The organism is Ruegeria sp. D7 (assembly GCF_056534355.1).
Genome location: NZ_JBQFPG010000018.1, coordinates 1 through 57,047, shown reverse-complemented (window position 1 = coordinate 57,047; position 57,047 = coordinate 1). Strand labels below are relative to the sequence as shown.

Here is a 57,047-nt window from a genome sequence, read left to right as displayed (position 1 = left end):
CGCTGCTGTAGCTCAGAGGTAGAGCACTCCCTTGGTAAGGGAGAGGTCGAGAGTTCAATTCTCTCCAGCAGCACCATCTTCACGTCCGACATAATGCTTCGAGTGGTGCACGATCACGTGGCGTCTCAGCCACTGGCATTTTCATTGAATTGAGTTGAAGTTGACGCGCGCAAGCGCCTGATGACAGCGGGCGGTTGCATCACAACCGCCCGTGCCTAGGTTTATTCCGCAGGTGCTGTGGTCTGCTTTTGCCTCAGACCATCGCGATAAAGCGCCTTGGCGAGCGCTATGCACATCAGGCCCATGACCATCGTAAAGGGTAGCGCACCGATGATCATCGCATTTCGCAAGGCGTCCATCGGATTGTTTTCACCCGCAGCGAGGATCAGAGCGCCAATCACCGCTGTCAGGATAAGGCCCCAGACGATCTTGTGCTTGTTACCGATGTTCTGATCTCCGCCAGACATGATGGTGTTCATCACCAGAATGCCCGAGTCCGCCGAGGTGACCAGGAAGGTCATGATCAGGACGACGCACATCACGGTGATGCCAGACAACAGCCCACCGGTGATCATCTCTTGCAATGTGACAAACAGCTTGGCGGTGTTCGACGCCCCGACGATGGCGCCTTCGGCGGTGCCATTCAGTTCTAGATCGATCGCGGTGCCACCCAGAATGGTCATCCACGCAAAGCAGACCAGCGCAGGGGCAAAGACACAACCGATGATGAACTCACGCACAGAGCGTCCTTTGGAAATGCGCGCCAGGAACAGGCCGACGAAAGGCGAAAACGCAATCCACCAGGCCCAGTAGAACGTGGTCCAGCCCGCTTGCCAGCCAAACTGCCGACCCGGATCACCTGCGGCGTAGACCGAAGCCAGTACAGATTCCGGCAGCGCGGCGGCGTCGCCTTCCAGGCCAGATTTGAACCCGTCAAACGATCCCCAAGGATTGGTCGCACCGGCATAAAGCGCATCGGCAAACGGCGCTGCTTCACTCGGCAGGGCAGCATCAAACGCCGCCGCCGATTGCGGATTGAAAGCACCAAAGCTGAGCGAAATGAAGTGCTGGATGTAATCGACAAATGCAGTTGCGTAAGTCGTCATCGCGAACAGGAACGACCCAAAGACAACAAAGACCAGCAACAGGATCAGCGACAACACCAGGTTCAGGTTAGACAGGTACTTGACGCCACGACCAACACCAGAGACAGCCGAGATGATCGAAAGGCCCATGATCACAATGAGGCCAGCCAGCAGACCAACAGTGCTGGGGGCTGGTGCGTCACCGGTCAGATCCATCATCCATTCCATACCCGAAATGGCGTATAGGCCGTCGATGAACTGCGAAACCCCGTACCCGATGGTAACTGAAACACCCAGAATGGTTGCTACCACGCCCAGCACATCCACGACGTGGCCCAGGAAGCCGTTCATCAGCTTGCCGAACAGAGGTGTCAGCGCGGTGCGAATAGTCAGGGGCATGTTGCGCGTGTAGGCGTAATAGGCCAGCGACAGGCCGGTCACCACATAGATCGCCCAGGCGTGAAACCCGTAATGCAAGAAAGTGTAGCGATATCCTGACTGCAATGCGTCTTCGCTATTGCCGACGACATCGCCCGCGATGACAACCGGGTTCGATCCCCACAGCCCTAAAGGCTCAGCGGTAGCGAACACCATGAGACCGACGCCCAAGCCCGCGCCAAACATCATCGAAAACCATGAGAAATCCGAGAATTCTGGTTTTTCGCCCTCTGGGCCCATAAGCCGCTTACCGGTTTGCGGCAGCGCCGCCACGACAAACAGGAAAAAGACAAAAAAGCCGACAATAATGATATAGAAGGCGTTGAAATCTTCCAGCAGACGCGAGTTCAGGCTTCCAAGAACTCCGTTTGCATTTGCGGGCCAGACAAGCGCCCAGATAACCAGCGCGACCATGATTGACTTGCTCAGCAAGGCAATCTCAACACTGTGCCCTTCATAAAACCCGCCCGAAGATCGCTTGATCTCCAGATCGGTAAAAGGTTCCTTCATAGACATGTGTTTCCTCCCTATTCGCACGTGTCCTGATTTCCAGAAAGATCTTCATGAGCGTCCCGGAGCTTCGCCATCGAGCCCTACGTCAGCAGAGCTTCTATTTTGTCGAGGGTCGCTACACTGACAGCCACACCATCGTTCTTGGCCACCAAACGCTTTGCCTGGCGGCCGTCACCGGGCAAATGTGCGCCGTTCTGAGATCGGATCGCTTCGACAAGATCGACAATTCTGGAAGAAAATGCGTCATCCGCAGTCGCAGAAGCGTCAATTGCAATAAAGAACTGGCCTGTTTTCGGAGGCCCACCGGCGGTTCCCGAAAAAGGTGAGGCGTGTATCCCAAGCGTGGCACCAGTCAGCGCTGCAGCCAAAACCTCGGTCATCAGGGCAACGCCAACCCCCTTGTACCCACCCGATGGGGCCATGGAACCCTTAAGCCCAACATTCGGGTCGGTCGTAGGGTTGCCATCTGCGTCCAACGCCCAGCCAACCGGGATTGGTTTGCCTTCGCGCGCGTGTTTCATGACCTCGCTTTTGGCGATGGTGCTGGCGCTTTGATCGATCAGTAATGCGGGTTGGCCGTCGTTTCCAGGGACCGCGATTGAAAATGGGTTGGTTCCGACCACCGGTTTGGCACCACCGGACGGCGCGATGGAGGCGGGCGCGTTGGTGAACCCAAGTCCCACAAAACCAGCCTGCGCCAGCCGGTAGGTGTGATACCCCAGAACGCCGCAGTTATAGCTGTTGCGGATCGCCAGCACCGCAACGCCCTGCGTGCGCGCCGCAGCGATCAATGCCTCGAACCCCGCGTCGATCGCCGTGTGGGCGAACCCGGTCGCGGCGTCGACCGTCACTACGCCGGGGCGCGGCTGGGACAGCTGAGGGTTGGCCTGACCATCTACCTTGCCGCACTGAACATGTTCGCAATAGATCGGGATATAGGCCAGACCATGGCTCGCTACCCCGTCCGCCTCGGTTGCGGCGGTTGCAATTGCCAATGGACGCGCGTTTTCTTCGCTGGTGCCCGCGGACACCAACGCACGGAAAGAAAGATCCTCGATTTCAGCAAGGCTAAGGGTACGGGTTTCGATCATGTCGGTCTCTCATTCAGTCATTGTCGGAAAGGCCCGCACCGGCACCCAACAGCCGGGATTCTTCGGTGGCGGGCGCATAGGTGCGGTGGGCAAATCGGTTAAGGGTGTCCCAACTGTCCGGGTCCGGTGTTGCGCGGGTCACTTGCGGTCGAGGGGTGGAGAGTTGGCCGCCCAGCGCGATCTGGACGTGATCAGAAAGCGCGGGCCATTCCTGCCCGGCTTCCAAATGACCGCCATCCGTTGCGGCCGAGAACAGGTCGGACGTAAGCGAGATCACGCTACCCTGAGCGCGCGCCGCAGAAGCTACGAAGGGCAGCAGATAGACAGGCACCGCAAGGTTTTGGATACGTATGGGACCTGCGTGCAGCAGGTCAGACCGATCAGAAAGCAACGCGCCCGTAATGATCGGACAAAGCACGCCTTGCCCCGCCCAAGCCGACTGCATCTCAACCGGGCGGTGATTCTTGAGAGAGGCCGCCAGACCTTGCTCCAACAATTGCGCCAGGGATTTCGTGCCATCAATCCCGTGCGCGCATAGCCAACGTGTGGCTTTGCCCGCCTCTTCCGCCAGACCCCATGGATATCCGGCTCCGCGCGCGGCGCGTTTGGCCGTGGCTTCGACCTCATTCAGCGATACGTTCACGATCCTAGCTCCGGATAGACCCACAGATCGGCAGTCTTGCTGCTTAACTCTTCGGGATAAGGCGCGCCAGCATACATGCAGATACGTACCCAGCGGTCTGAACGAGGATCGAAATGCGTGGCGCCAAAGAACGAGAGTTTGGCACGCAGCATGTCGATCGGCAGAACATCCGCGCTGATCGTGTTGTCGCGAATTTCGCCGTAAGGCGCGACGCGGCTCATTTGCGCGCGACGGATCGTGTGGCGGTGTTCAGGGTGTTCAAGTAGGAACTCGGCGATGGGTGCACCATCCGCCCATTCCGAAAGCGCGCTTTCGGCCAGAGCCGCGTCGCGCGCCGGGGCAAGCGGCTGTTCGTAGTCTGCAATCGGCTCGTCAAACCGCTCACCCAGCCGGGGCTCGAGCTTTTCCTCGGACACATACCAAGCGCGCGCGCAGTGTTCGGGCGCGTACCAGTCCAGATCCATTGCCCAGCCAAAGCTGGCGCGGATCAGGTCGCGCACTGCGCCAACGGTCATCGTGCCATCAATCACATGCGCCGCACCGTTGCTGTCCGCCATACAGCTGGTCAGCCCATCGACCAGTTCTCCGTAGGGTTCAAGGATCAGTGAGGCCAACAACTCCTGCCCTTCTTCGCTGAGCGCAGCCTGAGACCACTTTATCAAGCGGTCCCAAGGCTGATTGCCCGTCAGATCGGTCTTGTCGAGATAGTCCGATATTGCGCACAAGTCAGCATTCAGCGCCGCGAGCTTTTCGATCTGGATTGGATGCTCGGACTTCCACCACGAGATCGACAATCTGCTACGGGCGAAGATGTTGCGAAACTTGGCCGCTTCTGCCTCTGTTGCGGTCTCAATGGACCGAACCCGCGAGATCGCCTCTTCCCGGACCATGATCCAGTTGTTGAACAGGATCGGGTGATTGACGATGAAAGGCGCCATACCTAGCCCGGTCGAATTGCCTATACCCAGCCAACGCGCGATTTCCGGGTTCAACTCTGCGGTCTGGTCGCCACCCTTGGTGCGGGCCATATGTTGCACCAGATCGCGCACGAAGGTCCGCGTCAGGTAGACCGAAAGCATCTCGGCCTGAAATGGCGCGCTGACTTCGTCTCGGTCTGCAATCCTCTCACGATCCGCCGCGCCGAACTTGCCCGAGCCATAGACGGCGGTTGTCCGCATCAGGTAACCGATCTTGTAAATCTGTTCGAGGTCGGGCTGCTGACCGGTGGCAAGACGATCCACAACATGTGCCCACAGACGCACCGAGCGGTTGGCCCGTGACAAGGACAGCTCGCTTTCGCTTACACGCCCGGCCTCTTGCAGAGGTACGTTTTGCGAAAGCCGCTCAATGTCTTCCGGGTCAGGAATTCCGTCAAACAACGCAAAGGTCGCGTCCCATGCCTCGGCGATCACACGATCCGAGCGTTGCTCGGGTGGCAGATCATGGGCAAACGCCACCAACGAATAAGCGCGTTCGGGACCTTGTGCGGTGTAAACCGCGTGACCGACGCCCTTTTCATCAATCAGGAAGACCGGGCGGGTGAATGTCCAGTTTTCGGCAGCCATCCGACGGGTCAATTGCCGCATAAAACTAAGACGGCATTGATGCAACGATCCTAGACGGGACAGGCGCATCACAGTGGCCGGGTCGCGGCGTGCGATATGCGGGCTTTGGTTCATCATGTGCCTTGTGGACCAAAATTATCGGCAAAGAAGCGGTACCAGTTGCCGCCCATGATCCCCGCGACCTCGTCGGAGTTCATGCCAGTGGCGCGCAAGCCGGACTCGATGTTGCCGAAGTCGCGATTGTCCCGAAACCAGCCCGGCATGGGCGGGAAACCGGGGGCCGAGGCCGAACCCTCGCCATAGTCGATCTGTTTTGTCCAGCGCCCCACGCGCATCCATTCAACCACACTGTCGGGCTGATCTTGACACAGGTCGGTGCCAATCCCCAGATGCTGGGCACCGTATTTCTCAGCCGTTCGGGCGATCATCTCACAGAAACTCTCCAACGTGCAGTCGGACTTGTCCTTGAGGTGATGAGGATAGACCGAAAAGCCCAGCATCCCACCATTTTCCGTCACCGCCCGGATCACCGCATCGCGCTTGTTGCGTAAAGCGGGTGACCATTCGTGCGGATTGGCATGGGTGATGGCGATGGGGCGCTCGGACAATTCCGCCGCTTCGATGGTCGACCGATCCGCCGAATGGCTCATATCGACAACAAGGCCCACGCGGTTCATCTCTTTGATCACCTGCTTGCCCATGCGGGTGATGCCGGTGTCTTCGGCCTCGTAACAGCCGGTCGCCAGCAGCGACTGGTTGTTATAGGTCAGCTGCATGAAGCGAGCGCCCAGATCATGCAGAACCTCAACCAGACCGATATCGTCTTCGATCGGGGATGGGTTCTGAAACCCGAAGAACACAGCCGTCCGCCCCGTTTCGCGCGCGATGTCGATGTCGCTGGCCCAACGGCCTTTCATGATCAGGTCCGGGTATTGCTCGAACCAGCGATTCCACTTTTCAAAGTTCAGAACGGTTTCGCGGAAATTCTCATGATAAGCGATGGTGACGTGGATCGCATCCACGCCGCCTTCGCGCAGTTGGCGGAAAATCTTCTCCGACCAGTTGACATATTGCAGCGCGTCGATACGCATCAGACGGGGCCTGCGCTGATATAGGCGGTCTTGACGGTGGTATAGAACTCTGCCGCTGCTTTGCCTTGTTCGCGCGGCCCGTACGAGCTGTCGCCGCGACCGCCAAAGGGTACGTGATAATCGGTGCCTGCCGTAGGCAGATTCACCGTCACCACACCAGTTCGCGCATTGCGGCGGAAATGGGTGGCACGGGCCAGCGATTTAGTCACGATGCCCGAGGTCAGGCCGAAATTGGTGTCGTTCACCACACTCAGCGCCTCGTCATAGCTGCCAACCTTGATGACGCTGGTCAGCGGCGCGAACATTTCCTCGCGGTTTATGCGCATGTCGTTGGTGGTGTTCAGGAACACGCCCGGCGACATGTAGAAGCCCTCATGCGGCATCTTTAGGCGCTGTGCGCCGCAGGCCAGTTCGGCCCCTTCAGATTTACCCAGATCGACATAGGCGAGGTTCTCGCCTAGTTGCTGCTGGCTTACGACGGGGCCCATCTGAACACCTTCTTCCAGCGCGTGGCCAACTTTCATCGCCTGCGCGCCTGCGACGAGTTTCTCGACAAAAGCATCATGGATGTCTGCATGCACCACCAGCCGCGACGAGGCGGTGCATTTCTGACCGGTGCCGCCGAATGCGCCGCCCAATGCCAGCGAAACCGCAAGATCCAAATCCGCGTCGTCCATCACGGCCAGCGCGTTCTTGGACCCCATCTCCATCTGAACTTTGGTCAGGTTCTGGATCGCCGCCGCCGCGATGCCTTTGCCGACCGGAACCGAACCGGTGAAGGAAATCGCGTTGACCTTGGGGCTTTCGACCAGACGTTGGCCAATCGAACGGCCCGAGCCCATCACCAGGCTGAACAGACCCTTGGGAATGTCCTGACGTTCGATGATCTCGGTCAGGGCCACAGCCGAGGCAGGCGTGATGTTGGCCGGTTTCCACACCACAGCGTTGCCATAGCACAGCGCGGGCGCAATCTTCCAAGAAGCGGTCGCGGTGGGAAAGTTCCACGGGCTGATAATGGCGACAACACCCACCGCTTCGCGGCGCACGTCAATCTCGATGTCGGGGCGAACGGAGTCGGCGTTTTCCCCAATCTGCCGAAGACATTCAGCGGCGTAGTAGGTAAAGAACTGACCCGCTCGATAGACCTCGCCCTTACCTTCGGCCAGCGGTTTGCCCTCTTCCCGGCTGAGCAACGTGCCCAGTTCCTCGGCGCGGGTCATCAGCTCGTTACCGATGGCGTTCAGAACGGCCTGCTTACGTTCCAGCCCATAGGCAGCCCATTCAGCTTGCGCGATACGCGCCTGATCCAGCGTCGCTTCAAGTTGGTCGCTGCTGGCTTGCGCGAACATACCAACCAGGTCAGTCAAATCAGAAGGGTTGCGGTTTTCGATTTCGCTTTCGCCTGCCAGCCATTCGCCAGCGATCAGGTTCAGTTTGGTCACAATGCGCCCCAGAGTCTGAATTCGTTTGTCACAGGATGGATTTTCCGATGCACATCAGTCAAACTCAAATAACTTAAACAAACTTCAAGGAACCTGAAGTTGGCAATCAAGATTGAGATGCTGCGTTGCTTTTGCACGGTGGCCCAGACCGGGAACCTGTCCGAGGCCGCCGACCGCCTTGGTCGAACGCAATCAGCCGTCTCGATGACATTGAAGCAGCTCGAAGACCATCTGGGCAAAAAGCTGTTCGAAGGCGAGCGCAAGAACCAGCTTTCCCCGCTGGGTGAGCAGGTACTCGATCTGGGCTTGCGGCAAGTGCGCCAATTCGATCAGACTGTCCAGAATATCGAGGCCGCCGCGCTGGCTGAACAGGGATTGATCCGGATCGTATCCGTCCCGTCGGTTGGCGCGTTGATCTTTCCACCACTATTGCACCACATGAGCAGCGAATCCCCCGGGGTGAAGATCGAGCTGCGCGACACCGACACGCAGCAGGTGTTGGATGCCATCGCTCAGGATCAGGCAGATATCGGAATCGCATCCGGGTATCACGCCCTTAACGGCATCCAAACCATTCCGCTATTTCAGGACTCCTTTGGATTGGTCGCGGCCTCGGATCATCCTCTGATCACACGCGCTGAACCGCTGACTATCCCCGACATGGCCACCGCGCCCTTTGTCCGAAACATGTTATGCGATCTGATTCAAACGCCGGCTTTCCATACGGCAATCAAAAACGCCGAGATCACAATTCACAACACGCATTCACTTATCACACTAGTGCGATCGGGCGAGTGGATCACGGTGCTTCCTCAAACCGTTGCCGAATTCTTGCCGGAGGCGGTGTCTTACCGCCCGATCACGGACCTTCACGACAAAAGGCAAGTGTATCTCTATGTCCGCGAGCGTTCGCGCTTCCAAGATCTGACCGAGCAGTGTTGCGCGTTCATCCTATCCCGTGATTTCGCGTGAGGGAGGGGGTCGATTAGACCTTTCGCCTTCAACCGCCCCTGAGACGCTGCATCAGATAAACCTCGGCACCTTCCGGAATCGGCTCAGACAGTCCGGTCGCGATGATGCGCCCGTCCAACGCCACCGAGACCCCAGCATCGATCGGTGCCTGCAGCCGGGGATGTATACGCACCAGTTCCTGCAGCAATTCGCCCGTGGTGGCGGCCTCAACCTCGACCACCTCGCGACCCCCGGTCAAAGACCGGAGGCTAGACCAGAGGTGGACCTCAACCATTGTCCTTGAGCGCGGCAAGAATGCGCGGCGGGGACATTGGCAGTTGCTTCAGGCGTACACCGGCCGCGTTGGAGACCGCGTTGGCGATGGCGGCCAACGGCGGCACGATGCCGGTCTCTCCCACACCACGCACACCGAACGGGTGGCCGGGGTTGGGCACTTCGACAATCACCGTGTCGATCATCGGCAGATCGCTGGCGACCGGGATGCGGTAATCGAGGAAAATCGAGTTCTGCAAGCGGCCATCCTCACCATAGATATATTCCTCGTTCAGCGCCCAGCCGATGCCCTGCGCAGCTCCGCCCTGATACTGGCCTTCGACATAGGTCGGGTGGATCGCCTTGCCCGCGTCCTGAATGACCGTGTAGCGGGTGATGCTGGTCTTGCCGGTTTCCGGGTCGACCTCGGCATCCACGATATGGGTGCCAAAGGATACACCCGCGCCTTCCGGCGTAGCCTCGAAATGGCCCGAGATCGGGCCGCCGGTCGCGCCCATATGGGCGGTGATATCGGCCAGCGGGCGCGGATCGAAGTCACCGGCATTGGGGCCTGAGGGCACGGCACAACCGTTCTCCCATTTCACCGCATCAACCGGAATTCCCCAACTGGCCGCTGCGCGGGCACATAGCTGCTCGACCGCATGGCGCGCCGCCTTGATTGTCGCCAGACCCGAGGCATAGGTCACGCGACTGCCATGGCTTACGTCATTGTAACCCAGCGTTGCCGTATCGGCGACGGTCACGCGGATATTCTCGTAGGGGATACCCAGAACTTCAGCTGCCATCAGAGCCATCGACGCACGTGATCCGCCGATGTCCGGTGTACCGACCATGACTTGGGCCGAGCCGTCCTCGGACAGCGCCAGAGATACCGAGGTCTCACCACCATGGTTGAACCAGAACCCACAAGAAATGCCGCGCCCTTGCCCCGGCTTCAAAGGGGCCGAGTAATGCGGATGCGCCTTGGCGGCCTCAAGCGTTTCGACAAGACCTATACGCTCATAGGTCGGGCCATAGCTGGCTTTGGTGCCTTCATGCGCGGCGTTTTTTAGGCGCACATCCACCGGGTCGAGGCCGAGTTGATTGCACAGCTCATCCAGAACGGACTCGACCGCAAACGCACCCATCGGAGCGCCCGGCGCGCGATAAGCGGCCTGTTTCGGGCGGTTGGCCATCACGTCATAACCGACCTGGCGAACGTTGGTCAGGTTGTAGGGCGCAAAGGCACACATGGCGGTCATGTCGCCGGGTGCACCCGGGAAGGCACCACCCTGCAGGCGGAAGATGCCTTCGGCTGCTGTGATGGTGCCGTCCTTTTTCATGCCGATCTTGATGTCCATCGACGCCGATGAGGTCGGGCCGGTCGCACGGAACACCTCGGACCGGGTCATCACGATCTTTACGGGGCGGTTGGCCTTGCGGCTGAGCGCCAACGCAACCGGTTCGATGAACACAGTGGTCTTACCACCAAAGCCGCCGCCGATCTCAGACGCGGTCACACGCAGTTGTGAGGTTTCGATGCCCAGCAACGCCGCGCAGGTTTTCTGTGCGATCCAATGGCCCTGGGTGGTGCACCAAAGCTCACCTTTGCCGTCAGTACCCAGAGACCCCATGCAGGCATGAGGTTCAATGTAACCCTGATGGGTTGCCTCGGTAACGAAGCTGTCCTCAATTACCAGATCCGCCTCGGCAAATCCGGCTTCGACATCTCCGTGGCCGCTTTCGTGATAGCGCACCACGTTGGGGTGCATCCCCTCAGGCACCGAATAATCTGCCGCACCTTCGCGGATGACAGGCGCGTCCGGTGCCATCGCCTTGTCCACATCTGTGACGTGGGGCAAAACTTCATATTCAACCTCGATCAGCTTCAGCGCATCGCGCGCCGCCAAGGCTGATGTCGCTGCAACTGCTGCAATCGCGTGGCCGTCATACAGAGCCTTTTCGCCCGCCATGACATTTTCCAGCACGTTCCAGAATTCCCCTTCCAGCCCCGGCTTGAAGGGGACATCGGCGAAATCGGCGCGGGTAACAACGGCTTTGACGTCTTTGTGGGCCTCGGCCTTTGAAGCATCAATCTTGACGATCCGCGCATGGGCATGGGGTGAACGCAGGATAGCGCCATGCAACATGCCGGGGGCTGAGATATCCGCACCGAACTTGGCGCGGCCCGTCACCTTGTCCAGACCGTCAGGGCGGTCAGGGCGGGTGCCGACAAACGTGAAGTCAGATTTGCGATCGTCCAGTGCCATTACGAAGCCTCCCGCATCTCAGCCGCCGTATCCATCACGGCGCGAATGATTTTGTCATAGCCGGTGCAGCGGCAGAGGTTGCCCGCCAGCCAGTACCGGGTTTCCTCTTCGGTGGGATTGGGGTTCTTTTCCAGCAGCGACTTGGCCGCCACCAGAATGCCCGGGGTACAGATGCCGCATTGCAGGGCGGCATACTCAATCATCTTCTTTTGCAGCGGATGCAGGACGTCGCCGTCCGCGATCCCTTCAACTGTTTCGATCTGCTTGCCCTCAGCCTCGACGCCCAGCATCAGGCACGAACACACCAAACGGCCATCGACGCTGACCGAACAAGCACCGCAATCGCCGGTGCCGCAGCCCTCTTTCGCGCCGGTCAGGTTCAGCTTGTCGCGCAGACAGTCCAGCAGGGTTTCGCGCGGGTCGCAGAGGTATTCGACCGCGTCCCCATTCACGGTGGTGGATACGTGGAACTTACTCATACGTCTTCTCCCTTTGCGCGGGCATAGGCGATTTTTGCGGCGCGCTTGGCCAGAACGCCAGCAACTTCGGTGCGGAATGCAATAGTGCCGCGTTTGTCATCGATGGGATTGCAGGCAGCCGAGGCCGCTGCAGCGAGCGCGTCCAGCGCCGCGTCATCCAACGTGCTGCCGATAATCGCTTTCGCACAGTCTTCGACCAGCAGTACGGTCGGCGCGACAGCGCCCAGCGAGACACGCGCTTCGGTGATGGTATCACCATCCAGCCGCAAGCTTACGCCCACACCAACCACCGCGATGTCCATCTCGGTGCGCGGGATAAAGCGCAGATAGGCGTCACCGGCGTTGTCGCCACGCGCTGGAATGTTGACCGCCGAGATCAGTTCGCCTTTGGCCAGTGAGGTCTTGCCAGGTCCCGTCGGGATGTCTTCGACCGCCACCTCTCGTGTGCCGTCCGGGCCAGTCACGGTAACCGTAACGCCTGCCGCAACCATCGCTGGCACCGAATCCGCCGCCGGAGAGCCATTGCACAGATTCCCGGTCAGCGTCGCACGCCCCTGTACCTGAGTCGATCCAATCAGGTCCATCGCCTCGACCACACACGGCCAATCGCGGCCCAACGCGGCGTGCTCGCTCATCTCGGCGCCGGTCGCGGCGACGCCCAGCTTCCAGCTGCCATCGGCATTGCGGGTAATTTCGCTAACGCCATCGATCTTCTTGATGTCGATCAGCGTATCGGGCGTCACCAATTCCGAGCGCAACTGCACCAGCACATCGGTGCCGCCTGCCAGAAACCGAGTGATGCCCGTTGCATTTGCGGCCAGAGCCGACGCCTCGGCAAAGCTGGCGGGGCTGTGATAATCCATGAAAGTACCTCGCACCTGTTGATCAGGATAGACTGGGGTTCGCCGGGGACGTTAGTGCAGCAAGTCGGCGGCGTCCATGGCTGGAACGACCAATTTTTGGGATTCAAAATGTCGTTTTATCGAGAGCAATCACAGATCGATCTCGATCACCCCGTCTGCCCGGGCCGCCCGGCTTTGGCACAGTATGATCGCACCTTCGCGTTGTTTTTTGGACAAAACGAAATCGCGGTGTTCGATATCACCTGAAATCACGTCACATTTGCAGACCCCGCAGATCCCATCAGCGCATTTCACATCCACGTGAAAGCCCGCCTCATTAAGTACCTGCGCCGCATCTTTGTCAGCGGGTACAGTCAACTCCCGACCCGATTTCGCCAATTTCAGAGTGAACGGATGGTTCTCATATTCGGGCTGTTCCGGCACCGAGAAATATTCGAGATGCCGTGCACCTTCCGGAAACCCCTGCCGTTCGGCTGCGTGAATGACGCTGTCCATATAGCGGTCGGGGCCGCAGGTATAAACGTGCCATCCGTCCTGATATCCTTCCAGAACAGCCTCCAGATCGGCCCGCGTGCCCTCGTCCGAGAAATGATAGTGCACGTGATCGGCCCATGGCATAGCCGCCAGATCGTCCAGATATCCGGCACCTGCTCGTGTACTTGCGGAATAGTGTAACTCGAACGGTTTGCCCATCGCATGTAGTCGGTGGGCAAAAGCAATCATCGGCGTGATGCCAATACCACCGCCCATCAGGAAGGTTTTGGTTGCAGTCTCGTCCAGCTCAAAATGGTTTATCGGCTTTGAGATGAAGACCTTGCGCCCTTCGTTGAAGATGCGATGCAGCAAGGCCGAGCCGCCGCGCCCCTCATCCTCGCGCAGCACGCCGATCTGATAAGTGTTGCGGTCGGAGGGATCGCCCGACATCGAGTACTGCCGCAGGAATTCGGGCGAAACCAGCACGTCCAGATGCGCGCCCGCAGTCCATTTCGGTAAGGGCGCACCGTCGAGGGTTGAGAACTCGTACTTGGTGACATCCGAGGTCATCTTGTCGACCTTGGTTAGTTCCACCCGCATCACTGGCGCGTCCCCTGCGACCTGATAACGGTGGATCACAGACATATCGCCTGCCGCTTTGCGCGCTTTGTAGTCTTCAGCTGTGACCATCGCCTCATAGGCGGCAATTCCGGCTTCCCGGTCCATGTTGAAGGGATAGGGCCATGGGTGCGGAGCGAGCGGAGCGGGGTAGACAGCAAGCGTCTGATCCTCGTACTTCAAATCGAGGTCTTTTTGTAGGTCCCGCCGGTTCAATGGGTGCTGCGACGGGCGATAGGCCCCGTCAGGTTCCAGCTCGATATCCCACCACCATTTCTTGATGTTATTTAGACCACCATTGCCGACCGCATCATCCAGTTTGGCCAATGCAGGCGCGGCCTGCGGAATATTCATCGCGGCCCATCGGAACGGGCGTTCCTTGAATATACCTTCGAGATTCCACGGGCAGGTCTTCATGCATCGTCCGCACATCGCCCCCCCGGGCGTGGTGATACGGTAAGTGGCGCATTTCTGGCTGTCGGATTTCCAGATTTCATAGCCGTTGAACATCAGCTTTGGCCCGGCAGTGATCGCGCCCGAAGGGCATTCCCGAGCGCATTTGTTGCAGCTTTCGCAAAACGTCTGAAGGCCGAAATCGATGGGTTTGTCATGCGTCATCGGCATGTCGGTTGTCACGACACCGGATTTCAGGCGCGGGCCAAGATAGGGGTTCAGGATCACCTCACCGATCCGACTGACCTCGCCCAACCCCGACAACAGCAGCAGCGGTGGTTGCAGCACCTCGCCATCCATCACCGTATGCGCCTTGGCCTTGTAGCCGAGATTTCGGATTTGCTGCGCGATCACGCCCCCCAGCAGTGAAAACCGCAGATAGGCGCGCATGGATTGGGCCACGCTGATCCAGTCATCCCCGCTGGCGCCTTCCATCGTCTCATAGCCCTGGTCGATGATCATGCTGATCGCCTGATCATGGGGCGGAACGATTTCTTCTCCGGTGGCGTCATGGGAATACCAGCTCCACTCGGGGCACCGGCTGAGCCCGACCGCATCGACCCCAAGGAAATAGGTTGCAGCCTTGATATTCGCGGCATTTCTTTCGGTATCTGTGGGCTGTACAGCCTCGGCGCTGTCACCGTCCTGCAGCAAAACAAATGCGCCCAGCGCGCGGCGTTGGGCGAAGCTGGGGGCGGATTTGCGCACGTAATGCCCGCCCTTGGTCGCGTCCTGCAGCGACTTACCCATGTCGCCGAACTGAGCCCGCGCAAACATGTCTGCGCGTTTGGGCACCCGGGCTACGTTTTGCTCGTCGATATAGGTGGTCGGTGTTTCGACTCGTTTGAGGTTTTCAAAAGGATGTGCCCCGTCCACATAGCGCCGCTTGGCAAAGGCATCCCGGTTCAGAGCGTTCTTGGCGAAGCCTGCACCCAGCCACCATGCAGGTCCTTGCGTGCGGAACCACGGTTGTTCGGCCAGCGGTCGCAAGGGTCGGTCATGCGCGATCTCCATTTCGGTGGTCACAGCGGCCAATCCGAACCGCTTACCCAACCAAGGCACCACAACCGCACCATCCTCAACCGAGGCCAGACCCGAAGCAACTGCCAGCTTGCCCAGATCAACCTCAGAGGACATCGCCGTATGCGCCCGCGCATCGAAACCCAGGAGGCGGATGTAGTTGGCAATGACCACAGCATTCTCGGTGGCAAGCAAACAGGCGCGGTGATCCTGCGCATCCATGATCCAATCGGACCCGGGCTCCGAGGGGTCCGGATCGCGGTTGAACTCATACAGAAACACGAGCGTATGGCGATGGCGGTCCATCGGGTGTGGCGCGGCCTCCATGCTTTCTTTTAGATCCGCCATGATCACATCGATTCCCGAGGCCAGCGTTTTGGTTTGCCGCGTCCTAAGCGCATGTGCCAGCCGGTCGATATCCGGGTTGCGCCGAGGCTCAGACAACATCGCCTCCGCGGGTAGCGGCCCGCAGCCCATCATCGACGCATCGTTGAAATAGCCAAACGCTTTCAGATGGTTGGCACGATCTGCTGGGTTGGCAGGGATTTCTGAAGCGACGGGGTTCACAAATCCATCCCGGATTGCGTCCATCATCGCCTGAAACTCACCCATCGCATTCACGATGCTTTCGGGCTGCTCGGGCTTGCGAAAGCTAAGCGCACACATCGGTTCGACCTGCGCCAGATCAGGCATCCGATCCAGCCGCGCCAGCCGTTCCAGCGGGAACGGACCCATGTGAACAGGTCTGTTCTTGTCCGAGAAAAAGCGGATCCCCATCGCGCGCCTCCAGTTAGCTGCCCTTTCCCCTACCCCGGCATGGACACCAAATCCATTCATGAATAATCATAAATTGTATGAGCAGAATTGATTTCACAGATCTGGAAGGCAAGGTCCTACGGGTGTTCCTGACGATACTCGAAGAAAGCTCGGTGTCGAAAGCTGCCGACCGGTTAGGGGTGACGCAATCGGCCATCAGCCATACGCTGGGCAAGTTGCGGCAAGTGCTGGGCGATCCACTATTTGTCCGATGCGGACAGGGGCTGACCCCGACCGAACGCGCTTTGTCGTTGAAAGAGCCGGTGCAACAGGTGCTGGACAACATGCGCGCCCTGACCGAAGGTCGCCCGTTTGATCCGCTGTCCGAACAGATGGACATTCAGGTCGCCACCAACGACATGCCGCGTGAGTTGATCTTTCCCGAACTTCTGCGGGCGACACGCGCCGAAGGCGTCAGGTTGCGGCTGGAGTTCATCCCGTCGGGTGTTCCCGACCCGGACTTGCTGCGCAGCGACCGGTGTCAATTGATGCTCACCCCGCTGCCACCGGACGGGCCGGATATCTTTCAGAAGCGGCTGATCACCAGCCCCTTTTTGGTATTCTATGATGCCGCTCACCGTGATCCGCCTGAGGATTGGCGCTCCTATTGCAACAGCGATCATGTCGAGGTGCGATTTGCCGACGGGCGCAACGCCCGTGCCGTGATGCGTGGCGTGGATCAAAGCCAGATCAGACCGCCCGTCGTAACCCTGCCGCATTTCAACGCGATCCCACCTTTCGTGAAAGGCAGCGACCTGATCTCGACCGACACGGCGTTGATGAAGCACGGGCCGCTTGCCACGCTGGACAGCGCGCCTTTGCCGTTCAAATGCGAACCGGTGTCGATCTATATGGTCTGGCATCAACGCTCGGCCAACGACCCAGCACATCGTTGGTTACGGGAACGAATAGACGCGATTGCAGCCACGCTTCAGACCTGAGACAGCAGCCATTCACGCATCTGTTTCACCAACTCTGGCTGACGTGGTTTCTGCGGGGTGACGATGAAAAAGCTCAAATCGTCAACCAGCACCTCAGAGAGCGGCTGCACCAACCGACCCGAAGTCAGTTCCGCAGACACAAGTGGCGCATTGGCAAGTGCAAAGCCTTGCCCCGAGACAGCGGCGTCTATCGCCAGACTTGTCTGGCTGAAACTCATCATCCGTGGCTTCCCCTCGACCCCGGCGCGTTCAAGAAACAACGGCCACAGCCCATGGGAATCACTGAGCAAAACGTGTTGCATCAGGTCGTCTGGACCTGAAATTTGCGATGCGAGGTCCGGACTGCCCACGACAACGAATTCGGTGGAGAACAAAGGTGTTGCTTGCAGATCTCGAGCAACCTGTGAACGGCTCTGGCGTACTGCAATATCGATTCCATCAGACTGGAAATCCGCCAACCGCTCGCGCGCGTCAACCTGCACTGAGATATCGGGGTAGCGGGTCACAAAATCGTTCAGACGCGGAACCAGCCATTTTGAGGCAAAGCTGGGCGTGACCGAGATCGTGATCTGCTTTTGGTCGGTCAGATCATTTACAGCCTCTTCGATCAGCCGAAATGCCCGGCGCAGTGGCGCGTGGAACCGACGCCCCGCTTCGGTCAGGCGCAACCCACGCGGAAGGCGTTCGAACAGCGCCGTCCCTAGCCGCGCTTCCAAGCCGCGCACCTGTTGCGCAACGGCCCCTTGGGTTACGCCGATTTCTTCCGCAGCAAGACGAAAATTCAGATGGCGTGCCGAGGCCTCGAAGGCGCGCATCGCGTTGAGAGGTGGAAGAGCGGGCATAGCTAAACTGTAGATTTTCTACTGTCGCTGCGCAACAGAACTGATTGGTCAAATCGAGGTTGCTGCGCCATCTTCTCGCGAAACAATGCATAGGAGCGTGAAGATGGAAAAAGTAGCTTTGATCACCGCAGGCGGCAGCGGCATGGGCGCGGATTCCGCGCGCAGACTGGCGGCTGATGGCTTCAAAATCGGCATCCTGTCCTCGTCGGGCAAGGGCGAGGCGCTGGCACATGAATTGGGTGGTGTGGGCATCACCGGCTCGAACCAGTCAAATGATGACCTGCAAGAACTGGTTGATGCAGCAATGTCCCATTGGGGGCGGATCGATGTACTGGTGAACTCAGCCGGGCACGGACCCCGCGCAGCGGTGCTTGAGCTGACCGATGAGGACTGGCACACCGGCATGGATGTCTATTTCATGAATGCCGTAAGACCTACGCGGTTGGTGACCCCTATCATGCAAGCGCAGGGCGGTGGATCGATTATCAACATCTCAACCTTTGCTGCGTTTGAACCGGACCCGGTTTTTCCAACCTCGGGCGTATTCCGCGCCGGGTTGGCGGCCTTCACCAAGCTGTTCTCGGACAAATACGCCGCCAACAACATCCGCATGAACAACGTCCTGCCGGGCTTCATCGACAGCCTTCCGGAAAAGGAAGAGTTCCGCGCACGTATCCCGATGGGTCGCTACGGGCGCAGCTATGATGAGATCGCCTCGGTCGTGGCTATGCTCGCCTCCGAAGGCGGAGGCTACATAACCGGGCAGAACATCCGCGTCGATGGCGGCATCACCCGGTCTGTCTGAATTCAGAACCGCGCCTTAACAAAATGCGTCAGCGCCGCGCCGGTTTCGAAGAAGGCGCGGCGCAGGCCAGTCCAGTTTTCGCTATACTCAGCCACTGACGGAACCGGCAGCAAAGACGGATCGTCCTTCAGCAGGCTCTCTGCCATCAAGCGCCCGAACACGGTGCCCGGCCCGATCCCGCGACCAGAAAACCCATGCGCGGCTAACGCATTTGGCCCGATCTGAGTGATTTTGGGAATGTGATCCGAAGTCATGGCAATCCGCCCATGCCAGCCCTCAATCAACGGCTGATCCGCCAGTTGCGGATACAGCGCCGCCAGTTTGCGCCTGATCCAGGATTTGTGGGCAAATCCTCCGGCGCTGCTTAGATCCCCCATGCCGCCAATGACGAACCGCCCCGTCTGATCCAAACGGAAGGATGTCATGATGAGGCCGGTATCCCAGCATCCTTCTGCCTTCGGCAATATGCTGGCCCGCAGGTTATGGGACAGCGGCGCGGTGGCGTATTGGAAGTAGTAGACCGGCACATAGTCTGGTGCCGTATCGGCGATGCCCTGATGATAAGCGTTGGTCGCCTGAATGACCGATCTGGCGCGTACGGTTCCACCATCCCCCTGCAGCACCCAAACCCCGCCTTCCTGCCGCAAAGATCGAATCGGGCTTTGCGTATATATCTGCGCCCCCGCATTCTGTGCGGCGCGGGCCAGTCCCACCGCATAGCCCAGCGGCTGAATTGTACCCGCGCGGGGGTCAAACAATGCGCCGTGGACTGCCGGGCTGCCCGTCCGCTGGCGCGACGCGTCAGGATCGAGCAATTCGACGGGCGCACCAGAAGCGCTCAGCTGTGCGTGGCGTGTACGCAGATCACCAAAGCCCGAGGCCGAATGAGCACAATGCAACGTGCCTTGCCGCTCAGGCTCGCAGTCAATCCCGTGCGCTTCAATCAACTCGAACACGTCTGACGGCGCGTTAGCCAGCAGATCGATCAACCGATCCCCCGCCATTTGCCCCAGATGCGACCGAATTTGATCGGGTGGCAGCCAAAGCCCTGCGTTGACGAGACCGACATTCCGCCCCGATCCACCATGGCCGATCTGATACGCTTCGAGCAGGCACACCGAAGCCCCCGCTTTTGCTGCGGTCAAGGCCGCAGAACACCCGGTGTAACCACCGCCGATCACGGCAAGATCAACGCTTACGTCATCAGACAGCTTTTGCGTGTCGATACGCTCGCGACAGGTCTGCCGCCATAACGATTGATCATAGTCGCGCATGCCCGGGCCTCGCCAAAGTTTCGCCGATCATCAGGCTGGTCTCAGTTGGTTGCAAGGGCGCGCTGGTCAGCCCGCCCCATGGCGATGAGGAATGGATCCGCCTCCTGATGCGACTGGAATGACGCCTTGTCGGTCATGCCCCGCCAGCGCCCCAGTGTTAGTGACTGCGCCACCGCGCCGCTCAGCGTTGCACCGGGGCCGGTGACGATGAACAGATCGGGCGCGAACTCGCGTGCGGCCGTCTGGATCGCATGGGTGAAGTCATAGGTCTCGCTCACCTGATGGCCCAGCGTGTAGTCCCACAACTCACTCGTGTCAGTTGCGCCGGGCCACCAGATTTTGCCACGCCCGTCAATCATCGGGAACTTGGGCTGAGCAAAAAGATCAGAACTCAATTGCGCCCGACCTTCCGCCGCCACCGGGGCCTGCAGCGCCGTATGAAAGGCGGCGTGATTGGCCAGCCGCAATGGGAACCGATCCTGCACGGTGGGGTGTGCCGCCTCAAACGCCGTCAGACCCGCCTCATTGCCTGCCAATACCAGCATCCCGCCCAGATCGATGGAAAGCGCCAGAGTGTGATCGTGCAACGCATTGATCCTCGCCACCTCATCCAGCAATGCGGCTTTGCGGGCAGGATCATTCGCCCATGTCTCATCGACGAATGGGTAAACCAGTTGACCGCCGATCAGGTGCTTCTGCATCAGCGTGCCCATCGTATTGACCACGCGAAACCCGTTCCCAGGGGTCAATGCCCCTGCGGTGGCCAGCGCAATATACCAGCCCATCGAGTTACCAGTGACGGCGACGACTTCAATATCGTTGGCCAATGCCTGCGCATCGGCCAACGCGGCAGCATAGATCAGGGGTGAGGCCACATCGCCGCGCGAGTACTTCCCGACGCTAAAGCGATCAGCCCCATCCAAGGCAGTAATCGCATCCTGTCCGGTTCCGGCGCGAATGGCGTCGAAGCTGCGGAACAAGTCCATACGATCCGAATGATGTTGGTGCAGATAGCCCAGCTCAGGCTTGTTATAAGTGCCCCGGCCCGGGCAGATCACAACGGCGGTGCGGGTCATGAGGCTGCTCCTGTCAAAGCCAGCGCTGCGGCAACGATACCGTCTTTCGAAGGAAGAGGCGCGGCATAGGCCGGGCCGGTTGCGATAAAGCAATCCTCGGCCACAACGCGGGCGGTTGGGGTGGAGGGACTTTCTTCGGCGAAGAAAGTCATCAGCGCTTCGGACTGACTGCCGGTCTTGCGGCATTCGTCGACGATCAGAACATGCGCGCATGTTTTGGTGGCTTCACGCAAGGCCTCCTCTGGCAGAGGAGCTAGCCAACGCATATCGATAATCCGGGTTTTTAGACCCGCCGCCTCAATTTCGGGCAGGGCCTGTTGCGACAGGTAATGCCCGTTGCCATAGGTCACGATGGCGAGATCGGTGCCGTCCCCGTGTACTCCCACCTCGCCCAGCGCAATTTTCTGATCCCGCGCAGGATAGGTGGTCATCCACCCGCCATCCTGCGCCGCATGCAGATCGCGCATCGGGTAGAGTGCGATCGGTTCAAGAAACACCACGACCCGCTGCTCTTCGCGCGCCAACCGCACGCATTCGCGCAGCATCAGTGCTGCATCGGCCCCGGTCGACGGGCAGGCGATAATTACTCCGGGGATATCCCGCAAAACAGCTAGTGAATTGTCGTTATGGAAATGCCCGCCAAAGCCCTTCTGATATCCCAGCCCCGCAATTCGCAGCACCATAGGGTTGGTGAACTGCCCGTTCGAGAAGAACGGCAGGGTTGCCGCCTCCCCCCTGATCTGATCCTCGGCATTGTGCAGATAGGCTAGAAACTGGATCTCAGGGATCGGGATGAATCCGTTATGGCCCATACCGATCGCGAGACCCAGAATGGACTGTTCATCCAGCAGCGTATCAATCACGCGGTCCGGACCAAAGCGTTGCTGCAGCTTTTGTGTGACGCCATAGACGCCACCTTTGCGGCCCACATCTTCGCCCATGCAAACGATCTCGGCATGTTCCAACATCAGATCGGTCAGCGCCCAGTTGATCAGGCGGCTGAGCGGCTGCGGCTCATCCATCGCGCGCATATCTGCGCCAAAGGTCTTCGCACGCGCCTCAGCGCTCGGGCCGTTGGTCGCTTTACAAGGGCGCTTAGGCGGGATCAGGCTTGCCATCACTTCGGTCGCATTGGCAAGATGGGGACGGCTGGCAGCCTCTGTAGCTACACGATCCGTTCGGGTGCAGGTATCGCTGTAGATTTTTAACGCCTGATCCGGCGACAATGCACCCGCCTGATCCAGCAGTCGTACGGTGTGCAAAAGCGGATCATTGGCCTCATCCGCCTCAACCTCAGTTTTCGGCAGATAGGTCGTGGGCACATCCGCCCCGGCATGGCCATAAAGCCGCACGGTTCTGAGATGCAGGAAGGCCGGTTTCCTGCGCTTGCGGACATAATCTGCAGCCTCTTTCGCGACCGCATGGGTTTCATAAATGTCCAACCCATTGGCCTGAAAATACTTGATCCCCGGACGATGCTCCATCGACGCCTGAATCCAGCCCTTGGGCGTTTTGACCGAAATCCCGATCCCGTTGTCTTCACACACGAACAGCAGCGGCAGCGGCGTCGATTGCACACTGGTCCAGCCTGCCGTGTTGATCGCCCCCTGCGCGGTTGAGTGATTGGCCGAGGCATCCCCAAATGAACACATCGCAATCCCGTCTTCCGGCAACACGCGATGTTCGGGCGCATGTCGCCGGGCTGCCCCCAGCGCATAAGCCGCACCAACGGCTTTGGGCAAATGGCTGGCGATGGTCGAGGTCTGCGGCGGGATCATCAGCGCCCTTGATCCCAACACCTTGTGCCGCCCGCCCGAGGTTGGGTCCTCTTTCGAGCACGCAAAGCTGAGCAGCATATCCCACGCGATCTGCTGGCCCGGCACCTGTTCGGCACGCGCGATCTGAAACGCAGCATCCCGGTAATGCAGAAAGGCAATATCGCTTGGGCGCAATGCGTGCGCGACGGCGGCCATCCCTTCGTGGCCAGATGAGCCGATGGTGTAGAACCCCTGCCCCGCCTTCTGCATCACCCGGCTGGTCCGATCCAACGCGCGGCTGAGAACTTGCGACCGGAATAGCGAAACGGCTTCAGCATCGCCCAGACCGACGCGCGGTGGGGCTCCGTCGGGAAAATCACGATTTGCGACACGGGTTAGGAAATTCTCATGTACGATCTGGGCGCGGTCCATGTCTCTCGCTTTTGTCTTGTTGGTGTCATCGGCCTTGGGGAACCTCTGCGCGGGCCCGACCCGCTTGCTGATTTGTCCCGCGCTCCGACGTGAATTTCAAGATCGCGGATGGTACGGCACCCGCTCGACCACAAAAGTGATGTGGCGCACCACTCATCGCTCTGGCGGTAGGAAAAAACCAGTGCTATTGCGTTCAATAGGTATGAGGAATTGTCATATGATTGCACCCCGCCGTTTCTTGCCTTCAATCTCGTCCTTGCTTGCGCTTGAAGCCGTAGATCGGCTGGGCAGCGCATCTGCTGCTGCGGCTGAGCTGTCCTTGACACAAAGCGCGATCAGCCGGCAATTGAAGACGATGGAGGATCAGCTGGGCGTGCAATTGATTGAGCGCAGCCAGATGCGATTGCACTTGACGCCAGCAGCCAAAGACTATGTGCAAACCGCAAGGTCTGCTGTTCAGGATCTGGCGCAGGCCGCACTGAAACTCAAAGCCAACCCGGCGGGTGGGTCACTTGATCTATCGATCCTTCCCGCGTTCGGCATGCATTGGCTGGCACCCCGCCTTCAGGATTTTGCGCAACGGCACCCTGAGGTCACCGTCAATCTGGGTACCCGCCTCAAACCGTTTGATTTCATGTCTGAACCATTTGATGCCGCGATCCATTTCGGTCAGCAAGACTGGGCGGGCGTTCAGTATTTACCGATCATGCGGGAAGAAGTCCTGCCCGTCTGCGCCCCTGCCCTTACCGCTGTCAATTTCAATAGCTTGGGTGCTCTCCGCGCCGCGCCACTGCTGCATCTGGAGTCGCGTCCGGATGCCTGGGAGCGCTGGTTTGAGATACAGGGCCAGCCCGTCACCGGCCTACGGGGAATGATGTTCGATCAGTTTTCGACCATGATTCAGGCCACGATTCATGGGTTGGGCGTGGCTCTGTTACCGTCATATCTGCTGCAGGATGATTTGCGCACCGGGCGGCTTGTCCAGGCATGGGACGGGCCGCGCGTGAGCCTTGGCAGCTATTATCTGGTCTGGCCGAATGACCGCTCGATGCCCGAGCCTCTACGGTCTTTCCAAGCCTGGATCAGTGAACAGATTGGGGCAGACGCCCACGCCTAACGCGGCCTTAGAACTTGCCGTTGTCATTTTTCCATTCGCTGCGTGGTGCAATGGACTCAACCGTGTCCCAGTGTTCGACGATCTTGCTATCTGCAACGCGGTACAGATCATAAAATGCGCTGTGAGTGCCCTGATATTCACCTTCGCACACGGTCAGTACAAAATCCCCTTCCGCCAATACCCGATGCAGATGCTGATAGTTTAGGGCGTTCCTATCGGCCAATGCGGTCCTCAAGGCAGTCAAGTCATCCGAGAGCTGCGGGCTGTGTTCTACGTAAGCGGAAGTGTTGATACAGGCCTCTATCTGGTCGAGATCCCCGGCAATCAACGCGGTTTCGACGAAGGCGCGAACAAAGGCCCGGTTTTCCTCGGTTTGCTCGACATCCCGAACTTCGGTCGGACCATCCACCATACTGTGATCCGAGCCGTTTGGCCCCATCCGTTTCTGGATATTGTCCCAATGCTCTACCGCTTGCCCGTCTTCGAACCGGAACACTTCGAAGCCGATATTACGACGCGAGAAATCATATTCCGTATGCGCAAATACAAAATCGCCGTCTTCAAAGGCGCGTACGATATTCACGCGCGGTGAGGTCTGGGACAGCCGTTTGAATAGGGATGCAAGCCCTTCGCTGCCTTCATGGGTTTGAGGATTGTGCTGGATGTATCGTGCTTCATTTACCACCGAAACCGGACCCGGATCGCCCGTTTCGATGCTTTTGAGCAAGGCAGATATGCGATCTTTGTTGGACTTCTCCATACCGGGTTCCCTTCAGGTCTGACTACTCCGTGATCACAATGGCAGGCGACGTGTCAGGCATCAACGCCAGCAACAGCCAAACCCTGCGCGGCCTTCGGCCTTGCGTCCTGCGGACGGCAGGGGGCCAGGCAGGCGCGGGCTGCGTCCGCGCCTGCCTGGCCCAACGGGAGGAGACGTTCCGTAAGGAATGTGGACGACGGGCGGGAGTGTTTTGGTTCAGACGTCCAGCGAACGGGCGATGAGCTCTTTCATGACTTCATTCGTCCCGCCATAGATCATTTGGACCCGCGCATCCGCATAGAGCCGCGCGATTGGGTATTCCATCATGAACCCATAGCCGCCGAACAGTTGCAGGCATTCGTGCATCACTTCGTTCTGCACCTCAGAGCCCCAGTATTTCACCATCGAGGCCGTCGCAGCATCCAATTCACCGGCCTCCAGTTTTCCAATGCAGTCATTGACGAAACTGCGCAGCACCTCGGCCTTGGTCTTACACTCGGCCAACTTGAAACGTGTGTTCTGGAAATCCATCACCCGTTGTCCGAACGCCTTGCGCTCCTGCACGTAGTCCACCGTCTGCGATATGGCGAAATCGATCGCGCCCAGCGCCATGATCCCGATGGTCAGCCGCTCCCACGGCAACTGTTTCATCAGTTGATAAAACCCCTGCCCCTCTTCCGGACCCAGTAGGTTGGTCATTGGAACTTTGACATCCTCAAAGAACAACTCGGCTGTGTCGTTGCCCTTCATTCCCAGTTTCTTGAGGTTCCGCCCCCTCCGGAATCCATCAGCCCCGTCGGTTTCGACCACAATCAGAGAGACACCCTTCGCCCCTAACGACTTGTCAGTTTTGGCAGCCACGATAACCAGATCAGCCGATTGCCCGTTGGTGATAAATATCTTGGACCCGTTGAGCCGATAAGAATTGCCATCCTTCTCAGCGGTCGTCTTCACGGCTTGCACATCCGATCCCGTGCCCGGCTCGGTCATGGCCAGCGCGCCGATCATCTCACCCGAGGCCAGTTTCGGCAGCCACTTCTGTTTCTGATCCTCACTGCCATAAGCGGTGATGTAGTGGGTCACGATAGACTGGATGCCATATCCCCATCCTGCGTCCCCGCGCGCAGTCTGCTCATACAAAGTAACGGAATCGAAACCCATCCCGCCGCCGACGCCACCATATTCCTCAGCAATCGAACCGGCCATCAGACCCGTCTCTCCCGCCTGCAACCAAAAGGTACGATCAACCGCCCCGTTCTCGGCCCATTTCTCGGTATTGGGTACCAAGGCATCATCCATGAACCGGCCCGCCATTTCAGCAAACATTCGGTGTTCGTCAGTAACCCAGGCGGCGGTGCTGGTAAAAAGCGACATCAAATAGCTCTCCAGATCAGGTGTTTGCCCAAAACTAGCCGGGTGTGTGATTCCTTCCAATCCATGTGACGTGGCGTCCAGGACAGATGCTACGCAACGTCCTTGGCAACGTTGCCGAATTTGGGGCCAAACGTTCACATCTGTGTTCCCACGCCTGACAGAGCAGGCCATCATCGACCATATTGCGCAAACGCCCTGGAAGACCCAGGAGACAGCATAATGCCCCGCGCCTTTTCTGAACTGACCTTCACACCCGCCGTTCGCGCCCATCAAGAACGCATGGGATCCGCAGCGACCTACGCGAAATTCCTGAGCCGAGGACCAAAACAGGGCCACCAAATCGGACCGATCGAAGAGGCGTTCATTCGCGCCCGCGACGGGTTCTATCAGGCCACCGTCTCAGAAACCGGCTGGCCTTATGTGCAGTTTCGCGGTGGGCCGATAGGGTTTCTGAAAGTGCTGGACCCGCACACCATCGGCTATGCGGACCTGTCTGGTAACAAACAATATATCTCGCGCGGCAACCTGGATGGGAATGACCGCGTGGCACTGATATTAATGGACTACGCGAACCAGCGCCGCCTCAAGATACTTGGCCAGATGACATTCTCGGAAGGTGCCGCAGCAGCGGCTGATCTTTACACCAAAGGCTCCGAGACCGAGGCAGAACGTGCCGCGATCATCAAAGTTGAAGCGCTTGACTGGAATTGCCCCCGCCACATCACGCCGCGCTTTACCGAGGCCGAGCTTCGGCCACATCTGAATGATCTGGGTCAGCAACTGGCTGTTCTGCAATCAGAAAACCAGCGTTTACAGAGGGAATTGGCTGAGCTCAAAGCTGCGGCCGTTTTTCGAAGATGAAATCCGCGCCGGTTCAGATGTGAAACGAATGGCGCGCGATCGCTATGGATCTGAGCGGCAAATTGTGACGCAGGGTTGCCCTTTGGTCCAAGCTTTGCTTTGTCCTTTCTAAACATCACGACCTGCCGTCCGCTTGAGGCAGGAGCGGATAACAGAGAGGATCATCACATGGCAAAAGTTGCGTTCCTTGGCCTAGGCGTCATGGGCTACCCGATGGCCGGGCATCTTCAGGCTGCCGGCCACGAAGTCACCGTCTACAACCGCACCGCATCCAAGGCCGAGGCTTGGGTCGCCCAGCATGGCGGCGCGATGGCCCTGACACCGCGGCAAGCCGCAGAAGGGGCAGAGTTCGTGATGGCCTGCGTTGGCAATGACGACGATCTGCGTATGGTTTGCACAGGTGAAGATGGCGCCTTTCACGGAATGGCCAAGGGTGCGGTATTTGTTGATCACACCACCGTCTCGGCCAAGGTCACGCGTGAGTTGTACGAGGCTGGCATGACACAGGGGGTTGCTTTTGTGGACGCCCCGATCTCGGGCGGTCAGGCGGGAGCCGAAAATGGTGTGCTATCGATCATGTGCGGCGGTGACATGGACGCTTATCGTGCTGCTGAGCCGGTGATGCAGGTCTATTCCAAAATCTGCCGCCGCATTGGGGACAGCGGCGCGGGTCAAATGACCAAAATGTGCAACCAGATCGCGATTGCAGGGCTGGTGCAGGGCCTGAGCGAAGCATTACATTTTGCCGAAAAGGCTGGGCTGGATGGTCGGGCTGTGGTCGAGGTGATTAGCCAAGGCGCGGCAGGCAGCTGGCAGATGGCGAACCGGTATGAGACCATGCTGGATGACCATTTTGAGCATGGCTTTGCAGTCGACTGGATGCGCAAGGATCTGGGAATCTGTCTAGATACCGCCAATGAGACCGGGGCTTCACTACCAGTGACGGCGCTGGTCGACCAGTTCTACAAAGACGTGCAGAAACTTGGCGGGGGCCGGTGGGATACGTCCTCGTTGTTCAAACGGTTGCGAGCACTGGACTGAGCAAAGGGGGGGCTGTCTGCCCCATCGCGCCAGGGCGCGACTCCGCCCGAAGATATTTTTGGCCAGATGAAGAGGATCACCGTGGCAGTTGCAAGAGATAGCGCATGAGCGACTTGAACACTTTCTGGGCTGGTCGCCTGCGTGAACACTGGGGTCTGGACGCCCGTCTGACGCGTCTGGATGGGGAGTACGACCTCAACTTTCTGGTCGAAGCCACCAACGGGCAGGATTATGTGCTCAAGGTGATGCACGCGGGGTGCGATACGGCATTGGTCGATCTACAGATCAAGGCGCTGGGACATCTCAGCGCAGCAGCGCCCGGATTGCCCTTTCCTGCTGTTTATCCCGATTTGAACAGGATGATGTTGCCCGAGATTGCCGACGCACATGGGCAACCGCGACAGGTCTGGCTGCAGGAACGACTGCCGGGGGCATGCTATGCAAGCAGCGCGCCCAAGACCGAAGACCTGATACTAAAACTGGGCCGTGTTCTGGGCGCAACCGACCGGACGCTGGAGGGGTTCACCCATGAGGGTTTGCAGCGCGCCGATTTCAAATGGGATTTGACGCGGGCGAGTTGGATCGTCGACCAACTAGAGGCCATCTCTGATCCGGCAAGACGCGCGCGCGTTCAACAAATCGCTGCGGATTTTGAGGCGATCTCTGATCAACTGGGTGCATTGCCAAAGCAGGCGATTCACAATGATGCCAATGATTACAATATCCTTGTCGAAGGCAATCTGGGCGAACGACGCAGCATCTCGGGTCTGATCGATCTTGGCGACATGTGCGCGGCGCCGCGTGTTTGCGATCTGGCTATTGCCGGGGCCTATGTCGTTCTGGACCACCCTAAACCCGAGCGCGCATTGGCTGCGCTGGTACGCGGTTATCACGCCGCCAATCGGTTGCGCCCGGATGAGATCGACCTGATCTGGCCTTTGTTGCAAGCACGTTTGGCGGTGTCCGTGGTGAATTCGACCCTGATGGCGATTGAGAACCCGGATGATCCGTATGTCACGATCAGCCAGGCCCCGGCGTGGCGGTTGATCGAAAATGGGGCAATCAATGGCGCGCTCATGCCCGCACGATTGCGCGCAGCGTGTGGCTTGCCCGTTGTGGACGGGGCCGAGCGCATTCACGCCTACCTGTCCGGCCATCGCGGACAATTCGCGCAGATGTTCGGGCAGAATCTGAGCGACGCACCGATGGGCTCACTGTCGGTGGAAAACTCAACCTGGCCTCAAAACCCGTTCCAAATGCCGCTGGACGAGGCGGCGCGGGTTGGTGAGGAGTTTGGGGATGGTCCCTGGCTTGGGTATTACAGCGAGCCACGCCTGATCTATGCTGAGCCGGGGTTTCGCATGGGACCGTGGAAAGCGTCGGATCGGCGCACAGTGCATCTGGCCGTGGATGTGTTTGCACCCGCCGGAACAGTGCTGCATGCACCTCTCAGCGGTCGGGTCGAAGCGGTTGAAAACAGGGACGCGCATCTCGACTATGGCGGGGTTGTGATCCTGCACCACGAAACGCCCGAAGGGGATGCATTCTACACGCTTTATGGCCATCTGGACCCTGAGGTGAGCGAGCGTTTGAAACCGGGTGACCCGGTGGCTCAGGGTGCAGCTTTTGCCCGTCTGGGCGATGCCAGTCAGAATGGCGGATGGGCCCCGCATGTGCATTTCCAACTGGCGCTGACAACCGACGGTATGCAGGCCGACTGGCCGGGCGTAGCGGATCCTGATGAGCTCGAGCTTTGGCACGCGGTCTGCCCCAACCCCGCAGCACTGTTGAACTTGCCTGATGAAAAGGTTTTCTATCGACCAACCGACAAGCAGGCGATCCTGCAGGACAGGCGCGAACACTTCGGCGGAAATCTCAGCCTGACATACGACGACCCGGTCATGCTGGTGCGTGGTTGGAGGCATCACCTGTTCGATGAATGGGGGCGACCCTATCTGGATGCCTACAACAACGTTCCGCATGTAGGCCATGCGCATCCGCGTATTCAGGCGGTTGCAGCGGATCAGCTGAAGCGCATGAATTCGAACACACGCTATCTGCACCCGGCGCAAACCGCCTTTGCCGACAAGGTATTGTCGAAACTGCCGGATCACCTTGAGGTCTGTTTCTTCGTCAACTCAGGGACTGAGGCCAACGAATTGGCTCTGCGTCTGGCGCGCGCGCATACCGGGGCAAAAGGGATCGTGACGCCCGATCACGGCTATCACGGCAACACAAACGCTGCGGTGGCGATCTCGGCCTACAAATTCAACAAACCTGGCGGTATTGGGCAGGCAGATTGGGTGGAACTGGTTGAGGTCGCGGATGACTATCGCGGCTCGTTCCGGCGTGATGACCCCGAGCGTGCCCGGAAGTTTGCTGACCTGATTGATCCGGCGATTTCGGCATTGCAGGCAAAAGGGCAAGGCCTAGCCGGGTTCATCGCTGAAACATTCCCCTCGGTCGGGGGACAGATCATTCCACCAAAAGGCTATCTGTCTGCGGTCTATGAAAAAATCCGCGCCGCCGGAGGGGTCTGCATTGCCGATGAAGTCCAGACCGGCCTCGGGCGCCTGGGCGACTATTACTTCGGCTTTGAACATCAGGGCGCGCTGCCTGACATAGTGGTAATGGGGAAGCCCATCGGCAACGGCCACCCGCTGGGTGTGCTGGTCACTACCAAAGAGATCGCCGAAAGCTTCGACAACGGGATCGAGTTTTTCTCGACCTTCGGAGGATCGACCCTGTCTTGCCGGATCGGAAAAGAGGTGTTGGACATCGTCGACGATGAAGGCCTTCAAGAGAACGCCCGTGTGATGGGGGCTCGTCTGATGGACGGCCTCCGAAAGATCGAAGCGGACTTTGCCTGCGTTGGCGATGTACGCGGCATGGGTCTGTTTTTAGGGGTGGAACTGGTCAATCCTGACGGTTCGGAAAGCGGTGAGATTTGCAGCTACGTCAAGAATCGGATGCGCGATCATCGCATTCTGATCGGTAGCGAGGGACCCAAGGACAATATCCTGAAAATCCGGCCACCGCTAACCATCGAAGCAGAGGACGTCGACATGATTCTTTGGACGCTGCGGGAGGTTCTTGGCGAAGTGGGTGACTACAGCCCTGCCCCCATGTGCGATCACGATCATCATCATGCGGGCTGCGGCTGCTGCTAAGAAACACAAAACCCCAGCGAAATTGCTGGGGTTTTGTCGCCGTCGATCAGTGGAGCACTGAATGTGGGGGGTGGTGCCCGGTCGTCGGCAAAGGGATCGAAACGGTCATCCGGCGTAACGCCAAGCCCAGTTCCTCGGACAACGAGGCCAGTGCCGGGGCGAAATCGGGCCGTACGATCAGCGAGGCCATCATCATTGCATCTTCACGCGCCCCTTCAGAGGCGGCACCGATCATCTGGGCAAAACAATTCTCATCAGCGCCCAGACATGCACATCCCAGCCCATGACGCACCAGCGGACGGCGACCGTGATGTGCACAAAGTGAACACAGCCGGTCCAGCGTCAGCATCGTGGCGCGTCCCTGATCTGCACCCAGCGCGATGTCAAAATCGCTTGCGGCATTTGCCCGGCCTTCGACCCCATCACCCCAAAGCCGCAGATACATGACGGCTCCGGCCTCAATGGGGTTCAGGTCAGCCAGACGGCCAACAGCCGCCCCGCCACGCGAAGAAGGTGCGCTCATTTTGTCAGGATCAGTTTGCCTGCGCGGGTGATACGCAGCGTATAAAGCTGATCGCCCAGCTCGATATGGGCCAAATTGCCGCCATTGGTGAGGTCTTCCGCCTTGTGGGCCGGAAGCATCGAAACAGCGTAGCTAAGGGTCGAGGAAGGGGTTTGCGCGTTCATTGGGGCATCTCCAGAGCATCTGTGGCACTTGGCCTTGTCTGTCTTCGTTTCGCTTGATCTGGCTGACCCTGTTTTGGGCTGGCTATCTGTTCGTGTGATTAATCTGATAAAAATAGTAAGGTTTGTCAAGCTGCTGTTTTTTCAATCGCTCCCACGGGTCTCTATTGCGCCGTCGCACAGCACGACCTAGGCATTGGACATCAACAAACAAAGGCGGATTCGCAGATGGCAGCAGTTGTCGTATTTGATCTGGATGGCACCCTGATAGACAGCCTTGCCGACCTTGCAGCTGCGGTAAACCGAATGCTGCACGATCAGGGGCACCCCGCCTTGCCTCAGGATACGATCCGGGGATTCGTCGGGAACGGACTACCCAAGCTGGTCGAGCGCGCGATGACGCATTGCGGGCTGGAGCCAACGCTTCACAAGGACCTGACACAGCTTACCCTGAAGCACTACAATGCAGGCGCCTGCGATCAGACCGTAGTTTATCCCGGCGTGATCCAGGCGCTGGATGAGCTTCGCGATATGGGCTGTGCGCTTGGGGTCTGCACCAACAAACCCGAAGCCCCTGCCCGGCATGTGCTGGGCGAACTTGGCCTGCTACCCTATTTCAACACGGTCTTTGGTGGAGACACGCTGGATATACGCAAACCCGATCCAGAGCACTTGCACGCCTGTTTCAAGACCCTTCAAGCCGCAGGCCCACTGATCTTCGTTGGCGACAGTGAGGTTGATGCCGAAACTGCGCAACGGGCTCAGGTCCCGTTTTTGCTGTTTGAACAGGGATATCGAAAGTCGCCGGTTTCGGACATGCCGCACACGCTCAGCTATGATAACAGTACCGCACTGCCTGCACTTGTTCGGAAAATCCTGACGCAGGCATAGACCCCAAAAAAGGTCGAGGGGCCGGCCAAGGGGGTAAGAAGCCAGCCCCTCATCGGGGGAAATTAGTGAAAGTGGATTGGGCGCACTGGCCCGGTAGTTAATGAAAAGTTAACGCACCTGCGCGGATCGCGAAATTGGGGGATTCCCGTAGTGCTGCGATTTTTTTCCCAATCCCCCAATTTATTTAGCGCGCAGAAGCCTAAAAACTGGGATTTATACGGCTTTCTCAGCCGCGGCACGCGCGATAACCAGTTCCTCGTTCGTCGGAATGACCATCAGTTTAACACGTGACAGGTCGGTCGAGATGACGCGCAGATTGTCCGCGTTTGCATCGTGGTCCAGTTCAAGACCCAACCACCCCATGTCAGTGCAGATACGATCGCGGATATAGGTCGAGTTCTCACCGATCCCGCCGGTAAACACGACGGCGTCCAGACCTCCCAACACAGCGGCCAAAGCGCCCAGCTCACGGCGTATCCGGAACGTGTAGTAGTTGATGGCATTGCGTGCACCCGGCGTATTCGACGCCTCAAGCGTACGCATATCATTGGTCATCCCGGAAAGGCCAAGCAGCCCGGATTTACGGTACAGAAGGTCCGAGATCTCATCCGCATTCATGCCTTGCTGATCCATCAGATACAGCACAACGCCCGGATCCAGCTGGCCACAACGCGTTCCCATCGGCAAACCATCCATGGCCGAGAACCCCATGCTTGAACCGACCGACCGACCTCCGATCATGGCGCACATTGAGGCACCGTTGCCAAGATGCGCCACAACCACCCGTCCGCCATGTATCAGCGGAGCAGTCTTGGCCAGATGGTCCGAGATGTAATCATAGCTCAGACCGTGGAAGCCATAGCGGCGAACGCCCATATCGTAATACTCGGTCGGCAATGCGAAGGTGTCATTGACCCAAGGGTGGTGGCGGTGAAAAGCGGTATCGAAACAGGCAACCTGCTTGGCATTGGGGAACCTGTCCATCGCAGTACGTGCGCCCTGCAGATTGTAAGGTTGGTGCAGAGGCGCAAAAGGCTCGAGTTTTTCCAGCATCTGCAAGCTTTCGGGGGTCAGCAGAATGGGCCTGTCATTATCCGGGCCGCCATGCACGATGCGGTGTCCAACCGCGGTCACGCCCGCCGACGGGAACTGCCGTTCCAGCAAATCCAAAATATAGTCCAAGGCGCTGGCCTGATCGCACAGCGCTTCAGAAGCGGTATCGGCAAGCACGCGGCCATCCGTGGTCTCTGCTTTGATGCGCGCCGCGCGGCTGCCGATGCGTTCCACCTCTCCCGAACAAACCAGGATCGGATCTGCTTCGCCCGCGGAGAACAACCCAAACTTCAGCGAGGACGAGCCTGAATTCAGTGTGATGATATGGTCCATCAGATCTTACCCGACATCCGCGCCGCATGCAGGGCCGCGACGGCACAGGAAACGAGCCGCGCCTTTTCGCCATCTGCGCGACTGGTCAGAATAATCGGTACGCGCGCGCCCAGCACCACCCCGGCAGCCTCGGCGTGCGCGATATACGTCAGTTGCTTGGCTAACATGTTGCCTGCGTCCAGATTGGGTACGACAAGAATGTCTGCCCGTCCGGCCACCTCGGACACGATCCCTTTGGTGCGCGCCGCGGCCAGGCTGACCGCGTTGTCCATGGCAAGCGGCCCATCGACCAAGCCACCCCTGATCTGTCCCCGCTCGGCCATCTTCGACAGCAATGCGGCATCAATCGACGACCGGATTGCTGGATTCACCGTCTCGACCGCCGACAGAACACCCACTTTTGGAGCGCCAATTCCGATTGAGATTGCCAGATCGATCGCGTTCTGCGTGATGTCGATCTTGGTTTCCAGATCCGGCTCGATATTGATGGCCGCATCGGTCACCAGCAAGGGATGCGGCTGGCCGGGTATATCCATGACGAAGACATGCGTAAATCGGCGCCCTGCGCGAAGTCCACGATCCCGCCGCAACGCCGCCCGTAGCAGTTCGTCCGTATGAAGATGCCCCTTCATCAATGCTTCAGCATGTCCTTCGACAACCAGATCAACCGCTTTGTTGGCGGCGTCCAGATGGTCCTTAACGGGAACGATCTCAACGTCACCCAAGGGCAACTCAATCTCACGCGCTGCTGCAGCAATCTTGTCGGGGTCTCCTATCAGGACCGGCTTGATGATGGTTTCACGCGCCGCCAATAAGGCCCCCCCCAGCGAGTTGGGCTCTTCTGGGGCGACAACTGCCGTGGGGATCGGAGGCAGCGGGCGCGAGCGATCGAGCAGTGCATCAAAATGCCGGTGCCGCTCGACGACTAGACCAGGCACTTCAATCTCATTGAATGACAGTTCTTTCTCCGGAGCGATCACGACCGCGATGCCGGACACGATCAGCGCCTCATCACTAGGGCGCATCACCTGAGTTTCCAGAACTACCTCGCGGTTATCGCGTTTTTTGATAACCGTAACTCTGGCCAGCAGTTCTTCACCCGCATATGCCCGGGCGCTAAAATCCAAGCTTTGCGACTTATACAGCGTACCCGCGCCCGGCAGGATATTCCCCAAAACGGCCGAGATCAGAGCCCCAAGAAACATCTCGGGCGCGATCGCCTCGTTTACGTTATCACCGTCCCCATCTTCGTCGGCCAGGTTCAAAGGGTTATGGTTGCCGGAATTCGATGCGAAGGCATAAAAATCATCCTCTGTGCAGAACCGGGTCAACTCGGCGGTGTCTCCAATCTGAAGCTGATCAAAGGGCTTGTTGTGATACTGCATTGAAACTCTCGGCGGCTGTTTTGCACCGATCATTATGAGATTTCACGTAAATTTCCAATGACGTTTGGTGGGTTTCTAGGGCTCAAACCCATCTGGCACACCGAACAGTGGCGCATCCAGTGTGGTCCCGGTCAATGCACCCATGAACGCCACCAGATCTGCGACCTGGGCATCGGTCAGTTCCAGCGGTTCGATGTCAATTTTCTGACGATGACGCTCCATCTCGAACCGGTCCTGCCAGACGATGAAATCCACATTCTCAAGCCACGGCACGTTGGGCAGCCCGGCCAAATCAGGGGTCCAGGCAGCGAGGCTCTGAGATGGGTTCAAGTGGTGGCGAATAATGCCTTCCAGATCGGGAAAGGCACCGTTGTGACCATAGGGCGCTGTCTCTGTCACATTGCGCAGCATCGGTGTGCGAAAGCGATAGGCATCCTCAAGACGGTTGCTTTCACCCATATGACCCACGTCGCGGGCATAGGGGTCCCATTGGCGGGTCTTGCCCGGTCCAAATGGCGGCAAGCTCAGCGCGTGGAATTTTTGATCCGATAGCAACGGGCCGGAATGGCAGTTTACGCAACCTGCCTCACCATAAAACAGGGTCATGCCGTCCTTTTGCCGAGGCGTCAGGGCGGTGTTATCTCCGGCCAGATATTGATCAAACGGGCTGTCCATGCTGCGCCATTCCAGCGCCATGAATGCCGCCAGCGCGTTGGCTACTTGGGTGATCGTGATGTCCTCGGTCGTGTCGATGTCATCGAATGCCTTGACCATGGCAGGCCCATAGCGCGGATCAGTGCGCACGCGTTTGGCGAGGATCGGCCAGCCCTTGTCGATGCGGTCATGCACCGCGCCGGTGACTTGATTTTCGGCCACATTTCCGGCCATCTCGAATTGCGAGGTCAGCGGGAAAAGTGCCTGCGCGGCCAGCAGTGAATTCAACCCCTCCGGCAGCCATTCCTGCGCGGGCGAATTGAAGCCGTTACCGTAGACGTCAGAGATACTTAGGCGACCGTCATAGAAGACCGTGTGAAGGTCCTTTGCACCAAGGTTCCAAAGCCCCGGCGAATTGCGGGGAATACGCTTGCGGATTTTGTCCGCTCCGGTGCCCGGCGTGCGATCTGGGCCAAGCCCCTGCCCGCCCTCGCCAATGCCCAGCGACAACCCGTCCGAGGTGCCAAAATCCGGGTGGTGGCAGTGGGCACAGCTGATGTTCTGGTTGCCCGACAAGATCGGATCGTAAAACAGTTGATGACCGATGGCGGCCTGTTCCATATCAAAGGGGATGAAATCGTCATCCGTCAGCGGGCGCGGCAGATCCTGAGCTGCCGCAGCCCCTGCCAAGAGGAAAGCAACCCCATGCGCCAGTTTGTATTTGCCCTGTGCCTTCTCGCGACCCCAGCGCTGGCTGAACTGGAACAAGCACGCGATCTGATGGAGGCCGGAGAGTTTGAAGCCGCGCGTGAGGAATTGCTGCCCGCCGCGCGCTCCGGCAATGCCGAAGCCGAGGAATTGATCGGTGTGATGTACGGGTTGGGCCTTGGAGTCGAACAGGATTATGAGCGGGCGTTTGAATGGTACCTGCGCGCCTCGATGAAAGGACATCCCGGGGCGCAGTCCGGTATCGGCTGGTACTATGAGCTGGGACTGGGCATGCCCGCGCCTGATCTGGTGCGGGCCTACATGTGGTACACGCTCAGCGCCATTGGCGGCGATCCCGATGCGGCGATCAGCCTTGAGGAAGTGGTCAAAAAAATGTCGCCGGAGCAGATCGAGAAGGCGCATGTTCTGGTCAACGACTACAAAGGGTGGATGTACCCGTTTCGGTGAGGGCCGGACCCCAGGGCCCGGCCCAGCAATTCAGTTCAGATCCGCATCACGTGAGGCATTAACATCCGCCTCGGCTGCTGCCACAGCGTCAGTCAACGCTACAAAGATCTCATCACCACGTGCCACATTGGACTGGAACCAGTCATAGACCGGGGTTGCGGCTTCTTTGAACGCAGCTTTCTGGTCGGGTGTCAGGACATAAAGGTCACCACCGCCGGCTACAAAATCCTCATAAGCCTGAATCGACTTGCGCTTGGGTGAGGCAAAGGTCGCCTGCTGCAGCGCATAAAACCCGTCGACTACCACGCGGCGCATATCTTCTGGCATCTCCTGGAACTTGGCGTTGTTCATCCACCAAAGCGCACCCATATAAGCGTGCCCGTCCAGCGTTACATATTGCAGGCCTGCATCCGGGAACTTCATGCCCATGATGTCCGTGATGCCGTTTTTCGAGCCCTCAACCACGCCGGTCTGGAAGCTGGTGAACAGTTCTGGCCACGGGATCGGGGTCGGTGATGCACCCAGTGCTTTGACCAGCTCCTGCGGCAGGTCGGCAACCACGGTGCGGATTTTTAGACCTTCCATGTCAGCCGGCTCAGCAACACGGCGTTGTGTATTGGCGAAGTTGCGCCAGCCACCTGTATTGCCGATTGTCATCAGACGGATCGCACCGCCGGAATCCTCCAGCGCCATGTCGCGCATCTGCCGGGTGAAATCACCGGATAGGACATGTTCGGCAATGCGGTCATCGGCCATCAGGTAAGGCAGGTCCAGAACCTGCACGTAAGGGAAGATGCCCGAGGCCCCTCCAGAGGTTGAGATGTAGATGTCGATCGTACCGTCTGCCACACCCTGCAGACACTCGGCGCCGTTCGAGCAGAGCTGCGTACCTATGAACAGCTCAACCTCAATGGCTCCGTTCGAGGCCGCCTCAACGTAGTTCTTGAAAACGACCAGACCGTCATAATCTTCGTCGTTTTCATTCGAGTTTGCTGTGGCGCGTAGCGTGTAGTCGGCGGCTGCCGCGGCAATCGCAGACGCGGCCACTAGCGACGTGGCCACCGCTGCGGTTTTGATAAATCTTCTGAGCATGCGTTTCCTCCCTGTGATACTCAGTTCAGTTTGCAAATCCCGTTATCCTCGGGATCGTCATGGATAGTGCGGGGATGTATGTGATCAAGAAGATCACGATGATTTCGACCGCCAGAAACGGCAGGATTGCCTTGGCGATGGTTTCAACCCGTTCCCGAGACACGGCGGCGGCTACGAACAGCACCAGCCCCATGGGCGGGGTGGCCAGACCGACAGTCAGGTTGACGCTCATGATAATGGCAAAATGGATCGGGTCTACACCGAGGCTGGTGAAGATCGGACCGAGGATCGGGCCAAGGATGATAATAGCGGGGCCTGCATCCAGGAACATTCCGACGATGAACAGCAGCAGGTTGATCAGGAACAGCAGGATCAGCGGGTTTTCCGACAGGCTGAGGATTAGCGAGGCCAGCTGCTCCGGCGCATGGCTGAGGCTGACCACCGTCTTGAAAGCCATTGCCGCCCCGACCAACAACAGGACGACAGCGGAGGTCATACCTGCATTACTGAGCACCTCGGGGACTTCTTTCCACGTCAATGTGCGCAGGACGAAGAAACCGATGATAAAGGCATACCCTACGGCGACAGCGGCCGCTTCGGTCGGGGTAAAGATGCCACCCAGTATTCCGCCCAAGATGATCACAGGGGTCATCAGAGGGAAGAACGCTTTTAGGCTGGCCTGACGGCGTTCTGGCCAAGTATATTTACGGCTGGCGACCGGGAAGTCGTATCGATCCGCCATAAGCTTGATCATGAGCATCAAACCGACACCGACCATGACCCCAGGCACGATGCCAGCGAGAAAGAGTGCAGCTACACTTTCACCCATGACATAGGCATAGATGATCATGATGCCCGAGGGCGGGATGATCGGCCCGATCACCGAACTGGCTGCCGTGATCGCGGCGGCAAATTTGCGGGTATAGCCTTGCTTCTCCATCGCCGGGATCAGCATCGACCCAAGCGCCGAAGTATCAGCGACAGCGGACCCTGAAAGGCCCGCGAACAGGATCGAGCTGAGGACGTTCACATGCGCAAGGCCGCCCCGCAGGTGGCCCATCAGGGCCTGGCTGAACTCCACAAGTCGGATGGTGATGCCGCCCCGGTTCATCAGTTCTCCGGCCAGCATGAAGAAAGGGATCGCCATCAGCGGGAAGCTATCCATACCGTTATAGACATTGCGATAGAGCAGCGTAATGTCGTTGGTCTGACCGCTGAGCCATAGCAGAATGCCGGGCGCTGCCAGCAGTGCGAAAAAGACCGGCAGGCCGATCAGCAGGAAAATCAGGAAGGTGGGCAGGAACCAAATCAGCATTTATTCAGCCCCCACCGCAGCTTCGGGAATTTCAGGCAAAAGATGTGCTCCGCCCAGCATGGTTACTATCGACCGCAAGATCAGTTCGATATTGACCGAGATCAGCAAGATGATCCCAACCAGCAGCGAGGCCATCATCCAACTGCGCGGAATACGGTACCATTCATCGAACCCGAAAGAGGTAGGCAGGTACAACGCCGCAGTGGCGAACCGGCCACCAAAGCCCGTAACCTCAGACCAGCCGATATTGACCGCAACCAGCAGCACGGCCAGCGAGATCAGCAGCAGTAACAAATTGAGCGATTGACCAAGCACGCGCGGCAGGAAGCGCGCAAGCATATCGATGGCGACGAACCCTCCGCGACGGAAAGCTGTGGGGGCCATCAAGCCCGTCATCCAGAGCATGCAGAACCGGGCAGCCTCATCCGGCCATGGCAGGGCGTTGCCCAAGACATATCGGAAGAACACCTGAATCAGGATCGCGATAACCATAACTGCAATCGCAACAACACCGACCGCGCGGCCCAGACGCAGCACGGTTTCGTTCACGAATGCAATCGGCGTCAACGCCGATGCCAGTCCGCCCATGCGGATCCTCCCACTGTCAGCTGCGGGTTTGACCCGCAGTCTTCATATCGCGCTTAGCTCTGCGCGAATTGGCCGAGTTTTCCGGCAAAGAACGTCAGCGCGTCTCCATCCGCCATGCTGACTTTCAGAACTTTGCCCACCACGATCACATGATCGCCTGCATCGTGATAAGCGTGCTGCTCGCATTCGAACCGGGCAAGACTACCCGGCAACAACGGGGTGCCGTTTTCACAACGGTCATGTTCGATATCACGCAGCGCATGGGCGTCTTTTGAACAGCCAAAGCACAGCTCGGCCTGTTCAGCAGACAGAACATGCACACTGAAGTGACGCGCCGCGTGAAAATAACGAAACCGGCGCGAATTGCGGTCGCCCGCCCACATCACCAGCGGCGGATCCAGCGACAGGGAGGAAAAGCTGTTGGCCGTAATGCAGATCGGCCCATCCTCACTGTCGCAGGTCACGACAGTAACTCCGGTGGCAAACCGGCCAAAAGCATCGCGCAGGGTTCGCGTGTCGTCCTTATGCGGGACGAATGTATGGTTCATATCGCGCGAGATTGCGTTCATCATGGCACCTCATGTCCCAGCGCCGCCTCATACAGGCGGTACCAGCTTTCACGATCCAGCTTGACCTTCAACGCATCCGAGGCGCGTTTGATACGGCCCAGATTATTTGTGCCCAAAACCGGCAGGATGTTCGCCGGATGCGCGAGCAGGAAGGCAACCGCAACGGCGGCGCGGTCCACCCCGAATTCCTCGGCTATCTCATCCGCAACAACACCAACCGGAGGGTTCCCGGCCATCAAAAGGCCCCCGCCAAGTGGGGACCACGCCATCAGCGGATGACCATGCTGCTGATGGAACGCCAGATCGCCGTTAGTGAACGGGCTGATCTCGCCCAGAGATATCTCGATCTGATTGGTGACCAACTTGGTTTTCATCGCCGACTGCAGCAAAGACCAGTCCCAAGGGCGGAAGTTGGACACACCAACCGCGCCGACCTTGCCACTGGCAACCACCTCATCCAGCGCTGCACCGGTTTCATGGTGATCCATCATTGGATCCGGGCGGTGGATCAGTAGCAAGTCGATGTGGTCGATCGCCATTTCCGACAGAGATGTATCGACCGATTTCAGAATATGCGCACGCGACGTGTCGTAATATTTGACCTTGGCCTCGGCATAACGCCCCATCGGCGCGACGATGTCACATTTGGTGACGATCTCCATTTTCTGGCGAAGGCTGGGATTGGTGCGCAAGGCATTGCCCAGAACGGCTTCGGCCGCGTATCCGCCATAAATGTCGGCCTGATCGAAGGTGGTGATGCCCTGATCCAGACAGGCCTGAATCTTGGCCTCAACATGCGCAGTCGAGGTGTCACTGTCATCACCCAAGCGCCACATGCCATAGACAAGACGGCTCATTTCCAGCGTGTCAGATAGTTTCACACGTTGCATCAGCGACGAACTCCGTTGCCCAGCGGGGTTGCCGGGATGGTTGCTGGCACGCGCCCGTAGGCTTCGGGAAGCGAGCAGGTTTTCAGGTTGGGCATCACGCGGGAGCCAAAATGCTTGGCCTCGTCCATGTGCGGATAGCCCGAAAAGATGAAGGCGCGAATGCCCATCTTATGATACTCTTCGATTTTAGACATAACTTGATCGGTCGAACCGACCAGCGCAGCACCACAGCCCGACCGTGCGCGTCCGACGCCGGTCCAAAGGCCGGGTTCGACATAGCCATACTCATCCGCCAGATCGCGGTTCTTGGATTGATGCGCCACACCCAATGATGTCGCGTCCAGTGCCCGCTCGCGGATCGCACGACCATATTCGTCATCCAGTTTCGAGACGATGTAGTCGGCGTACTCCTGTGCCTCAGCCTCGGTATCGCGAACAATCATGTGGACGCGCAGACCGTAGTCCAGAGTACGATTGTAATTCTCGGCAACCGCATGAACGGCTTTCATCCGCTCGGCCAACTGATCCTTTGTTTCCGGCCACATCAGGTAGACATCGCAATGCTCGCCGCACAGGTCCAAAGCAGACGGCGAGTAGCCGCCGAAATACAGCAGTGGGCCACCGGTCTGGTAAGGCCGAGCCGGGTCGGTGGTCAGGCCTGAAAAGTTATAGACCTCGCCCGCATGGTTGATTTCGTCCTGCGTCCAGGCCTGTTTCAGGATCTCGACCACTTCGCGCGAGCGTTGATATCGGAAAGCGCTATCGGCTTTTTCACCGGGAAAATCGGACGAGATGATATTGACCGTCAACCGCCCCTTAAGCATGTGGTCCAGCGTCGCGATGGTACGGGCCAGCATGATGGGCTGCATTTCGCCACAGCGCACGGCGGCCAGCAGGTTGATGTTTTCGGTAATCGGCGCGCAACCTGCAACAAAGCTCAGGGTGTCCTGTCCGACCTGATAAGACGATGGGCACAGGATGTTGCGAAAGCCTTGCGCCTCGGCCTCTTTCACGATGCCTGAACAATGCTCCCAGCTGGATCGCAGTTCACCATCGGGCACACCCAGAAACTGGTAGTCATCCGAGCAAAGCGCTGCAAACCACGAAACCTCGGCCGCATCCAGGTCGGGGGATGTGATGGGGACGATGGTCATTTGATTCACGCTCCGTACATCTTTGACTTTCCTCTTGCGTAGCAAGCGCATTGATGTAGATCAATAGTGTATCAATTTTTCCTGCGACCGAGTGAAGCGCCCTCAATGTCCGCCAACAGCCGCAATCCAAATGCCCTGCCGATCTATGTCCAGATCTCAGAGCTTCTGATCCGCGATATAGCTGCGGGCCGTCTGATTGATGGTGAACGTCTTCCGCCTGAACGGGACATGGCTTCGAACCTCAATGTCTCGGTCGGGACCTTGCGAAAATCGCTCGCCGAGCTTGAGAAAAAAGGCATGTTGGAGCGTATTCAGGGTTCGGGCAATTACATTCGTGAGACCGGAACGCAGAACAGCGTCTATGCCATGTTCCGGCTGGAACTGCCCGAAGGCGGCGGGTTACCGCGTGCAGACATCCTGTCGGTTGATCATCTCAAGAAGCCTGCGAAACTGCCGAAGTTCGGCCTGTCTGATAGCGGTTCGCGTGTACGCCGGATGCGTTATCTGAATGACACAATCATCGCGGTCGAAGAAATCTGGCTGGACGAATCAGCCGGGACCATCGACCAGAACCTGCTGTCCGACTCGCTTTATCGCTATTACCAGCAACAGCTTGGCTTCTGGATCACACGGGCAGAGGATCGCGTTTCTGTCAGTGCCCTGCCCGACTGGACTCCTGAAGGCTTCACCAAACCTGCGGGCCAAGCCGCAGGGTATATCGAACGGTTCAGTTGGTCTGAGAAAGCTGATCCTATCGAGTTTTCAAAAACATGGTTTGATCCAGATCGAGCCACATACGTTCAACGCCTGAAATAAAAGGAACTGCGCATGACCCGGACCACCAACTACGGGCTGATCGGATGCGGTATGATGGGGCAGGAACACCTGCACAACATTGCTCTGCTTGAGGGCACACGAGTCGCCGCAATCTTCGAACCCGACCCGGAGATGGCGCATAAGGCGCAGGCGATTGAACCCGACGCGCAGATGGTGTCTTCCCTACAGGACCTTCTGGCAGTCAATGATCTGGACTGTCTGGTCATCGCCAGCCCCAACCACCTGCATGTTGATCAACTGGCCGAGATTGCGAAAACCCGCCCACTGCCACTGTTGATCGAGAAACCGTTGTTCACTGATCCCACCGATCTTGCACGGCTTGAGGAGTTGGAACGCAGTTTTCCGCACCCGATCTGGGTCGCAATGGAATATCGCTATATGCCCCCGATCACGGCGCTGATCGATGAAGCAGCGACCGCAGGTGGTGGGATCAAGATGCTCACGATCCGCGAACACCGCTTTCCGTTTCTCGAAAAGGTCGGCAATTGGAACCGGTTCAACCGTAACACTGGCGGTACATTCGTCGAAAAATGTTGCCACTTCTTCGACCTCATGCGCCTGATCCTGCAATCAGACCCGGTTCGTGTTTCCGCAAGCGGAGGCCAAGCTGTCAATCATTTGGACGAAGTTTATGACGGCGATACTCCAGATATTCTGGACCACGGCTATGTCATTGTCGATTTTGCTTCGGGCGCGCGCGCGATGCTCGAGCTTTGCATGTTTGCCGAGGGTTCGCGGTATCAAGAAGAAATCTCGGCCATTGGGCGCGATACCAAAATCGAAGCGCTTGTGCCCGGCCCGGGCCGCTTCTGGCCCGAACATCTGGGCGACGCGCCTGTACCACAGCTGATCATCAGCCCTCGCGCACCGAAAGGTCCAATCCAGCGCGACATCCCCGTTGATCCCGAGTTGCTGGCGGCTGGCGACCACAATGGCTCGACTTATTACCAGCACAAAGGCTTTCTGGAGCTGGTCAGGGGCGAGCGCGCCAAACCCGAGGTCTCACTGCGTGATGGGATTTGGGCCGTGCGTATCGGCCTTGCCGCACAACAGGCGTCAGAGCAGGGCCAAACGATCAGCCTAGCTGGGTAATTAACAGGGTCAGAAAATCACATTCAGCATCAACAGTGAGACGATCAAGAAGATGATCGTCATGATCCCGCCCGAACGGACGAAATCGGTCACTTTGTACCCAGCTGGCCCCATGATCAGCGCATTTACCTGATGGGTCGGGATAATGAAACTGTTCGAGGTCGAAATCGCGACGGTTAATGCAAAGACCGCCGGGTTGGCACCCGCCGCAACCGCAATTGAAACCGCAAGGGGCACCAACAGAACCGTCGCGCCGACGTTTGACATGACCAGAGAAAATGCCGTCGCCAGAATGGCGACGCCCGCCTGTAGCGCCCAATTCGGCCATCCATCCAAGATGATCATGATCTGTTGCGCAATCCATGCCGCAGTCCCGGTATTCTGCACCGCCTGACCCAACGGGATCAGACACGCCAGCAGAAAGACCGTGTTCCATCCAACTGCTCGATACGCCTCGTCAACACTGAGCACCCGGGTCAACATCATTCCTGCGGCTCCGGTCAGCAAACAGAGCGACAACCGCACATCCGTGAACAGGATCAGCGACAATGAGATCAAGAAGAACAAGAGCGCCCAGCCTACCTTTTGCGGGCGCAATTCGTCCTGCGGGAAATCAGACGTGACCACAACAAAATCCGGATCACGCTTTATCCGCATCAGGTTGTCCCAGCGGGTATGAGCAACCAACATGTCGCCAGCCTTGAACTTCTCAAGCCCGATCTGGGTGGATTCATGCGTCTCAGTCTCGACATGACTCAGCGTCTCTTCACCCCTGTGGATGGCGAGCAAAGACATTCCGTAGGTTTTACGGAACAGCAATTCGCGAGGGCATTTGCCGATCAGCTTGCTGTCAGGCGTCACGACCACCTCTGCGACCCCAGCATTCGTGGGTGCGAACTCTTCGACAAACACATCCAGATCAGGCAGCACCGTCAGCCCATACTTTTCGGCAAACTCTTCGACAACCCAGCGCCGACCCACAATCGCCAATCGACAAGGCGCAGCAATCTCGGCTGTTAGCACCTGAACCATCGAGGTCTTGCCACGGTAAAAGGTCGAGATGATATAGAGATGATTTTCAAAGTTGATGTCGGCCAGTATCTGCCCGACCAGCGGGCTGTCGGCCGGAACCACAACCTCGAACACATCGGCCTTCAGCCCGTAGACCCGCTGAAGATATTCCTGAGTCCCGCGCCCGGTACCCGTACTCTCCGACCCTGAATCGCCCGGCAGCACCCAACGTCCCAGTAGCAGGAAATATGCGATCCCCGTCAGGATCAGCACCGCACCGATGGGGGTAACGGAAAACAATCCAAAGGGTTCCATCTTCTGGGCTTCGGGCAGCCCTTCGTTTGCAGTTTGGATCAGGTCATTCAACAGAATAAGCGGCGAGGACCCGACCATCGTCATTGTCCCCCCCAGAATGGCACAAAACCCCATGGGCATAAGCAAACGTGACAACGGAATACCCGATCGCGATGAGATACGGCTAACCACCGGTAGGAACAACGCCGCCGCCCCGACATTTTGCATGAATGATGAGATAACACCGACTGTGCCCGAAACGATCGGCAGCACTCGGTTTTCAGACTTACCACCATATTTCAAAATGACGGACGCGACCTTGTTCATTAGGCCCGTTTTATCCAAACCCGCACCTACGATCATGACCGCAATGATCGAAATCACGGCATTGGACGCAAACCCGTCAAACAGATGAGGAACATTTGCCAGATTTTCGAGACCCGGTGCATAACTCAGCAGACCCACAATGACCAACACCAGGATGGCCGAAAGATCGATCCTTACAATCTCGGACACAAACAAGAACACCGTGAAGGCCAAAAGCGCCGAGACCACACCCATTTCGTATGTAAACGCCAATTGCTCCACTGGGATCACCTGGTTCCAAAAGCAAATCTAATAGGCACTTCTAGGCAATCAGCGCGGGCCTGTCATGGACTTTGTCTGTTTGGTCGAAATCCACCGTGACAAAACTACCGGCGTCGTAAGAAGCCGTCCGGTGCCACCGAAATTTGCAGCTTGTGATCGATACTCTTGTCGATCTCGAAATCAGGATTGACTTTCAACCAATCATGAACTGCAGTCTTTGGGTTGTCTCCAGGTCCCCATGGACGATCAGTGAACTTAGTGGGAGGCATATCCTCAACGATTGTATCGAACACAATGCAATAGCTACCCGAAGAAACAAGCGGGGCATACGCATTTAACTCGGCAAGCACATGATCGTGTGTATGATTGCTGTCGAGACAAACAAGTACCTTTTGGTAATCTTCAGCAGCAGTTCGAACCTGGTCCACAATGTCTTCGTCAATAGATGAGCCTTGAATCATCTCGATTCTGGAGGCCATCGGATGCTCTTCTATGGCTGCACGATTGTGGGCGCGAATATCAATGTCAATGCCAAGCACTTTGCGTTTGGGACTAGCGGGGTCAAGCGTCTTGCCCGCTTCTACGGCGTCGCAATACTCTAACATCGCGAGAAGTGAGGCCGAGTAAATCAGTGATCCGCCATGTGCGATGCCCGTCTCGATAATCAGATCAGGCCTGACGTTCCAGACGATTTCCTGCAAGGCAACAATGTCCTGAGGATATTGGATTATCGGTCTGCCAAACCAATCAAAGTGATAGGAGTATTTATGCGAGTTCGCTTGCTCGAACCATTGCCTGGTAAGGTCCGAGAAGTCGGTATCTGCGCCTGCCCTGGCGATTTCTATTTCACATTCTAATTTGAATTTTTTGTGTGGATCCATGTTACTTTCTCGTTATTTCAATTCGAACCTCGAAGGCTTCGTCCCCGTCTTGGAAACTGCAAGCTGGATGTCCAGGAAAGGTTCGGGCTCGTAGAAGATTCAAAAGGGCCCGAGTGGTTGTTGTTTCATTTAGATCAAGCTTACTCGCTGGTTCTAGTTCCGAAGCGAGGTGAAATGAGCCCACATTTCGTTCTTGTTCGATTGCAGGTAGCTGACCAGCACGAACTGCTTCCCAAGATCTGCAAACCAGACCGACCATTTCAACTTGGGCCTTTTCATAGAGCGTACCGCCGGTATCGGTCCACCCATATGGTATTGACGATTGAGCAATGATTGGACCGTCATCAATTCCGGGAGTGACTCCGTGCAAAGAAACTCCGAAGGGTGCTTCTTCCACGATTGCCCAGAAATTGTAGTGCTTTCCTCTGTTGTACGGCAGAAAGCTAGGATGAGTATTCAGGAATCCCCTACGGGCCCTAGACAGCAAATTTCCACTTACCAAATGCGGCCACCATGCCAAAAGACCGAGATCGAACTCATCAGCTCCAAGCCACTCTAGTAGCTCGTCCTCGCCTAGGAAGGTGGTAGTGTTGATTCCACAACTACTTGCAACATTAGAGATTTTGTTTTTATCGGTCGTGATAATAGCGGCAATGTCGTCGAGGTAATATCGAGTTAAGTGCTTGGCGATACGATACCCTACCTCGCCATCGGCCATCAAAAGAGTTTTGCAGGTTGCTAGTTTCATTGTGTACCCGAGCACTGGATGGTTCTAGAGATCACACTAACGACTCTCTCAATCTGCTCATGGTTTATATCGTGATAGCTCGGCAAATTTATCGCACGGCAAGGGATATCCCATGCATGAATATTCTCAGAACAATCTGAGAACATTTCAAGCGAACTCAGGGGCCAGAAAAACACCCGAGCATCAATGTTGGCTTCAGCAAACGCGGCCTGCAATATCTCGCGAGTGACCCCAGTTTCTTTTGTAAAAACGACAGTCGGCATCCATGCGCCATTTATGCCATCGGATGGTTCTGGATTTAGTGAAATGCCTGTTTCATTTATTAACCTTGTCTTGTAGCCCGCCAGAATTTCCTTCTTTCGCGCCGTAAGCTCGTCGATGCGCTGAAGCTGGGCACAACCGATCGCTGCCTGAATATTGGACATCTTATACTTGAAGCCAATCATATCGGCCCAGAACTGGCGGCTTTGCCCTCGCACGCGCCCATGATTAGACAGCGTCAGAACCTTTTCGAACAGCTTTGTGTCATTGGTTGCGAATAACCCGCCCTCGCCGGTTGTCAGGGTCTTGGTGCCATGGAATGAGAACGTGGAAAACAAACCCATCGAACCAGCTTTTTTTTCCAACCACTCCGATCCGATCGCCTCTGCTGCATCTTCGATCACTGGAATTCCATAACGCTCACCAAGCGCCAACAAGGCCGTCATGTCTGCCAGATTACCATAAAGATGCGTCGCGATAATGGCTCTAGTACGAGGGGTAATTGCCGCATCAGCCCGTTCAGGATCGATGCACCATGTGACCGGGTCAATATCAACGAAGACCGGGCTTGCACCCAGATGCTTCACTGGAGCCACTGTGGCAATCCAATTGGTGTCGGCCAGAATTACTTCGTCGCCAGGTCCAATACCTAGCGCAGCAAGGCCCATATGCATCGCACCCGTACAGCTAGAGGTGGCGATGGTGTGTTCCACACCAAGATATTTCCCAAACTCGTTTTCGAACCGATCAATGTACTCATAGCATTGGGCACCCCATCCATGCCGCGCTGCATCTGCAGCGTATTCGACCTCAAGTTCAGTAATTGATGGCTTTGTATATGGTATCCGATTGGTCATCTGATGCATAACTCAGGCACAAATGTCACGAAGGCTGAACCTGCATCAGCCAAATCCGCCAACTGAGCGGTAATTTCACCCGCGATATTCCATGGCAGTATTAAGATGTAGTCAGGCCGGCTGTCGTTCAGCTCTTGGGGCGGGCGGATGGGAATATGGCTACCCGGCAGGAACTTGCCTTGCTTGGATGGAGCCGCGTCCGATACGAATTGAATCAGGTCTCTGCCGACGCCTGCAAAGTTAAGCAACGTATTGCCTTTTGCGGCCGCTCCATACGCGCTGACGGTCTTGCCGCTACGCTTGGCCTCCAGTAGGAAAGAAAGTGCCATGTCCTTAACCGTTTCTACGCGAGATTGGAAAGCAATGTATGGTTCCTGGGTCTCTAGACCCGCGGCTTGTTCCTTAGCCAAAACGCTTGCAACCGAGTCGGTTAGAAGATGTGACGCATCATGCAAACATCCGTATACTCGCAGGCTGCCACCGTGGGTTGGGAGTTCTTCGACATCGAAGATACGCAATCCCGCCATTTCAAAAATCCGCCGCGCCGCGCCTAACGAAAGATACGAGAAGTGCTCATGATACACAGTATCAAATTGACATTCATCTAGAAGCCGGAGCAAATGAGGGAATTCCAGAGTAACAACACCCTCTGAATTCAACACTGTTGCCAACCCAAGAGCAAAGTCATTGATGTCGGGCACATGTGCAAATACATTGTTGCCGCACACAAGATCAGCCTTGTGGCCTTGGGCTACCAGTTGCTGCGCCAGCGTTTCACCGAAGAAGGCCCGCATTACTGGAATGCCAATGCGTTCCGCAACTTCTGCCGTGGCATCAGTAGGCTCGATACCCAGGCAAGGTATTCCTGCCTGCACGAAATTCTTCAGCAAGTAACCATCGTTGGAGGCAACTTCGATCACATAAGAGTCAGCACCCAGATTTAGCCTTTGGGTGATTGTGCTTGCATACTCAGCGGCATGCGAAACCCAGGACTGTGAAGTCGATGAAAAATATGCGTAATCCGCGCGAAAAATCTCATCTGCTCTGGCGTAATCTTCTGTTTGGACCAGCCAACACTGTTCACACACACGTAACCGCAAAGGAAAGGTGACTTCAGGTGCATGCAGATCGGCCTGCGTAAGATAGGCATTGGAAGGTGGTGCAAACCCGAGGTCAAGAAAGGCCGGGCCGAGCGGATGATAGCAGTGACGGCATTTCATGACTCTAGCGGCTCCAGTTCGGCAAGTAGTGGCAGAGCACGATCTCTAGGTGAGATCACAGTTTTTGACAACGGCCAGCCGATACCAATCTCAGGATCGTCGAAATGGACTCCACCGCTGTACTCAGGACTGAAGGGAATCGAGTGCAAGTACACCATCTCGACATCATCTGTCATGGTCTGGAAACCATGGGCAAATCCCTCCGGAATGTACAACGCAACGCGGTTGTCTGCGCTGAGCTCCTGAGCGATCCAATGTCCAAAGGTCTCTGATCCGGATCTCAAATCAACGGCAACATCAAAAATCGCGCCCTGCACGACGCGCACAACCTTTGCCTCTGCAGCCGGGGCTCGTTGAAAGTGAAGCCCCCTGATTGTGCCCATATGCCGAGTATAAGAAGTGTTAATCTGTGCGATTTCCGAGAACAAGTGTCGCGACTGAAACTCTTCGCTACAAAAAGAACGCGCAAAAAAACCGCGATCATCCTCAATACGATTTAAGTCGATACGCAGCACATCACTGATCATCATCGGTTCGAATTTCATCACTCGGCCTTTTCGAACTCTTCAATATCAGCATCTACTAGGGTTTTTGCATCGACGCCTGAGCTGAATTGCCGATACCAATCGACTGTGCGGGTTACTGCCTGGTCAAAGTTCCAGCGAGGCGCCCACCCCAGCAGGGAATTCGCCTTGTCTATTGACAGTGTCAAGCGGCCAGCCTCGTGTGGTGCATTTGTTTCGCTTTGATATCTGACCTCACCCGGCCAAGCGTTCAAGCTGGTTGATACCAAATCTTGAACGGGACGTTGATCGGAAACCACAGGACCGAAATTAAAGGCAGTTTCCAAATCACTACGACCATCAAGCAAACCATCAGCCAGATCCATGTATCCCTTCAAAGGTTCCAGAACATGCTGCCAAGGTCTTATCGCGTGCCGGTTGCGCACGACCAAAGCTTGACCATCTCCAAACGCGCGGGCCAAATCGGGCAAGATGCGGTCTTCGGCCCAATCCCCGCCACCAATTACGTTACCCGCTCTGGCCGTCGCAACTCGAACTGGCGAACCCGAAAAAAACGATGATCGGTAGCTTGCAATAGCAATTTCCGCTGCCGCTTTACTGGCGCTATAAGCATCATGACCACCAAGCTGGTCATCCTCGAAGTAGGGCGCATTCTGTTCAAGATTCTTATAAACTTTGTCGGTAGTGACGATCACGACCGCAGTGGGCTTGTCTCTCTCTCGCAAGGCATCAAGAACGTTCACCGTCCCCATCACATTAACATCCATCGTGCCTTGCGGCTCGCGATAGGATCGGCGGACAAGTGATTGGGCTGCGAGGTGAAACACAATGTCGGGATCAGCATCGGCAACACGTGCGTTGACATTCGCCGAATTGCGGATATCGCAAATCGAGTGATCCATACGCTCGGCCAACTCGAGCTCATCAAAAAGACAGGGTGAATCTTCGGGCGCCAATGAAAGACCAAAGACTTTGGCACCGCGCGATAGCAGCCAATGCGACAACCAGGCGCCTTTGAATCCTGTGTGTCCCGTGAGCAGGACACGGCGTCCCTTCCAGTCGGTCGTCACCTCCAGACTCTCCACGGCGGCTTCCCACTAGCCCAAAGATCTTCCAGAAAGTTCTTGTCTCTCAGCGTATCCATAGCCGACCAGAAACCATTATGTTTATAGACTGCCAGTTGTTTGTCAGCCGCCAGCGCCTCCATTGGTTCACGCTCCCAAAGCGTGTCATCACCGTCAATACGATCCAGAACGGACGGCTCACATACGAAGAAACCACCAGATACCCATTGTCCGTCACCTTTCGGTTTCTCTAAGAAACTTTTGACCCGCGCACCTTCGACCTGAATTGAGCCGAAGCGTCCGGCCGGTTGAACAGCGGTCACGGTCGCCTCCACACCTTCTGCCTCGTGGAATGCTATAAGTTCGCTGATATCAATGTCGCTAACCCCATCTCCGTAAGTAAGCAGGAACCGATCGTCCAGATGCTCGCGCACACGCACGATTCTTCCACCCGTTTGTGTCATCTCTCCCGTATCAACAAGTGTGACACGCCAAGGTTCCGCATGGCGTTGATGTACCTCCATTCGATTTTCCTGAATATCGATCGTGATGTCTGACATATGCAGAAAATAATTTGCGAAATACTCTTTGATTATGAATCCCTTGTAGCCGCAACATATTACGAAGTCGGTTATCCCATAAGCTCCGTAAATCTTCATTATGTGCCACAGTAGTGGACGGCCACCGATCTCAATCATCGGTTTAGGCTTCAAGTGAGATTCCTCACTAATCCGGGTACCGAGTCCACCGGCAAGCAAAACAGCTTTCATCTAGTTCCTAAGACCTTCTGTAATTTTGCTATGATGCGCTGACTTGCGCAAAGATATACCACCTAGCCACCCTATGCTTCCCTAAAACCGCATAGCTTTATACCCAGTATTCATCCAGTAGCGGCGCACTGTTCGATCGCCTAAGCCTAACCCCACAATCACATCTTTTTACTACAAGCGAGACGAGTCCAAACAAAGGAAGCTTGCACACGCCAACCGCTCGCCAACAGTAAATTCGGGAACTCTAAACCAGTTTCCAACTACAAATGCAACTGAGCCGGGATGTTGGCTTAAGTCATGAAATGTAGCGTGAAGCCGCTGCTTCAATCCGTTAAAAAGCGTTACAATCATACCTGCCTGTAACATTGAGGCGATCCTTTGCCGCAGTTTCTGTTCCGGCAGTGCAAATCCCAGTTAAGGAAGGTGCTGCATAACGATGGCGATCCAATCTCGCGGCCTGCACAATACAGTTGGTAGTGTCGCGAACAAGCACAATGAAGTAGTTTCTGTCAGCTGTAATTTTGCGAATAGAAGGAAGGTTGCAGTCGTCTAGGTTTGCTGCAAGAACCGAAGCAGTCAAACTAGGTTTAGTATCAAGCTTGGACGCATAATACGATGGTATGTTTTGAAGATCTAACTCTTGTCATCCCAACTTTTGAGCGACAACAGCTAGTGCTGTTAGCAATGTCATATTGGAATGAGTTAGGTGTCGAGCTGCATGTGATCGACGGATCGGAGAAGCCAATTCCCACTGAAGCACTGCCGCAGAGTCAAAAAATACATTACTATCATATGCCTGCACCTCTGTTCGACCGATTGAGTTTCGCAACAGAAATAGTCCAGACGCCATTCTGCGGTCTGATCTCAGATGACGAATTTTTCTTACCAACCGGCCTGAGAGCATGTTTGACAGAACTTTCGAACGACCCAGAACTGGTCGCATGCATTGGAAGGGCACTTGCCTTTGATGCAACATCCGATCGGGTTGAAGGAGTTCCTGCTTACCCTGAAATGGCCGGGCGCCGAATTGACCAAAAGACTGCTGCCGAGAGGGTGAGAGCACACTTGGGAGACTATCGGCCTTCCACAATTTATGCAGTGACAAGGACGGATGTTTGGAAAAAGGCATTACGTGCATCGGTAGCAAAGTCTTTCCCCGTATTTGCCCTTCCTGAACTCAGATTCGAGGCCGCAATCGCGTACCAAGGTCCAAGCCGAGTGATACCGGTACTGAGTTGGCTTCGAAATGTAGGCGAACCGCCTAAACGCGGACAAGATGAAACCTTAGATGTGCGCAACACATTCCATGAATGGTGGAATGACGAAAACAAATTTGATCAGCGCTGCGAGTTTCTAAGCTTAATGGCCGAGCATCTTCGAACAGATGCCGCGTCAGATGAAGAGCGTCAAATTGTACATGATCTAGAACAAGCGTTCACACATTATGACAATACCATCCAGGAACGAAAGACAGCTTGGCAAACACGAAACTCGGCTGCTCGATCTGATCGGGTAGTAAAAAAGAAACAAAACTTATTGCAAAGGTTTCAAAAACTAATTTTTGGAGCCGGTGACAAAACCCCGCAATCCACTCATTCCACGAAAGGACGGCAAAAACCCATAATGGAGAAAAGCTCATCAAATCAAAAGTCAAATGCTCCTAGAAGAAAAGATATCTTTCTCGCCGTTGAGGATTTGCGAGCAGAAGGTGTGCTTGTTAACTTGAATGAAATAGAAAAAGTAGTGCAATTGATGGGGTTTATGGCAGATCGATCCACGTTTTCAACGCGCGATGACGGAAGTCAAAACCACCCTCGCCAGACTAGCTAACAAATTCTGATATCTTGCTGTGATCCTATCCTCCCTTGAAGCGTTCCTCGTTAAGTAAAGGAGAACGTAGGAACCACAAGGCCATTGACCCAGCGCCTTTGAACCGGGCATTTTGGATGCTGGCGTCTGCCATCAGAGACTTTCGGACAAACTGCGCTCTGATCTAAGAAAGAGTGCGGTTCATCTGGATGGATTAACTATGCAGCGGATTTACGGCGAAGCAAGTCCCGGTTTTCGATGGTCTTTCGTTTGATCACTTGTCGTTGTTTCAGAATGGTCTGTCCTCGTCCGATATATACGTCAGCGGGTATAAGAGCTAGCCGGCTTTCGAGGTGGCGACGGTGACTGTAGTAGTCGACGAAGGCGTCGATCTGCTGCGTGAATTCGCCAGGAAGCAAATAGTTTTCCAACATAATGCGGTTCTTGAGGATCCGATGACAGCGCTCGATCTTGCCTTGGGTTAAACAATGGCATTCGGTGGTTTTATCCATAGTTCTGATTCCATATACCAAGATATTCCATCAGAGCAGTATCAGCTTCCGACGCTTTACCTGTCACGTGCTCAAAACTGTGAAGTCATCATTTATGACAAGCGCCGCGAAGTCACCGACAAGAAAAAGCTGATCTGGTGGGAAATCTGGAACGCCAGTCTTGAACGGGTTGGTTTGCCTTCTTTGGATCATACTAACGCGTCTCAGATGCATGCTCGACTGTCAAAGGTTTTTGGAACCAGAACGCAACTTACTCGCCTGCGTAGAAAAATTAGTGACAGTTTGCGAGACCTCCACAATGGAGTTGCGCAGTTTGGAAGAGCGCTCGACGAGCAGGATCGACGTCAGACTAAATGGCTTAGTACAGTGCATCGAGCTACTGATGAAATGACTTCTAAAGTCCGTCGCTACATTGATCGACTTGCTGACCGAAGAACAAAACCACACCACGCTGGAAGAGAACTTGCAGACCAGTTTGAAGCTAGCGAGAGCCGCCGAAACTCTGCTGCAAGAGAGCTAGACGAGCAGTTGATAGAAAAAGACCGCGATTACGGTTTCCATCTTTAGTCTGGGATAAGTCATGCTGTTTCAACACGAACGCTTCACCATGAGTTTTCGTCTAGCTCTTGATTATGGAATCGACTATCGAACTTTTGAAAAAGTGCTATGCTTGCAACCCAGCATCCCGCTTACCGCTGTTGCCGATTTTCGCGATGTCCCATCCCTGATTGAGAAGCAAAAATATACGGTCCCCGATCAGGAAGTGCGACATGCATCCGGCAGTTCCGCAATAAAGAGATACGGCGCTTGAACACGCGAAACCAGACTCATTCAGAACCCAGTCGTGTTTTAGATCTCCGTCGAGATCGACCCTCTCAACCGCACCCCAATCTAAGTCAAACTAACCGTCGTTGAACGACGCGCAGGCCTGTGCGGCCAGATCAACGTTTATCCGCAAACCGGTTGGAAGCTGCGAAACGTCAGCCGCGAAAGCTGTTGAGGTCCAATCTAGGCCCGAAACCAGTACAATACCGGAAGCCAAACATTTCATCTGACGCACTATTTGGAAGCTGATTGGAAGGAGGTATCAATTGCACTGATCATACCTGTAGTCCCCATATTCCAGCCAGTTTACCGAGCCTTCGCTAAATATCAGAAACTCGGACCTTTCTTCCCCTAGCAGGGCGACGACAAATCCGGCCGGTGGCTCAGAGTTTCCGAAGTAACTGTAGGCCGTCATGGCTCTAATTGACTCACCGT

General features: G+C 56.8%; 50 protein-coding genes, 1 tRNA gene and 1 pseudogene. 15 read left to right on the top strand and 37 right to left on the bottom strand.

The annotated features are described in order from the left end of the window. Window position 1: 1 nt before the first annotated feature. Window positions 2-76: transfer RNA gene (locus ACRZ9U_RS19275), tRNA-Thr, on the top strand. A 145-nt stretch (window positions 77-221) separates the two neighbouring features. Here the strand turns inward: ACRZ9U_RS19275 and ACRZ9U_RS19270 are convergent. From ACRZ9U_RS19270 to ACRZ9U_RS19245, 6 genes are all read right to left on the bottom strand, one after another. After that, the gene (locus ACRZ9U_RS19270; RefSeq protein WP_170408220.1) at window positions 222-2,039 is read right to left on the bottom strand and encodes a BCCT family transporter; all 1,818 of its coding nucleotides are present in this window, start codon (window positions 2,037-2,039) and stop codon (window positions 222-224) included. 77 nt (window positions 2,040-2,116) lie between these two features. Next, window positions 2,117-3,127 (bottom strand): Ldh family oxidoreductase, encoded by a 1,011-nt coding sequence (locus ACRZ9U_RS19265; RefSeq protein WP_170408219.1) that lies wholly within the window; start codon window positions 3,125-3,127, stop codon window positions 2,117-2,119. Between the two features lie 13 nt (window positions 3,128-3,140). Beyond that, entirely contained in the window at window positions 3,141-3,770 is a 630-nt protein-coding gene (locus tag ACRZ9U_RS19260) for a DUF3726 domain-containing protein (RefSeq protein WP_170408218.1), read from the bottom strand. Beyond that, window positions 3,767-5,449 carry a hypothetical protein gene (locus ACRZ9U_RS19255; RefSeq protein WP_170408217.1) on the bottom strand — a complete coding sequence of 561 codons (1,683 nt, stop codon included), beginning with the start codon at window positions 5,447-5,449 and terminating at the stop codon, window positions 3,767-3,769. The genes ACRZ9U_RS19260 and ACRZ9U_RS19255 overlap by 4 nt, the downstream gene beginning before the upstream one ends. Continuing rightward, a complete protein-coding gene (locus ACRZ9U_RS19250; protein WP_170408216.1) occupies window positions 5,449-6,426 on the bottom strand; it encodes a membrane dipeptidase in 978 nt (325 codons plus the stop codon). Before ACRZ9U_RS19250 ends, ACRZ9U_RS19255 begins: the two co-directional genes overlap by 1 nt. Further along, a complete protein-coding gene (locus tag ACRZ9U_RS19245) occupies window positions 6,426-7,868 on the bottom strand; it encodes an aldehyde dehydrogenase family protein (RefSeq protein WP_170408215.1) in 1,443 nt (480 codons plus the stop codon). The genes ACRZ9U_RS19250 and ACRZ9U_RS19245 overlap by 1 nt, the downstream gene beginning before the upstream one ends. 99 nt (window positions 7,869-7,967) lie before the next feature. Here ACRZ9U_RS19245 and ACRZ9U_RS19240 point away from each other — a divergent pair, with 99 nt between their 5' ends. Beyond that, on the top strand, window positions 7,968-8,840 hold the full coding sequence (locus ACRZ9U_RS19240) for a LysR family transcriptional regulator (protein WP_170408214.1): 873 nt from the start codon (window positions 7,968-7,970) through the stop codon (window positions 8,838-8,840). Window positions 8,841-8,868: 28 nt separating this feature from the next. On the opposite strand, the gene ACRZ9U_RS19235 is transcribed toward ACRZ9U_RS19240, so the two are convergent. From ACRZ9U_RS19235 to ACRZ9U_RS19215, 5 genes are all read right to left on the bottom strand, one after another. Continuing rightward, window positions 8,869-9,114: a MoaD/ThiS family protein gene (locus tag ACRZ9U_RS19235; RefSeq protein ID WP_170408213.1), complete on the bottom strand. Its 246-nt coding sequence runs from the start codon at window positions 9,112-9,114 to the stop codon at window positions 8,869-8,871. After that, a complete protein-coding gene (locus tag ACRZ9U_RS19230) occupies window positions 9,107-11,362 on the bottom strand; it encodes a xanthine dehydrogenase family protein molybdopterin-binding subunit (RefSeq protein WP_170408212.1) in 2,256 nt (751 codons plus the stop codon). Before ACRZ9U_RS19230 ends, ACRZ9U_RS19235 begins: the two co-directional genes overlap by 8 nt. Further along, the gene (locus tag ACRZ9U_RS19225; RefSeq protein WP_170408211.1) at window positions 11,362-11,841 is read right to left on the bottom strand and encodes a (2Fe-2S)-binding protein; all 480 of its coding nucleotides are present in this window, start codon (window positions 11,839-11,841) and stop codon (window positions 11,362-11,364) included. The genes ACRZ9U_RS19230 and ACRZ9U_RS19225 overlap by 1 nt, the downstream gene beginning before the upstream one ends. Continuing rightward, window positions 11,838-12,704 (bottom strand): FAD binding domain-containing protein, encoded by an 867-nt coding sequence (locus ACRZ9U_RS19220; RefSeq protein WP_170408210.1) that lies wholly within the window; start codon window positions 12,702-12,704, stop codon window positions 11,838-11,840. The genes ACRZ9U_RS19225 and ACRZ9U_RS19220 overlap by 4 nt, the downstream gene beginning before the upstream one ends. Before the next feature lie 129 nt (window positions 12,705-12,833). Continuing rightward, window positions 12,834-16,046, bottom strand: a complete 3,213-nt coding sequence (locus ACRZ9U_RS19215) for a reductive dehalogenase (RefSeq protein WP_480902711.1) — start codon at window positions 16,044-16,046, stop codon at window positions 12,834-12,836. Window positions 16,047-16,123: 77 nt separating this feature from the next. On the opposite strand from ACRZ9U_RS19215, the gene ACRZ9U_RS19210 reads away from it, so the two are divergent. Continuing rightward, the gene (locus ACRZ9U_RS19210) at window positions 16,124-17,026 is read left to right on the top strand and encodes a LysR family transcriptional regulator (RefSeq protein WP_170408208.1); all 903 of its coding nucleotides are present in this window, start codon (window positions 16,124-16,126) and stop codon (window positions 17,024-17,026) included. On the opposite strand, the gene ACRZ9U_RS19205 is transcribed toward ACRZ9U_RS19210, so the two are convergent. Continuing rightward, window positions 17,017-17,868 (bottom strand): LysR substrate-binding domain-containing protein, encoded by an 852-nt coding sequence (locus ACRZ9U_RS19205; RefSeq protein ID WP_170408207.1) that lies wholly within the window; start codon window positions 17,866-17,868, stop codon window positions 17,017-17,019. The genes ACRZ9U_RS19210 and ACRZ9U_RS19205 overlap by 10 nt on opposite strands. A 103-nt stretch (window positions 17,869-17,971) precedes the next feature. On the opposite strand from ACRZ9U_RS19205, the gene ACRZ9U_RS19200 reads away from it, so the two are divergent. Next, entirely contained in the window at window positions 17,972-18,673 is a 702-nt protein-coding gene (locus ACRZ9U_RS19200) for an SDR family oxidoreductase (protein ID WP_480772143.1), read from the top strand. Window positions 18,674-18,675: 2 nt separating this feature from the next. On the opposite strand, the gene ACRZ9U_RS19195 is transcribed toward ACRZ9U_RS19200, so the two are convergent. Genes ACRZ9U_RS19195 through ACRZ9U_RS19185 form a run of 3 tightly spaced genes read right to left on the bottom strand, consistent with a single transcriptional unit; the run spans window position 18,676 to window position 23,212 of the window. Then, window positions 18,676-19,947 carry an NAD(P)/FAD-dependent oxidoreductase gene (locus ACRZ9U_RS19195; RefSeq protein WP_170408205.1) on the bottom strand — a complete coding sequence of 424 codons (1,272 nt, stop codon included), beginning with the start codon at window positions 19,945-19,947 and terminating at the stop codon, window positions 18,676-18,678. Between the two features lie 41 nt (window positions 19,948-19,988). Then, on the bottom strand, window positions 19,989-21,023 hold the full coding sequence (locus ACRZ9U_RS19190; protein ID WP_170408204.1) for an ACP S-malonyltransferase: 1,035 nt from the start codon (window positions 21,021-21,023) through the stop codon (window positions 19,989-19,991). Beyond that, window positions 21,020-23,212, bottom strand: a complete 2,193-nt coding sequence (locus ACRZ9U_RS19185; protein ID WP_170408203.1) for a thiamine pyrophosphate-dependent enzyme — start codon at window positions 23,210-23,212, stop codon at window positions 21,020-21,022. The genes ACRZ9U_RS19190 and ACRZ9U_RS19185 overlap by 4 nt, the downstream gene beginning before the upstream one ends. Before the next feature lie 217 nt (window positions 23,213-23,429). On the opposite strand from ACRZ9U_RS19185, the gene ACRZ9U_RS19180 reads away from it, so the two are divergent. Then, entirely contained in the window at window positions 23,430-24,329 is a 900-nt protein-coding gene (locus ACRZ9U_RS19180; protein WP_170408202.1) for a LysR substrate-binding domain-containing protein, read from the top strand. A 7-nt stretch (window positions 24,330-24,336) separates the two neighbouring features. On the opposite strand, the gene ACRZ9U_RS19175 is transcribed toward ACRZ9U_RS19180, so the two are convergent. Both ACRZ9U_RS19175 and ACRZ9U_RS19170 read right to left on the bottom strand, forming a co-directional pair. After that, a complete protein-coding gene (locus tag ACRZ9U_RS19175; RefSeq protein WP_170408201.1) occupies window positions 24,337-25,089 on the bottom strand; it encodes a nuclear transport factor 2 family protein in 753 nt (250 codons plus the stop codon). Window positions 25,090-25,305: 216 nt separating this feature from the next. After that, entirely contained in the window at window positions 25,306-26,463 is a 1,158-nt protein-coding gene (locus ACRZ9U_RS19170) for an acyl-CoA dehydrogenase family protein (RefSeq protein ID WP_170398374.1), read from the bottom strand. A gap of 219 nt (window positions 26,464-26,682) precedes the next feature. On the opposite strand from ACRZ9U_RS19170, the gene ACRZ9U_RS19165 reads away from it, so the two are divergent. The 3 genes from ACRZ9U_RS19165 to ACRZ9U_RS19155 all read left to right on the top strand — a co-directional run bounded on the left by ACRZ9U_RS19165 (window position 26,683) and on the right by ACRZ9U_RS19155 (window position 31,535). Then, window positions 26,683-27,324 carry a pyridoxamine 5'-phosphate oxidase family protein gene (locus ACRZ9U_RS19165; RefSeq protein ID WP_170408200.1) on the top strand — a complete coding sequence of 214 codons (642 nt, stop codon included), beginning with the start codon at window positions 26,683-26,685 and terminating at the stop codon, window positions 27,322-27,324. Between the two features lie 114 nt (window positions 27,325-27,438). Beyond that, a complete protein-coding gene (locus tag ACRZ9U_RS19160) occupies window positions 27,439-28,365 on the top strand; it encodes an NAD(P)-dependent oxidoreductase (RefSeq protein ID WP_255612153.1) in 927 nt (308 codons plus the stop codon). Between the two features lie 104 nt (window positions 28,366-28,469). Beyond that, window positions 28,470-31,535: an aminotransferase class III-fold pyridoxal phosphate-dependent enzyme gene (locus ACRZ9U_RS19155; protein WP_170408199.1), complete on the top strand. Its 3,066-nt coding sequence runs from the start codon at window positions 28,470-28,472 to the stop codon at window positions 31,533-31,535. Window positions 31,536-31,581: 46 nt separating this feature from the next. Here ACRZ9U_RS19155 and ACRZ9U_RS19150 read toward each other — a convergent pair whose 3' ends face one another. Next, the gene (locus ACRZ9U_RS19150) at window positions 31,582-32,058 is read right to left on the bottom strand and encodes a hypothetical protein (RefSeq protein WP_170408198.1); all 477 of its coding nucleotides are present in this window, start codon (window positions 32,056-32,058) and stop codon (window positions 31,582-31,584) included. Next, window positions 32,055-32,222, bottom strand: coding sequence for a hemin uptake protein HemP (hemP, locus tag ACRZ9U_RS19145; RefSeq protein ID WP_170408197.1), 168 nt, complete (start codon window positions 32,220-32,222; stop codon window positions 32,055-32,057). The genes ACRZ9U_RS19150 and hemP overlap by 4 nt, the downstream gene beginning before the upstream one ends. A gap of 225 nt (window positions 32,223-32,447) precedes the next feature. Here hemP and gph point away from each other — a divergent pair, with 225 nt between their 5' ends. Further along, the gene (gph, locus tag ACRZ9U_RS19140; protein WP_170408196.1) at window positions 32,448-33,110 is read left to right on the top strand and encodes a phosphoglycolate phosphatase; all 663 of its coding nucleotides are present in this window, start codon (window positions 32,448-32,450) and stop codon (window positions 33,108-33,110) included. Between the two features lie 213 nt (window positions 33,111-33,323). Here the strand turns inward: gph and ACRZ9U_RS19135 are convergent, their stop codons facing one another. The 3 genes from ACRZ9U_RS19135 to ACRZ9U_RS19125 all read right to left on the bottom strand — a co-directional run bounded on the left by ACRZ9U_RS19135 (window position 33,324) and on the right by ACRZ9U_RS19125 (window position 37,225). Then, window positions 33,324-34,496 carry an acetate/propionate family kinase gene (locus tag ACRZ9U_RS19135; protein WP_170408190.1) on the bottom strand — a complete coding sequence of 391 codons (1,173 nt, stop codon included), beginning with the start codon at window positions 34,494-34,496 and terminating at the stop codon, window positions 33,324-33,326. Next, window positions 34,496-35,881 carry a bifunctional enoyl-CoA hydratase/phosphate acetyltransferase gene (locus ACRZ9U_RS19130; protein ID WP_170408188.1) on the bottom strand — a complete coding sequence of 462 codons (1,386 nt, stop codon included), beginning with the start codon at window positions 35,879-35,881 and terminating at the stop codon, window positions 34,496-34,498. The genes ACRZ9U_RS19135 and ACRZ9U_RS19130 overlap by 1 nt, the downstream gene beginning before the upstream one ends. Before the next feature lie 75 nt (window positions 35,882-35,956). Continuing rightward, complete coding sequence (locus ACRZ9U_RS19125) at window positions 35,957-37,225, bottom strand: cytochrome c peroxidase (RefSeq protein ID WP_170737055.1); 1,269 nt, start codon at window positions 37,223-37,225, stop codon at window positions 35,957-35,959. Between the two features lie 15 nt (window positions 37,226-37,240). Here ACRZ9U_RS19125 and ACRZ9U_RS19120 point away from each other — a divergent pair, with 15 nt between their 5' ends. Further along, window positions 37,241-37,711 carry a tetratricopeptide repeat protein gene (locus ACRZ9U_RS19120; RefSeq protein ID WP_170408184.1) on the top strand — a complete coding sequence of 157 codons (471 nt, stop codon included), beginning with the start codon at window positions 37,241-37,243 and terminating at the stop codon, window positions 37,709-37,711. A gap of 30 nt (window positions 37,712-37,741) precedes the next feature. Here the strand turns inward: ACRZ9U_RS19120 and ACRZ9U_RS19115 are convergent, their stop codons facing one another. Genes ACRZ9U_RS19115 through ACRZ9U_RS19090 form a run of 6 tightly spaced genes read right to left on the bottom strand, consistent with a single transcriptional unit; the run spans window position 37,742 to window position 43,319 of the window. Next, window positions 37,742-38,803, bottom strand: a complete 1,062-nt coding sequence (locus tag ACRZ9U_RS19115; RefSeq protein WP_170408182.1) for a TRAP transporter substrate-binding protein — start codon at window positions 38,801-38,803, stop codon at window positions 37,742-37,744. A 25-nt stretch (window positions 38,804-38,828) separates the two neighbouring features. Further along, the gene (locus tag ACRZ9U_RS19110; protein WP_170398321.1) at window positions 38,829-40,118 is read right to left on the bottom strand and encodes a TRAP transporter large permease; all 1,290 of its coding nucleotides are present in this window, start codon (window positions 40,116-40,118) and stop codon (window positions 38,829-38,831) included. Beyond that, window positions 40,119-40,706 (bottom strand): TRAP transporter small permease subunit, encoded by a 588-nt coding sequence (locus ACRZ9U_RS19105; protein WP_170408180.1) that lies wholly within the window; start codon window positions 40,704-40,706, stop codon window positions 40,119-40,121. Window positions 40,707-40,759: 53 nt separating this feature from the next. Then, window positions 40,760-41,275: a flavin reductase family protein gene (locus ACRZ9U_RS19100; protein ID WP_170408253.1), complete on the bottom strand. Its 516-nt coding sequence runs from the start codon at window positions 41,273-41,275 to the stop codon at window positions 40,760-40,762. Then, window positions 41,275-42,165 carry an aldo/keto reductase gene (locus ACRZ9U_RS19095; RefSeq protein WP_170408178.1) on the bottom strand — a complete coding sequence of 297 codons (891 nt, stop codon included), beginning with the start codon at window positions 42,163-42,165 and terminating at the stop codon, window positions 41,275-41,277. Before ACRZ9U_RS19095 ends, ACRZ9U_RS19100 begins: the two co-directional genes overlap by 1 nt. Then, complete coding sequence (locus ACRZ9U_RS19090) at window positions 42,165-43,319, bottom strand: LLM class flavin-dependent oxidoreductase (RefSeq protein WP_170408176.1); 1,155 nt, start codon at window positions 43,317-43,319, stop codon at window positions 42,165-42,167. The genes ACRZ9U_RS19095 and ACRZ9U_RS19090 overlap by 1 nt, the downstream gene beginning before the upstream one ends. 105 nt (window positions 43,320-43,424) lie before the next feature. Between ACRZ9U_RS19090 and ACRZ9U_RS19085 the strand changes: the two genes are divergently transcribed. Next, window positions 43,425-44,135 carry a GntR family transcriptional regulator gene (locus tag ACRZ9U_RS19085; protein ID WP_170408174.1) on the top strand — a complete coding sequence of 237 codons (711 nt, stop codon included), beginning with the start codon at window positions 43,425-43,427 and terminating at the stop codon, window positions 44,133-44,135. A 12-nt stretch (window positions 44,136-44,147) separates the two neighbouring features. Continuing rightward, window positions 44,148-45,248 (top strand): Gfo/Idh/MocA family protein, encoded by a 1,101-nt coding sequence (locus tag ACRZ9U_RS19080; RefSeq protein ID WP_170408172.1) that lies wholly within the window; start codon window positions 44,148-44,150, stop codon window positions 45,246-45,248. A gap of 9 nt (window positions 45,249-45,257) precedes the next feature. Here the strand turns inward: ACRZ9U_RS19080 and ACRZ9U_RS19075 are convergent, their stop codons facing one another. From ACRZ9U_RS19075 to rfbF, 8 genes are all read right to left on the bottom strand, one after another. Beyond that, a complete protein-coding gene (locus ACRZ9U_RS19075; protein WP_170398548.1) occupies window positions 45,258-47,114 on the bottom strand; it encodes an SLC13 family permease in 1,857 nt (618 codons plus the stop codon). A gap of 131 nt (window positions 47,115-47,245) precedes the next feature. Beyond that, window positions 47,246-48,022, bottom strand: a complete 777-nt coding sequence (locus ACRZ9U_RS19070; RefSeq protein ID WP_170408170.1) for a rhamnosyl O-methyltransferase — start codon at window positions 48,020-48,022, stop codon at window positions 47,246-47,248. A 1-nt stretch (window position 48,023) separates the two neighbouring features. Beyond that, window positions 48,024-48,770: a formyltransferase family protein gene (locus ACRZ9U_RS19065; RefSeq protein ID WP_170408168.1), complete on the bottom strand. Its 747-nt coding sequence runs from the start codon at window positions 48,768-48,770 to the stop codon at window positions 48,024-48,026. Then, window positions 48,767-49,897: a DegT/DnrJ/EryC1/StrS family aminotransferase gene (locus ACRZ9U_RS19060; RefSeq protein WP_480761931.1), complete on the bottom strand. Its 1,131-nt coding sequence runs from the start codon at window positions 49,895-49,897 to the stop codon at window positions 48,767-48,769. The genes ACRZ9U_RS19065 and ACRZ9U_RS19060 overlap by 4 nt, the downstream gene beginning before the upstream one ends. Further along, on the bottom strand, window positions 49,885-51,108 hold the full coding sequence (locus ACRZ9U_RS19055) for a class I SAM-dependent methyltransferase (protein WP_170408166.1): 1,224 nt from the start codon (window positions 51,106-51,108) through the stop codon (window positions 49,885-49,887). Before ACRZ9U_RS19055 ends, ACRZ9U_RS19060 begins: the two co-directional genes overlap by 13 nt. Beyond that, the gene (gene rfbC / locus ACRZ9U_RS19050; protein ID WP_170408164.1) at window positions 51,105-51,653 is read right to left on the bottom strand and encodes a dTDP-4-dehydrorhamnose 3,5-epimerase; all 549 of its coding nucleotides are present in this window, start codon (window positions 51,651-51,653) and stop codon (window positions 51,105-51,107) included. Before rfbC ends, ACRZ9U_RS19055 begins: the two co-directional genes overlap by 4 nt. Next, entirely contained in the window at window positions 51,653-52,702 is a 1,050-nt protein-coding gene (gene rfbG, locus ACRZ9U_RS19045) for a CDP-glucose 4,6-dehydratase (protein ID WP_480893836.1), read from the bottom strand. Before rfbG ends, rfbC begins: the two co-directional genes overlap by 1 nt. Beyond that, window positions 52,699-53,466 carry a glucose-1-phosphate cytidylyltransferase gene (rfbF, locus tag ACRZ9U_RS19040; protein ID WP_170408162.1) on the bottom strand — a complete coding sequence of 256 codons (768 nt, stop codon included), beginning with the start codon at window positions 53,464-53,466 and terminating at the stop codon, window positions 52,699-52,701. The genes rfbG and rfbF overlap by 4 nt, the downstream gene beginning before the upstream one ends. A gap of 615 nt (window positions 53,467-54,081) precedes the next feature. On the opposite strand from rfbF, the gene ACRZ9U_RS19035 reads away from it, so the two are divergent. Beyond that, window positions 54,082-55,296 carry a TIGR00180 family glycosyltransferase gene (locus ACRZ9U_RS19035; protein ID WP_170408160.1) on the top strand — a complete coding sequence of 405 codons (1,215 nt, stop codon included), beginning with the start codon at window positions 54,082-54,084 and terminating at the stop codon, window positions 55,294-55,296. A 197-nt stretch (window positions 55,297-55,493) separates the two neighbouring features. Here the strand turns inward: ACRZ9U_RS19035 and ACRZ9U_RS19030 are convergent. Then, window positions 55,494-55,769, bottom strand: a pseudogene (locus ACRZ9U_RS19030) (IS3 family transposase); the annotation flags it as partial. Here ACRZ9U_RS19030 and ACRZ9U_RS19025 point away from each other — a divergent pair. Then, window positions 55,764-56,354, top strand: coding sequence for a hypothetical protein (locus ACRZ9U_RS19025; protein ID WP_480761937.1), 591 nt, complete (start codon window positions 55,764-55,766; stop codon window positions 56,352-56,354). The pseudogene ACRZ9U_RS19030 and the gene ACRZ9U_RS19025 sit on opposite strands and share 6 nt — an antisense overlap. A gap of 13 nt (window positions 56,355-56,367) precedes the next feature. Continuing rightward, window positions 56,368-56,598 carry a hypothetical protein gene (locus ACRZ9U_RS19020; RefSeq protein WP_170408157.1) on the top strand — a complete coding sequence of 77 codons (231 nt, stop codon included), beginning with the start codon at window positions 56,368-56,370 and terminating at the stop codon, window positions 56,596-56,598. Window positions 56,599-57,047: the final 449 nt, after the last annotated feature.

What these genes read in the sequence shown, in the direction of transcription:
- ACRZ9U_RS19270 (WP_170408220.1), bottom strand. Translation starts at nt 2,039, where the DNA reads ATGTCTATGAAGGAACCTTTTACCGATCTGGAGATCAAGCGATCTTCG.
- ACRZ9U_RS19265 (WP_170408219.1), bottom strand. Translation starts at nt 3,127, where the DNA reads ATGATCGAAACCCGTACCCTTAGCCTTGCTGAAATCGAGGATCTTTCT.
- ACRZ9U_RS19255 (WP_170408217.1), bottom strand. Translation starts at nt 5,449, where the DNA reads ATGAACCAAAGCCCGCATATCGCACGCCGCGACCCGGCCACTGTGATG.
- ACRZ9U_RS19250 (WP_170408216.1), bottom strand. Translation starts at nt 6,426, where the DNA reads ATGCGTATCGACGCGCTGCAATATGTCAACTGGTCGGAGAAGATTTTC.
- ACRZ9U_RS19235 (WP_170408213.1), bottom strand. Translation starts at nt 9,114, where the DNA reads ATGGTTGAGGTCCACCTCTGGTCTAGCCTCCGGTCTTTGACCGGGGGT.
- ACRZ9U_RS19230 (WP_170408212.1), bottom strand. Translation starts at nt 11,362, where the DNA reads ATGGCACTGGACGATCGCAAATCTGACTTCACGTTTGTCGGCACCCGC.
- ACRZ9U_RS19225 (WP_170408211.1), bottom strand. Translation starts at nt 11,841, where the DNA reads ATGAGTAAGTTCCACGTATCCACCACCGTGAATGGGGACGCGGTCGAA.
- ACRZ9U_RS19220 (WP_170408210.1), bottom strand. Translation starts at nt 12,704, where the DNA reads ATGGATTATCACAGCCCCGCCAGCTTTGCCGAGGCGTCGGCTCTGGCC.
- ACRZ9U_RS19215 (WP_480902711.1), bottom strand. Translation starts at nt 16,046, where the DNA reads ATGGGGATCCGCTTTTTCTCGGACAAGAACAGACCTGTTCACATGGGT.
- ACRZ9U_RS19210 (WP_170408208.1), top strand. Translation starts at nt 16,124, where the DNA reads ATGAGCAGAATTGATTTCACAGATCTGGAAGGCAAGGTCCTACGGGTG.
- ACRZ9U_RS19205 (WP_170408207.1), bottom strand. Translation starts at nt 17,868, where the DNA reads ATGCCCGCTCTTCCACCTCTCAACGCGATGCGCGCCTTCGAGGCCTCG.
- ACRZ9U_RS19200 (WP_480772143.1), top strand. Translation starts at nt 17,972, where the DNA reads ATGGAAAAAGTAGCTTTGATCACCGCAGGCGGCAGCGGCATGGGCGCG.
- ACRZ9U_RS19195 (WP_170408205.1), bottom strand. Translation starts at nt 19,947, where the DNA reads ATGCGCGACTATGATCAATCGTTATGGCGGCAGACCTGTCGCGAGCGT.
- ACRZ9U_RS19190 (WP_170408204.1), bottom strand. Translation starts at nt 21,023, where the DNA reads ATGACCCGCACCGCCGTTGTGATCTGCCCGGGCCGGGGCACTTATAAC.
- ACRZ9U_RS19185 (WP_170408203.1), bottom strand. Translation starts at nt 23,212, where the DNA reads ATGGACCGCGCCCAGATCGTACATGAGAATTTCCTAACCCGTGTCGCA.
- ACRZ9U_RS19180 (WP_170408202.1), top strand. Translation starts at nt 23,430, where the DNA reads ATGATTGCACCCCGCCGTTTCTTGCCTTCAATCTCGTCCTTGCTTGCG.
- ACRZ9U_RS19175 (WP_170408201.1), bottom strand. Translation starts at nt 25,089, where the DNA reads ATGGAGAAGTCCAACAAAGATCGCATATCTGCCTTGCTCAAAAGCATC.
- ACRZ9U_RS19170 (WP_170398374.1), bottom strand. Translation starts at nt 26,463, where the DNA reads ATGTCGCTTTTTACCAGCACCGCCGCCTGGGTTACTGACGAACACCGA.
- ACRZ9U_RS19165 (WP_170408200.1), top strand. Translation starts at nt 26,683, where the DNA reads ATGCCCCGCGCCTTTTCTGAACTGACCTTCACACCCGCCGTTCGCGCC.
- ACRZ9U_RS19155 (WP_170408199.1), top strand. Translation starts at nt 28,470, where the DNA reads ATGAGCGACTTGAACACTTTCTGGGCTGGTCGCCTGCGTGAACACTGG.
- ACRZ9U_RS19150 (WP_170408198.1), bottom strand. Translation starts at nt 32,058, where the DNA reads ATGAGCGCACCTTCTTCGCGTGGCGGGGCGGCTGTTGGCCGTCTGGCT.
- hemP (WP_170408197.1), bottom strand. Translation starts at nt 32,222, where the DNA reads ATGAACGCGCAAACCCCTTCCTCGACCCTTAGCTACGCTGTTTCGATG.
- gph (WP_170408196.1), top strand. Translation starts at nt 32,448, where the DNA reads ATGGCAGCAGTTGTCGTATTTGATCTGGATGGCACCCTGATAGACAGC.
- ACRZ9U_RS19135 (WP_170408190.1), bottom strand. Translation starts at nt 34,496, where the DNA reads ATGGACCATATCATCACACTGAATTCAGGCTCGTCCTCGCTGAAGTTT.
- ACRZ9U_RS19130 (WP_170408188.1), bottom strand. Translation starts at nt 35,881, where the DNA reads ATGCAGTATCACAACAAGCCCTTTGATCAGCTTCAGATTGGAGACACC.
- ACRZ9U_RS19120 (WP_170408184.1), top strand. Translation starts at nt 37,241, where the DNA reads ATGCGCCAGTTTGTATTTGCCCTGTGCCTTCTCGCGACCCCAGCGCTG.
- ACRZ9U_RS19115 (WP_170408182.1), bottom strand. Translation starts at nt 38,803, where the DNA reads ATGCTCAGAAGATTTATCAAAACCGCAGCGGTGGCCACGTCGCTAGTG.
- ACRZ9U_RS19110 (WP_170398321.1), bottom strand. Translation starts at nt 40,118, where the DNA reads ATGCTGATTTGGTTCCTGCCCACCTTCCTGATTTTCCTGCTGATCGGC.
- ACRZ9U_RS19105 (WP_170408180.1), bottom strand. Translation starts at nt 40,706, where the DNA reads ATGGGCGGACTGGCATCGGCGTTGACGCCGATTGCATTCGTGAACGAA.
- ACRZ9U_RS19100 (WP_170408253.1), bottom strand. Translation starts at nt 41,275, where the DNA reads ATGAACGCAATCTCGCGCGATATGAACCATACATTCGTCCCGCATAAG.
- ACRZ9U_RS19095 (WP_170408178.1), bottom strand. Translation starts at nt 42,165, where the DNA reads ATGCAACGTGTGAAACTATCTGACACGCTGGAAATGAGCCGTCTTGTC.
- ACRZ9U_RS19090 (WP_170408176.1), bottom strand. Translation starts at nt 43,319, where the DNA reads ATGACCATCGTCCCCATCACATCCCCCGACCTGGATGCGGCCGAGGTT.
- ACRZ9U_RS19085 (WP_170408174.1), top strand. Translation starts at nt 43,425, where the DNA reads ATGTCCGCCAACAGCCGCAATCCAAATGCCCTGCCGATCTATGTCCAG.
- ACRZ9U_RS19080 (WP_170408172.1), top strand. Translation starts at nt 44,148, where the DNA reads ATGACCCGGACCACCAACTACGGGCTGATCGGATGCGGTATGATGGGG.
- ACRZ9U_RS19075 (WP_170398548.1), bottom strand. Translation starts at nt 47,114, where the DNA reads ATGGGTGTGGTCTCGGCGCTTTTGGCCTTCACGGTGTTCTTGTTTGTG.
- ACRZ9U_RS19070 (WP_170408170.1), bottom strand. Translation starts at nt 48,022, where the DNA reads ATGGATCCACACAAAAAATTCAAATTAGAATGTGAAATAGAAATCGCC.
- ACRZ9U_RS19065 (WP_170408168.1), bottom strand. Translation starts at nt 48,770, where the DNA reads ATGAAACTAGCAACCTGCAAAACTCTTTTGATGGCCGATGGCGAGGTA.
- ACRZ9U_RS19060 (WP_480761931.1), bottom strand. Translation starts at nt 49,897, where the DNA reads ATGCATCAGATGACCAATCGGATACCATATACAAAGCCATCAATTACT.
- ACRZ9U_RS19055 (WP_170408166.1), bottom strand. Translation starts at nt 51,108, where the DNA reads ATGAAATGCCGTCACTGCTATCATCCGCTCGGCCCGGCCTTTCTTGAC.
- rfbC (WP_170408164.1), bottom strand. Translation starts at nt 51,653, where the DNA reads ATGAAATTCGAACCGATGATGATCAGTGATGTGCTGCGTATCGACTTA.
- rfbF (WP_170408162.1), bottom strand. Translation starts at nt 53,466, where the DNA reads ATGAAAGCTGTTTTGCTTGCCGGTGGACTCGGTACCCGGATTAGTGAG.
- ACRZ9U_RS19035 (WP_170408160.1), top strand. Translation starts at nt 54,082, where the DNA reads ATGGTATGTTTTGAAGATCTAACTCTTGTCATCCCAACTTTTGAGCGA.
- ACRZ9U_RS19025 (WP_480761937.1), top strand. Translation starts at nt 55,764, where the DNA reads ATGGCATTCGGTGGTTTTATCCATAGTTCTGATTCCATATACCAAGAT.
- ACRZ9U_RS19020 (WP_170408157.1), top strand. Translation starts at nt 56,368, where the DNA reads ATGCTGTTTCAACACGAACGCTTCACCATGAGTTTTCGTCTAGCTCTT.